69 protein-coding genes and 1 other RNA gene (1 of these 70 only partly in view) are annotated in these 57,528 nt (G+C 28.1%); 30 read left to right on the top strand and 40 right to left on the bottom strand.

The genetic code is table 11. From position 1 onward, the window contains the following. On the top strand, window positions 1–1,250 hold the 3' portion of the coding sequence (locus OW763_RS14020; RefSeq protein ID WP_268041774.1) for an endonuclease MutS2. The gene continues 655 nt to the left of window position 1, outside the view; the window shows 1,250 of its 1,905 coding nt (coding positions 656–1,905); its start codon lies beyond the left edge, outside the window; it ends in the stop codon at window positions 1,248–1,250. Between the two features lie 203 nt (window positions 1,251–1,453). On the opposite strand, the gene OW763_RS14015 is transcribed toward OW763_RS14020, so the two are convergent. Next, window positions 1,454–2,674 (bottom strand): IS256 family transposase, encoded by a 1,221-nt coding sequence (locus OW763_RS14015; protein WP_268041772.1) that lies wholly within the window; start codon window positions 2,672–2,674, stop codon window positions 1,454–1,456. A gap of 400 nt (window positions 2,675–3,074) precedes the next feature. After that, window positions 3,075–3,998: a carbon-nitrogen hydrolase family protein gene (locus OW763_RS14010; protein ID WP_268041771.1), complete on the bottom strand. Its 924-nt coding sequence runs from the start codon at window positions 3,996–3,998 to the stop codon at window positions 3,075–3,077. A 271-nt stretch (window positions 3,999–4,269) separates the two neighbouring features. Here OW763_RS14010 and OW763_RS14005 point away from each other — a divergent pair, with 271 nt between their 5' ends. Next, window positions 4,270–4,818: an ATP-binding protein gene (locus tag OW763_RS14005; RefSeq protein WP_272507471.1), complete on the top strand. Its 549-nt coding sequence runs from the start codon at window positions 4,270–4,272 to the stop codon at window positions 4,816–4,818. Here the strand turns inward: OW763_RS14005 and OW763_RS14000 are convergent. From OW763_RS14000 to OW763_RS13975, 6 genes are all read right to left on the bottom strand, one after another. Continuing rightward, window positions 4,768–5,100, bottom strand: coding sequence for a hypothetical protein (locus OW763_RS14000; RefSeq protein WP_268041769.1), 333 nt, complete (start codon window positions 5,098–5,100; stop codon window positions 4,768–4,770). The genes OW763_RS14005 and OW763_RS14000 overlap by 51 nt on opposite strands. Before the next feature lie 313 nt (window positions 5,101–5,413). Continuing rightward, a complete protein-coding gene (locus tag OW763_RS13995) occupies window positions 5,414–5,608 on the bottom strand; it encodes a hypothetical protein (protein WP_268041767.1) in 195 nt (64 codons plus the stop codon). Window positions 5,609–5,701: 93 nt separating this feature from the next. Continuing rightward, window positions 5,702–5,935: a hypothetical protein gene (locus tag OW763_RS13990; RefSeq protein WP_268041765.1), complete on the bottom strand. Its 234-nt coding sequence runs from the start codon at window positions 5,933–5,935 to the stop codon at window positions 5,702–5,704. Window positions 5,936–6,096: 161 nt separating this feature from the next. Continuing rightward, on the bottom strand, window positions 6,097–6,402 hold the full coding sequence (locus OW763_RS13985; protein ID WP_268041763.1) for a hypothetical protein: 306 nt from the start codon (window positions 6,400–6,402) through the stop codon (window positions 6,097–6,099). A gap of 43 nt (window positions 6,403–6,445) precedes the next feature. Further along, on the bottom strand, window positions 6,446–6,622 hold the full coding sequence (locus OW763_RS13980) for a hypothetical protein (protein ID WP_268041761.1): 177 nt from the start codon (window positions 6,620–6,622) through the stop codon (window positions 6,446–6,448). 55 nt (window positions 6,623–6,677) lie between these two features. Beyond that, the gene (locus OW763_RS13975; protein WP_268041759.1) at window positions 6,678–7,220 is read right to left on the bottom strand and encodes a hypothetical protein; all 543 of its coding nucleotides are present in this window, start codon (window positions 7,218–7,220) and stop codon (window positions 6,678–6,680) included. 682 nt (window positions 7,221–7,902) lie between these two features. Here OW763_RS13975 and OW763_RS13970 point away from each other — a divergent pair. Beyond that, on the top strand, window positions 7,903–8,385 hold the full coding sequence (locus tag OW763_RS13970; protein WP_268041757.1) for a hypothetical protein: 483 nt from the start codon (window positions 7,903–7,905) through the stop codon (window positions 8,383–8,385). Window positions 8,386–8,813: 428 nt separating this feature from the next. Here the strand turns inward: OW763_RS13970 and OW763_RS13965 are convergent, their stop codons facing one another. From OW763_RS13965 to OW763_RS13945, 5 genes are all read right to left on the bottom strand, one after another. Continuing rightward, window positions 8,814–9,023, bottom strand: a complete 210-nt coding sequence (locus OW763_RS13965; RefSeq protein WP_268041756.1) for a hypothetical protein — start codon at window positions 9,021–9,023, stop codon at window positions 8,814–8,816. Window positions 9,024–9,219: 196 nt separating this feature from the next. Further along, window positions 9,220–9,552 carry a tyrosine-type recombinase/integrase gene (locus OW763_RS13960; protein WP_268041755.1) on the bottom strand — a complete coding sequence of 111 codons (333 nt, stop codon included), beginning with the start codon at window positions 9,550–9,552 and terminating at the stop codon, window positions 9,220–9,222. Continuing rightward, on the bottom strand, window positions 9,530–11,197 hold the full coding sequence (locus tag OW763_RS16935; protein ID WP_268041981.1) for a methyl-accepting chemotaxis protein: 1,668 nt from the start codon (window positions 11,195–11,197) through the stop codon (window positions 9,530–9,532). Before OW763_RS16935 ends, OW763_RS13960 begins: the two co-directional genes overlap by 23 nt. Before the next feature lie 349 nt (window positions 11,198–11,546). After that, window positions 11,547–11,984 carry a hypothetical protein gene (locus tag OW763_RS13950; RefSeq protein WP_268041754.1) on the bottom strand — a complete coding sequence of 146 codons (438 nt, stop codon included), beginning with the start codon at window positions 11,982–11,984 and terminating at the stop codon, window positions 11,547–11,549. A 421-nt stretch (window positions 11,985–12,405) separates the two neighbouring features. Continuing rightward, entirely contained in the window at window positions 12,406–13,224 is an 819-nt protein-coding gene (locus OW763_RS13945; protein WP_268041753.1) for a MerR family transcriptional regulator, read from the bottom strand. A gap of 92 nt (window positions 13,225–13,316) precedes the next feature. Between OW763_RS13945 and OW763_RS13940 the strand changes: the two genes are divergently transcribed. Continuing rightward, complete coding sequence (locus OW763_RS13940) at window positions 13,317–14,642, top strand: MATE family efflux transporter (RefSeq protein WP_268041752.1); 1,326 nt, start codon at window positions 13,317–13,319, stop codon at window positions 14,640–14,642. Between the two features lie 190 nt (window positions 14,643–14,832). Here the strand turns inward: OW763_RS13940 and OW763_RS13935 are convergent, their stop codons facing one another. Then, window positions 14,833–15,036, bottom strand: coding sequence for a hypothetical protein (locus tag OW763_RS13935; RefSeq protein WP_268041751.1), 204 nt, complete (start codon window positions 15,034–15,036; stop codon window positions 14,833–14,835). 730 nt (window positions 15,037–15,766) lie between these two features. On the opposite strand from OW763_RS13935, the gene OW763_RS13930 reads away from it, so the two are divergent. From OW763_RS13930 to OW763_RS13920, 3 genes are read left to right on the top strand one after another with little or no spacing between them, the layout of a single operon-like run. After that, complete coding sequence (locus OW763_RS13930) at window positions 15,767–16,021, top strand: TIGR04540 family protein (protein WP_268041750.1); 255 nt, start codon at window positions 15,767–15,769, stop codon at window positions 16,019–16,021. 14 nt (window positions 16,022–16,035) lie between these two features. Next, window positions 16,036–16,791 carry a ParA family protein gene (locus OW763_RS13925; RefSeq protein ID WP_272507470.1) on the top strand — a complete coding sequence of 252 codons (756 nt, stop codon included), beginning with the start codon at window positions 16,036–16,038 and terminating at the stop codon, window positions 16,789–16,791. Next, window positions 16,784–17,398, top strand: coding sequence for a hypothetical protein (locus OW763_RS13920; RefSeq protein WP_268041749.1), 615 nt, complete (start codon window positions 16,784–16,786; stop codon window positions 17,396–17,398). Before OW763_RS13925 ends, OW763_RS13920 begins: the two co-directional genes overlap by 8 nt. A gap of 161 nt (window positions 17,399–17,559) precedes the next feature. Here the strand turns inward: OW763_RS13920 and OW763_RS13915 are convergent, their stop codons facing one another. The 4 genes from OW763_RS13915 to ssrS all read right to left on the bottom strand — a co-directional run bounded on the left by OW763_RS13915 (window position 17,560) and on the right by ssrS (window position 20,204). Further along, window positions 17,560–17,799, bottom strand: coding sequence for a hypothetical protein (locus OW763_RS13915; RefSeq protein ID WP_268041748.1), 240 nt, complete (start codon window positions 17,797–17,799; stop codon window positions 17,560–17,562). A gap of 323 nt (window positions 17,800–18,122) precedes the next feature. Next, window positions 18,123–18,572, bottom strand: coding sequence for a hypothetical protein (locus OW763_RS13910; RefSeq protein ID WP_268041747.1), 450 nt, complete (start codon window positions 18,570–18,572; stop codon window positions 18,123–18,125). Then, window positions 18,565–19,317, bottom strand: coding sequence for a ParA family protein (locus tag OW763_RS13905; protein ID WP_268041746.1), 753 nt, complete (start codon window positions 19,315–19,317; stop codon window positions 18,565–18,567). The genes OW763_RS13910 and OW763_RS13905 overlap by 8 nt, the downstream gene beginning before the upstream one ends. 700 nt (window positions 19,318–20,017) lie before the next feature. Next, window positions 20,018–20,204, bottom strand: a non-coding RNA gene (gene ssrS, locus OW763_RS13900) — 6S RNA. A 373-nt stretch (window positions 20,205–20,577) separates the two neighbouring features. On the opposite strand from ssrS, the gene OW763_RS13895 reads away from it, so the two are divergent. After that, entirely contained in the window at window positions 20,578–20,940 is a 363-nt protein-coding gene (locus OW763_RS13895; RefSeq protein ID WP_268041979.1) for an HsmA family protein, read from the top strand. A 261-nt stretch (window positions 20,941–21,201) separates the two neighbouring features. Here OW763_RS13895 and OW763_RS13890 read toward each other — a convergent pair whose 3' ends face one another. Further along, on the bottom strand, window positions 21,202–21,615 hold the full coding sequence (locus OW763_RS13890; protein WP_268041745.1) for a WapI family immunity protein: 414 nt from the start codon (window positions 21,613–21,615) through the stop codon (window positions 21,202–21,204). 514 nt (window positions 21,616–22,129) lie between these two features. On the opposite strand from OW763_RS13890, the gene OW763_RS13885 reads away from it, so the two are divergent. Further along, entirely contained in the window at window positions 22,130–23,332 is a 1,203-nt protein-coding gene (locus OW763_RS13885) for an MFS transporter (RefSeq protein ID WP_268041744.1), read from the top strand. Window positions 23,333–23,489: 157 nt separating this feature from the next. On the opposite strand, the gene OW763_RS13880 is transcribed toward OW763_RS13885, so the two are convergent. Further along, window positions 23,490–24,311, bottom strand: coding sequence for an alpha/beta fold hydrolase (locus OW763_RS13880; RefSeq protein ID WP_268041743.1), 822 nt, complete (start codon window positions 24,309–24,311; stop codon window positions 23,490–23,492). Between the two features lie 19 nt (window positions 24,312–24,330). Then, window positions 24,331–25,824, bottom strand: coding sequence for a methyl-accepting chemotaxis protein (locus tag OW763_RS16930; protein ID WP_268041742.1), 1,494 nt, complete (start codon window positions 25,822–25,824; stop codon window positions 24,331–24,333). A gap of 217 nt (window positions 25,825–26,041) precedes the next feature. On the opposite strand from OW763_RS16930, the gene OW763_RS13870 reads away from it, so the two are divergent. Together OW763_RS13870 and OW763_RS13865 are read left to right on the top strand one after the other, a co-directional pair. Beyond that, window positions 26,042–26,320, top strand: coding sequence for a hypothetical protein (locus OW763_RS13870; protein ID WP_268041741.1), 279 nt, complete (start codon window positions 26,042–26,044; stop codon window positions 26,318–26,320). 63 nt (window positions 26,321–26,383) lie between these two features. Then, complete coding sequence (locus OW763_RS13865; RefSeq protein WP_268041740.1) at window positions 26,384–27,136, top strand: hypothetical protein; 753 nt, start codon at window positions 26,384–26,386, stop codon at window positions 27,134–27,136. An 88-nt stretch (window positions 27,137–27,224) separates the two neighbouring features. On the opposite strand, the gene OW763_RS13860 is transcribed toward OW763_RS13865, so the two are convergent. Continuing rightward, complete coding sequence (locus OW763_RS13860) at window positions 27,225–27,440, bottom strand: hypothetical protein (protein WP_268041739.1); 216 nt, start codon at window positions 27,438–27,440, stop codon at window positions 27,225–27,227. Between the two features lie 534 nt (window positions 27,441–27,974). Beyond that, on the bottom strand, window positions 27,975–28,511 hold the full coding sequence (locus OW763_RS13855) for a sigma-70 family RNA polymerase sigma factor (protein ID WP_268041738.1): 537 nt from the start codon (window positions 28,509–28,511) through the stop codon (window positions 27,975–27,977). A 514-nt stretch (window positions 28,512–29,025) separates the two neighbouring features. Between OW763_RS13855 and OW763_RS13850 the strand changes: the two genes are divergently transcribed. Together OW763_RS13850 and OW763_RS13845 are read left to right on the top strand one after the other, a co-directional pair. Continuing rightward, window positions 29,026–29,880 carry an AraC family transcriptional regulator gene (locus OW763_RS13850; RefSeq protein WP_268041737.1) on the top strand — a complete coding sequence of 285 codons (855 nt, stop codon included), beginning with the start codon at window positions 29,026–29,028 and terminating at the stop codon, window positions 29,878–29,880. Between the two features lie 548 nt (window positions 29,881–30,428). Beyond that, the gene (locus OW763_RS13845) at window positions 30,429–30,980 is read left to right on the top strand and encodes a recombinase family protein (protein WP_472924610.1); all 552 of its coding nucleotides are present in this window, start codon (window positions 30,429–30,431) and stop codon (window positions 30,978–30,980) included. Between the two features lie 136 nt (window positions 30,981–31,116). Here the strand turns inward: OW763_RS13845 and OW763_RS13840 are convergent, their stop codons facing one another. Next, complete coding sequence (locus tag OW763_RS13840; RefSeq protein WP_268041736.1) at window positions 31,117–31,476, bottom strand: hypothetical protein; 360 nt, start codon at window positions 31,474–31,476, stop codon at window positions 31,117–31,119. Window positions 31,477–31,993: 517 nt separating this feature from the next. On the opposite strand from OW763_RS13840, the gene OW763_RS13835 reads away from it, so the two are divergent. Further along, entirely contained in the window at window positions 31,994–32,686 is a 693-nt protein-coding gene (locus OW763_RS13835) for a hypothetical protein (RefSeq protein ID WP_268041735.1), read from the top strand. Between the two features lie 131 nt (window positions 32,687–32,817). Here OW763_RS13835 and OW763_RS13830 read toward each other — a convergent pair whose 3' ends face one another. Both OW763_RS13830 and OW763_RS13825 read right to left on the bottom strand, forming a co-directional pair. Next, window positions 32,818–33,378, bottom strand: a complete 561-nt coding sequence (locus tag OW763_RS13830) for a hypothetical protein (protein WP_268041734.1) — start codon at window positions 33,376–33,378, stop codon at window positions 32,818–32,820. A 33-nt stretch (window positions 33,379–33,411) separates the two neighbouring features. Further along, window positions 33,412–33,636 (bottom strand): hypothetical protein, encoded by a 225-nt coding sequence (locus OW763_RS13825; protein WP_268041733.1) that lies wholly within the window; start codon window positions 33,634–33,636, stop codon window positions 33,412–33,414. 531 nt (window positions 33,637–34,167) lie between these two features. On the opposite strand from OW763_RS13825, the gene OW763_RS13820 reads away from it, so the two are divergent. Beyond that, the gene (locus OW763_RS13820; RefSeq protein WP_268041732.1) at window positions 34,168–34,614 is read left to right on the top strand and encodes a hypothetical protein; all 447 of its coding nucleotides are present in this window, start codon (window positions 34,168–34,170) and stop codon (window positions 34,612–34,614) included. Window positions 34,615–34,663: 49 nt separating this feature from the next. On the opposite strand, the gene OW763_RS13815 is transcribed toward OW763_RS13820, so the two are convergent. Continuing rightward, window positions 34,664–35,191, bottom strand: a complete 528-nt coding sequence (locus OW763_RS13815) for a sigma-70 family RNA polymerase sigma factor (RefSeq protein ID WP_268041975.1) — start codon at window positions 35,189–35,191, stop codon at window positions 34,664–34,666. On the opposite strand from OW763_RS13815, the gene OW763_RS13810 reads away from it, so the two are divergent. Together OW763_RS13810 and OW763_RS13805 are read left to right on the top strand one after the other, a co-directional pair. Next, window positions 35,190–35,546: a site-specific integrase gene (locus OW763_RS13810; protein ID WP_268041731.1), complete on the top strand. Its 357-nt coding sequence runs from the start codon at window positions 35,190–35,192 to the stop codon at window positions 35,544–35,546. The genes OW763_RS13815 and OW763_RS13810 overlap by 2 nt on opposite strands. After that, entirely contained in the window at window positions 35,482–35,706 is a 225-nt protein-coding gene (locus tag OW763_RS13805) for a tyrosine-type recombinase/integrase (protein ID WP_268041730.1), read from the top strand. The genes OW763_RS13810 and OW763_RS13805 overlap by 65 nt, the downstream gene beginning before the upstream one ends. A 75-nt stretch (window positions 35,707–35,781) precedes the next feature. Here OW763_RS13805 and OW763_RS13800 read toward each other — a convergent pair whose 3' ends face one another. The 5 genes from OW763_RS13800 to OW763_RS13780 form a co-directional block, all read right to left on the bottom strand. Next, window positions 35,782–36,243: a hypothetical protein gene (locus tag OW763_RS13800; RefSeq protein ID WP_268041729.1), complete on the bottom strand. Its 462-nt coding sequence runs from the start codon at window positions 36,241–36,243 to the stop codon at window positions 35,782–35,784. Window positions 36,244–36,297: 54 nt separating this feature from the next. Next, the gene (locus OW763_RS13795) at window positions 36,298–37,503 is read right to left on the bottom strand and encodes a hypothetical protein (protein WP_268041728.1); all 1,206 of its coding nucleotides are present in this window, start codon (window positions 37,501–37,503) and stop codon (window positions 36,298–36,300) included. A gap of 113 nt (window positions 37,504–37,616) precedes the next feature. Beyond that, the gene (locus OW763_RS13790) at window positions 37,617–37,982 is read right to left on the bottom strand and encodes a hypothetical protein (RefSeq protein WP_268041727.1); all 366 of its coding nucleotides are present in this window, start codon (window positions 37,980–37,982) and stop codon (window positions 37,617–37,619) included. A gap of 217 nt (window positions 37,983–38,199) precedes the next feature. Continuing rightward, complete coding sequence (locus OW763_RS13785; RefSeq protein WP_268041726.1) at window positions 38,200–38,619, bottom strand: hypothetical protein; 420 nt, start codon at window positions 38,617–38,619, stop codon at window positions 38,200–38,202. A gap of 19 nt (window positions 38,620–38,638) precedes the next feature. After that, window positions 38,639–39,094: a hypothetical protein gene (locus OW763_RS13780; RefSeq protein WP_268041725.1), complete on the bottom strand. Its 456-nt coding sequence runs from the start codon at window positions 39,092–39,094 to the stop codon at window positions 38,639–38,641. Window positions 39,095–39,651: 557 nt separating this feature from the next. On the opposite strand from OW763_RS13780, the gene OW763_RS13770 reads away from it, so the two are divergent. From OW763_RS13770 to OW763_RS13755, 4 genes are all read left to right on the top strand, one after another. Continuing rightward, on the top strand, window positions 39,652–40,338 hold the full coding sequence (locus OW763_RS13770; protein ID WP_268041724.1) for a response regulator transcription factor: 687 nt from the start codon (window positions 39,652–39,654) through the stop codon (window positions 40,336–40,338). Beyond that, window positions 40,325–41,314, top strand: a complete 990-nt coding sequence (locus OW763_RS13765; RefSeq protein WP_268041723.1) for a sensor histidine kinase — start codon at window positions 40,325–40,327, stop codon at window positions 41,312–41,314. The genes OW763_RS13770 and OW763_RS13765 overlap by 14 nt, the downstream gene beginning before the upstream one ends. 82 nt (window positions 41,315–41,396) lie before the next feature. Next, window positions 41,397–42,083, top strand: a complete 687-nt coding sequence (locus OW763_RS13760; RefSeq protein ID WP_268041722.1) for an ABC transporter ATP-binding protein — start codon at window positions 41,397–41,399, stop codon at window positions 42,081–42,083. Further along, window positions 42,083–44,665, top strand: a complete 2,583-nt coding sequence (locus OW763_RS13755; RefSeq protein WP_268041721.1) for an ABC transporter permease — start codon at window positions 42,083–42,085, stop codon at window positions 44,663–44,665. The genes OW763_RS13760 and OW763_RS13755 overlap by 1 nt, the downstream gene beginning before the upstream one ends. A gap of 404 nt (window positions 44,666–45,069) precedes the next feature. Here the strand turns inward: OW763_RS13755 and OW763_RS13750 are convergent, their stop codons facing one another. Then, window positions 45,070–45,843 carry a DUF4367 domain-containing protein gene (locus OW763_RS13750; RefSeq protein ID WP_268041720.1) on the bottom strand — a complete coding sequence of 258 codons (774 nt, stop codon included), beginning with the start codon at window positions 45,841–45,843 and terminating at the stop codon, window positions 45,070–45,072. Then, complete coding sequence (locus tag OW763_RS13745) at window positions 45,843–46,418, bottom strand: RNA polymerase sigma factor (RefSeq protein WP_268041719.1); 576 nt, start codon at window positions 46,416–46,418, stop codon at window positions 45,843–45,845. Before OW763_RS13745 ends, OW763_RS13750 begins: the two co-directional genes overlap by 1 nt. 394 nt (window positions 46,419–46,812) lie before the next feature. On the opposite strand from OW763_RS13745, the gene OW763_RS13740 reads away from it, so the two are divergent. The 5 genes from OW763_RS13740 (at window position 46,813) to OW763_RS13720 (ending at window position 49,001) form a co-directional block, all read left to right on the top strand. After that, a complete protein-coding gene (locus OW763_RS13740; protein WP_268041718.1) occupies window positions 46,813–47,775 on the top strand; it encodes a hypothetical protein in 963 nt (320 codons plus the stop codon). A 177-nt stretch (window positions 47,776–47,952) separates the two neighbouring features. Further along, entirely contained in the window at window positions 47,953–48,183 is a 231-nt protein-coding gene (locus OW763_RS13735) for a BhlA/UviB family holin-like peptide (protein ID WP_268041717.1), read from the top strand. A 110-nt stretch (window positions 48,184–48,293) separates the two neighbouring features. Next, complete coding sequence (locus OW763_RS13730) at window positions 48,294–48,515, top strand: DUF1659 domain-containing protein (RefSeq protein WP_268041716.1); 222 nt, start codon at window positions 48,294–48,296, stop codon at window positions 48,513–48,515. 20 nt (window positions 48,516–48,535) lie between these two features. Beyond that, on the top strand, window positions 48,536–48,751 hold the full coding sequence (locus OW763_RS13725) for a DUF2922 domain-containing protein (protein ID WP_268041715.1): 216 nt from the start codon (window positions 48,536–48,538) through the stop codon (window positions 48,749–48,751). Window positions 48,752–48,806: 55 nt separating this feature from the next. Further along, a complete protein-coding gene (locus OW763_RS13720; RefSeq protein ID WP_268041714.1) occupies window positions 48,807–49,001 on the top strand; it encodes a hypothetical protein in 195 nt (64 codons plus the stop codon). 725 nt (window positions 49,002–49,726) lie between these two features. On the opposite strand, the gene OW763_RS13715 is transcribed toward OW763_RS13720, so the two are convergent. Continuing rightward, window positions 49,727–50,152 carry a hypothetical protein gene (locus OW763_RS13715; protein WP_268041713.1) on the bottom strand — a complete coding sequence of 142 codons (426 nt, stop codon included), beginning with the start codon at window positions 50,150–50,152 and terminating at the stop codon, window positions 49,727–49,729. Window positions 50,153–50,406: 254 nt separating this feature from the next. Between OW763_RS13715 and OW763_RS13710 the strand changes: the two genes are divergently transcribed. Continuing rightward, entirely contained in the window at window positions 50,407–50,859 is a 453-nt protein-coding gene (locus tag OW763_RS13710) for a hypothetical protein (protein WP_268041712.1), read from the top strand. Window positions 50,860–50,962: 103 nt separating this feature from the next. On the opposite strand, the gene OW763_RS13705 is transcribed toward OW763_RS13710, so the two are convergent. Beyond that, complete coding sequence (locus OW763_RS13705; protein ID WP_268041711.1) at window positions 50,963–51,400, bottom strand: hypothetical protein; 438 nt, start codon at window positions 51,398–51,400, stop codon at window positions 50,963–50,965. A 199-nt stretch (window positions 51,401–51,599) separates the two neighbouring features. Between OW763_RS13705 and OW763_RS13700 the strand changes: the two genes are divergently transcribed. After that, window positions 51,600–52,229 (top strand): polysaccharide deacetylase family protein, encoded by a 630-nt coding sequence (locus tag OW763_RS13700; protein WP_268041710.1) that lies wholly within the window; start codon window positions 51,600–51,602, stop codon window positions 52,227–52,229. A gap of 38 nt (window positions 52,230–52,267) precedes the next feature. On the opposite strand, the gene OW763_RS13695 is transcribed toward OW763_RS13700, so the two are convergent. Beyond that, a complete protein-coding gene (locus tag OW763_RS13695; protein ID WP_268041709.1) occupies window positions 52,268–53,251 on the bottom strand; it encodes a CgeB family protein in 984 nt (327 codons plus the stop codon). Between the two features lie 38 nt (window positions 53,252–53,289). Continuing rightward, window positions 53,290–54,288 (bottom strand): CgeB family protein, encoded by a 999-nt coding sequence (locus OW763_RS13690; RefSeq protein WP_268041708.1) that lies wholly within the window; start codon window positions 54,286–54,288, stop codon window positions 53,290–53,292. A gap of 165 nt (window positions 54,289–54,453) precedes the next feature. On the opposite strand from OW763_RS13690, the gene OW763_RS13685 reads away from it, so the two are divergent. Then, the gene (locus tag OW763_RS13685) at window positions 54,454–54,885 is read left to right on the top strand and encodes a hypothetical protein (protein WP_268041707.1); all 432 of its coding nucleotides are present in this window, start codon (window positions 54,454–54,456) and stop codon (window positions 54,883–54,885) included. Between the two features lie 38 nt (window positions 54,886–54,923). Further along, window positions 54,924–55,901, top strand: coding sequence for a CgeB family protein (locus OW763_RS13680; protein ID WP_268041706.1), 978 nt, complete (start codon window positions 54,924–54,926; stop codon window positions 55,899–55,901). 34 nt (window positions 55,902–55,935) lie between these two features. On the opposite strand, the gene OW763_RS13675 is transcribed toward OW763_RS13680, so the two are convergent. Both OW763_RS13675 and OW763_RS13670 read right to left on the bottom strand, forming a co-directional pair. Then, the gene (locus tag OW763_RS13675) at window positions 55,936–56,583 is read right to left on the bottom strand and encodes a glycoside hydrolase domain-containing protein (RefSeq protein WP_268041705.1); all 648 of its coding nucleotides are present in this window, start codon (window positions 56,581–56,583) and stop codon (window positions 55,936–55,938) included. A 107-nt stretch (window positions 56,584–56,690) separates the two neighbouring features. Continuing rightward, window positions 56,691–57,506 (bottom strand): MerR family transcriptional regulator, encoded by an 816-nt coding sequence (locus OW763_RS13670; RefSeq protein ID WP_268041704.1) that lies wholly within the window; start codon window positions 57,504–57,506, stop codon window positions 56,691–56,693. Window positions 57,507–57,528: the final 22 nt, after the last annotated feature.

Raw genomic sequence — 57,528 nt, 5'->3', positions numbered from 1 at the left:
TATTTATAGAACCTAATAATGTATCAAAGTTTAGCATGGAGATGATTTGTTTAAAAAGTGAAGAATCTATAGAAGAAAATAAGATATTATCTTATTTAACGGAGCTTATATTTGAAAAAATAACAAATATTAAATTAAACATAGAAATACTAGCAGAGTATGACATGGTTTTTGCAAAAGCTAAATATAGCCAAAATACAAATGGAATTACACCTAAAATAAATGATAGAGGATATATAAAAATCGTTGATGGAAAACATCCTCTTTTAAAAGGGCATGTTGTACCACTAAATTTAGAAATAGGAAAGAATTATAGAAGCTTGCTAATTACAGGACCTAATGCAGGAGGAAAAACCGTTGCGTTAAAAACTGTAGGCTTGTTGTCGTTAATGGTTCAATGTGGATTTGACATATGTGCAAGTGAAGAAACTGTAATGAATGTATTTGAAAATATATTTGTTGACATAGGGGATAATCAAAGTATAGAAAATGCCCTTAGTACCTTTTCTTCACATATAAAAAACATTGCACAAATAATAAGTTCATCTAATAATTCTACCCTATTGATACTAGATGAGATTGGTAGTGGAACTGAACCAAATGAAGGGGCTGCACTTGCTATAGCTATTCTTGAAGAAATGTATAAAATGGGATGTATAACCCTAGCATCTACCCATTATGGAGAACTCAAGAAGTATGCAACATATCATCCAGAATTTGAAAATTCAGGTATGATGTTTGATAAAGATACATTACAGCCACTATATAAGCTAACCATAGGAATATCTCAAGATAGTAATGCGTTGTTTATTTCTAAAAAAATGGGCATAAAAGACAAGGTATTAAAAAAAGCAAAAGAATATATGGATGATAAAAACTATAATTTTGATTTAGTTAAAAGAAGTAAAATAGAGTCATCTGCCAAAGTATATAAAGAAGAAAAGGAAATTCCCGTTTATCAGGTAGGAGATAAAGTAAAATTATTAGATAAAGATGATTTTGGGATAATATATAAGCCTGTAGACAAATTTAATAATGTAAAAGTCTTATATAACAATGAATTTATAGAAGTAAATGCAAAAAGAATAGAGCTTTCTTTAAAGGCTGCAGAATTATATCCAAAGGATTATGATTTAAATAGTTTGTTTGTAAGTTATAAAGAAAGAAAACTAGATAGGGATATTGAAAGAGGATCTAAAAAAGCATTGAAGAAAATTCAAAAGGAAATAAACCAAAGAAAACAGTTATAATTTCATAAAATAAGGTAGTTCATATATGGACTTCTTATGAGTCTGTCAAGAATTTTGTGTAAACTTCCATAAAAATTTTAGAATTAATATATTTAAGAATAACTAGGTAAGAGTATTATTATGCTAATACCTAGTTATTTTAATTTTTTTAATATTTTTACAACAAGATGGTATGATAATTCATTATTAAGTAGTACTGTTTTTTAAAATATTAAATTATCAATTCTATCGTCAAAATATATAGATAATTGAGCTAGTATTTGAGCCCATCCTCGTATTGATTGAGTCCATTTTTTACTTATGTCCATTGTTGCTAAATACAGCATTTTAAGTAAAGCATCATCAGAAGGAAAAATACTTCTAGTCTTAGTAACCTTTCTTAATTGTCTATTATAACTCTCCATAGCATTTGTAGTATATATTATTTTTCTTATCTCTGGAGGATATTTAAAGAAAGTGGCTAATTCTTCCCAATTAGTTTTCCATGAGCGAATAGCAATAAGATATTTATCTCCCCATTTTTGTTCAAATTTTTCTAACTCAGCTAAAGCAGCTTCTTCTGTTGTTGCTGTATATACTAATTTTAAGTCAGCATTAAACTTTTTTAAATCTTTATAAGATACATATTTTGAAGAGTTTCTAATTTGATGTATTATACATCTTTGAATTTCAGTATTTGGATAAATAGCTTTAATAGCTTCAGCAAATCCATTTAGACCATCAACACAGGCTATAAGGATATCATTAATCCCTCTATTTTTAAGCTCATTTAACACTAAAAGCCAATATTTTGACGTTTCATTTCCACCAATCCAAATACCTAAAACTTCTTTCATTCCATCTAAATTTATTCCAATAACTGCGTAAGCAGCCTTGTTTATAATTCTATTGTCTTGTTTAACTTTATAATGGATAGCATCCATAAATATTATTGGGTATACAGGTTCTAAAGGTCTGTTTTGCCATTCTTTTGCTATAGGAGTAATTTTGTTTGTTATTCCTGATATTAAAGTAGGCGAAGCCTGGAAACTATATATATTTTCTAAGTGAGTTGCTATGTCTCTTGTTGTCATTCCTTTTGCATACATACTAATTACTTGATCTTCAATTCCTGAAACATCAGTTTGATTTTTCTTTACAACCTGCGGTTCAAATGATCCTTCTCTATCCCTTGGGACTGTTAAATCAAATTCGCCTAAATCCGATAATACTTTTTTAGAACTACGACCATTCCTACTGTTTGTAGTGTTTTTGTTTTTATAGTCATATTTAGAATAGCCTAAATGATCATCAAGCTCCGCTTCTAACATCTCTTTAAGTGTGTCTGAAAATAATTCTTTTAATGTTTGTTGAACATCTTTTGCGCTTGTAGGTTTTGTCTCTTTAATTAATTGTTTAATAAGTTCTTTTCTTGAAAAAGACATAATCTGTGCACCCTCCATTTTTATAAGAATATTATATCAATTCTTATGGAGTTTACACAGATTATTTTACACTCTCTGTATAATACAGCATATTCATACTATCAATAAATACAGAGAACATTATAAACATCACAAAGCAAATCCTTATGACACTAAATTTAATAATGAATACTCTGCCGAACTTACCCTTTAAAAAACAGCTGCTAATGAGATTTTAAAGGACTATGAAAAGTTACCAAAATCTAAGGATATTCTCGCTAGACTTGATGAATTTCAAGAAAAAAAATACCCTTATGAACGAGTATTCTTCTATTAAAATTGATATGAATGAGCTTTATCAAATTCGTAAAAACTACGAAACTTATATGAATAAAGACAGGGAAGAAAGGTAATATTCTCTCTAAATATCTAAGAATTCGAATTTCAGTACATCCGGTCTTGCATAGTGCCCACAAGGGTCGAATTCCATTCTGCTCATTGGAACCATATCCATTTCTAAATCTGCGTATATTATTTCTTCTTTATCCCACACAGGCTGTGTTACATAGTGACCATATGGGTCGATTATGCAGGAGCCGCCTCTGCAGAGTATGTGGTCTCTGTTATCGAGTTCATGTTTTCTGCGTAAATCATCTGGATAATCGTCTTTTGTAAAGTACATATCTGCGTTTATAAAGAAGCATTTTCCCTCTATTGCAACGTGCTGAATTGTAGCCTGCCATTCTGGGTTGTCGTTTGTATTTGGAGATATGTATAGAGATGTTCCTTTTTCATATAGCGCAACCCTTGCAAGTGGCATATAAGTCTCCCAGCAAATAAGCGCGCCCATCATGCCCCAAGGAGAATCAACTGTTGGGAAGTATCCCTTGTTTGCATCGCCCCAAACCACTCTTTCAGAACCAGTTGGCTTTAGCTTTCTGTGTACGTTTAATAATTCTCCATTTGGGTCAAATATAAGGTTTGTATTGTATAGGGTTCCTGTATTTAAAACCCTTTCAGATACGCCCATACTTAGATAAATGCCGTGTTCTTTAGCTTTGGCACCAAGAGCCTTTGTTTCATCGCCAGGTACGAGGATAGAATTGTCATAGTAGAGTTTCCAATCTTCCCTACCGTCTTCCTGCCTGCTTCCTACAGTGAAGCCAAATGTAAGCCCAAATGGATAACCTGGGATAAATAACTCTGGAAATACGATAAATTCCGCACCATTAGCTGCCGCTTCATCTATCAACTTTAGTGACTTCTCCAAACAAGCGTCCTTGTTAAATATAACGGGTGCAGCTTGTACAACCGCAATTTTACATACAGACTTAAGATCCTTCATAGCTAATTCCTCCTTTATTTTCTCTTGTTAATTTTTTCAAAATTTAGTTTATACTACTTATTATAATACGATTATATCACGTTATCGCTTTAAAAAATAGGTCTTTTTAATGCAAACTTAATTTGATTTTATTTTAAAAAACACTTATGATTGAGGTAGACGGGTCTTTGACACTTGTGGACATATAAAATGCACTTAAGCCATTGAAACGGCTAATTTTTTTTGTCAAATTTTAAAAATAATTATTGCGTACTACTTTGTAATGGTTATAATGTATGTAAAGTATAACCATTACGATTTCAATAGGGAGAAGGGAAATGCGTATAAAAAAAGTTCAACACTTGATTTTATAAAGGATGGACAGAATGTTATTCTAGCAGGAAATCCAGGCACGGGGAAGACACATATAGCCATAGGATTAGCTATAAAAGCTTGCATGGAAGGTTATAAAACACTATTTACAACTGTGCCACTATTTATAAATCAACTCAAAGAATGTAGGTCAAATAAGACACTTAGATTATACCAAAATAAGTTTGAAAAATATGATTTAGTTATACTAGATGAGTTTGGATATATATCTTCCGATAAGGAAGGAGCGGAGCTTCTTTTTACTAACTTATCTTTAAGAACTGGTAGAAAATCAACTATTGTAACAACTAACCTGTCTTTCGACAGATGGGGGGCGGTTTTTATAGATCCAGTAATGACAGCTGCTATGACCGATAGGTTAACGTATAAATCTTATATGATTAATATGAATGGAAATTCATTCAGGTTGAAAGAAACACAAAAATGGATTGAAAGTATATCTAACTAAAAAATTTTTGTTAAGAAAGTGGAAGAGTTTTTGAGCATAATTTGGAAGAAATTTAATGTATAAAATACACCTATACTTTTGGACTAAATCATACACATGTTCTAAAGCTAATTTATCAATTGGATGATCTTCTCCATAAGGCTCGGCCATTTTCCATGATTCTATGAATCTAGTTAATCGCTCTTCATTTAAAAAATGAAAGAAATCCTTAGTTAAACCAGTTACTAATGGCATACCTAAATCAAATGAGAAACCTGCTCCCAATAATAATCCTTTTTTCACAAAATCGCCTTCTTATCAAAAAAATTTAGTGAGTTTAATTTACTATACTACTTTTATCACCAATTCGAACTTCTAGTTATAGACAATAGTTACACTTAGGAATTTAACTGATACAAGCCCTATTATATCAAATTTTAGTTATTAAACTAAATTTTAATTGAACTAAAGCATATTTTAGTGCATAAAAAACTCCCACAGCAGCAGGAGATATATGTAACATAAACTTTTCTTTATAATATTTTGCTATTATGTCTTAACAAATGCCTTTAATATTAACTTTTTATACCGTCATTTAAGAAAATGGTTTATTAAATTATTCATTTACTTCAATAAATTTGTTAATCAAAATAAACCCTATCATTAAAAATGGTACTGTGAGACACATATATATCCAAAAGTTTAAATTATATATATCTTTTATTATTAGTGATATAAAAAGACCAACAAAATTCCACGCAAACTTAATTATACTAAATATTTTCTTTGAAACTCTTCGTTTTTTCTTCATAAAAACCCCTCGTTTTTAATTCACTATAATTTATGATTATGTTTTAATATATTTATAGTTATTAATACACATTTTCTTTAAATTAAATTATAATTATTTAGAATTAATGTAGTTTCTAAAAACTCTATAATAATTTATTTGTATTTTTTTAATATTTACAACTATTATACGCCCAATGAAAATCACTAAAAAGAAGATTATAATATCAAATAATGTTTCATAAAGATAATTACTTTTATTTGTCTGAAGATTACTTAATAATTTAAGTATTCCTAAAAAACAAGTCAAACTTAAACTTTCTTTGAGTATATTAGTATATTTTTTCATGATTATTCCCCCGTTTATATAATATTTTATATTTTTAAATTTTATCTTAAATCAGTGCATCTTATTTGTCACACACTGTTTTGCTATTATGATTTAACTACTTCTAGGATTATTAATCTTTTAAATCATCATTTAAGAACATTTCATATCACTAAAAACACTTAAGGTCCCAAAATAAGTGTTCCTAAATAGAAATATATCCATGGTAAAAAGAATAGTATGATGTTACTTATAATTCCTAGTTTAGCAAGCCTATTGCTATATATTAAAAAAGATGCAATACCTAAAATAATTCCTACTGGACTTATATAAGGAGTAAGTACTAAAGGCATACCTCCAAATTTTAAGATAAACAATATTTGAAACACAACTATGCCAATCGATAATATAGCTATACAAACAGAAAATCCACCTATGAATTTCCAAAGTTTTTGTTGTTCTTGTTTGTTATTATTTAATTTTTTCATTTTAACTTTTCTCCTCATATTATGTAATATGTAAAGAATATAATCACTGTTCACTTATATCTTTACTATTTTTATCTATATAAATATCAAGAGCTTTTATTCCTCTACGAGCAAGTTTAACAAAAAGTACAAAGCCATAAAATCCAATTCCTATTAATATAAATAGTAAAATCAAATGTAAAAAAAATGTAGTCATTATCTGGTTAGATGGATTCCCCATTTTCTAATCCCCTTTATGTAAACTTTATATTACATATTGTTATATATAAGAATATTTATTGTAAATCTTTATATAAAACGTCCTTCATCAAATTATTGGATATTTCTAATGCTCTTTTTCTATTAGATGCAGGCGCAGATATCATTAGTCCATTAATGCTATCCCAGTGTTTACTATTTGCATACAAATCCTCTGGTTCCGAAATTCCAATGGTTAATTGACTAAAATCATCATCTATATATATGGTTCCATATATTGCACGAAAAGAATCATCTTGCTCATTGGAAAAAAAGTAGTCAATACTAGCTCTGTTAAAGTTATCAAATTTTAATTCTATTTCTTCTATTTCTTTAGGAATTTCTAAATCATTAATTTTTATTTTCCCTACAAACTTTTTTCCAAAAATAAAGTTTTTTGATAGTTTTCCGTTAATTGAAATTGAGACTTTCTCAATAAATTGATTGTTTGTTTCTCCTAATCTATATTTTATACCTTCAAAACTTTTGCTATATGTTCTTGGTAAAGTAGTGTATAAATAGATTAAAACTATTACTCCCAATAATATTGAGAATATAATTCTTACCCGTATTCTTTTCATAATGAAATTCTCCTCATATTAACATATTATTCTTCTTTCAGACACACTTTCTTTAAATTACTCAACAACAATCCACTTCCAATTATACCATATTAAACCAATGAAAATTAGTGCTGCTTAGTAATAAGTAGTTTACTATTATTAGTTGGGGTAGTAGCAAGATTACTGTCATAGAGTGCAAACTCAAAGATAAGTTTTTAAGAAGAGTTAGTAGAATTTTTTACAATAATACTATCAGAATTAAGAGAATACATTGACTAAAGAAGATCTGAGAATATTTCTTATGAACATTGAAACTGAAAGTATTTCCAATTTTGTTAATATCCAAATAAATCCTTTAGGAAATTCCTATCTGTTTTTATTGAGTGAAAAACACTAAATATAATCAAATATGAACCAATGATTAAACTTTCTATATTTATTTAAATCATAGAACTGTAGATGGAAAACATAATATAATAACTGATGTTTATGTAACTCCTCGTAATGAAAATCATTTTGATCCTTATATCGAAATATTAGATATTTAAATTAAAAAGTTTAATTTTAAAACTAAATATGTTGGAACAGTTGCTAGTTATCGTACTAATAATATTTGTAGAAAAACATCTGGAAAAGAACTTAAAGCAGTATAATATATATAGAAATAGTATTAGCAATATATTGAAAGGAAATTATAGGGATGAAAAAGTTTAAATATTTAATTATTTTATTCGTGGTGTTTTTATCGTTACTACATTTTTATGAAAATTATATATACTACAAGATACCACATAATCCTTTAACAGAAATATCTCAAGATATTCCTAAAAAATGTTATTTTACAGAGTATTATTCTAATAATGAGATAGATAAAACTAGTCATAATTCAAATACTAATGCTCTCATCTTTAAATATTTTAAGAATTTAAAATTAATACCTCTTAAAGAAAGAAATGAAGAAACTTGTAAACATGAAACCGATGATTATTTTTCATATTGGTTTCAATTTTATTCAGAATCGGATTCTTATTATATATTCATTACTGAAATATTCAAAGATAATTTGACTGTTATTTCTATAAGATCAGATAAACCTAGATTTCCCAATGGATATTATAAAATTTCAGATTCAAAATTTGATTACAATTATGTTAATAATCTAATTATTAATTCAGAAAACTAATAAAGAAACCTCGTTGATTTTAATACCAATGAGGTTTCTTTTGTTAATTTTAACTATGGCCTTATGATCCATCCATTCCCGGAATGTATTGCTTCGATTTTACCAAAACCACTAACGATCCTAAATCCTTCATTGACAAATACATGTAATTTTACTCATACTAAAGGCCTCCATATTCAATAATAATTATACAAAAAAGACACCTATAAACTAGACACTCTTTTTTTACGTGTCCAATCTATAGGTACCATTTTATTCAAGTAATCACTTTTTATTATTCCTCATCCAAACCTTGGATACTTTCATAGATTCTAATAATTGATCCTTAGGTAGTTTTTTTAACTTAGAATTTCTATTATGAGCAATTTTAAATACTAAATCATCTCTTCTTTTTTCAATTGTAAGTATATAAACAATCTTAAGAATATCTACCTTCTTTCTTCCTCTTTTTCTTCTAGCTCCATAAGTCTTTTATACATTTTTTCAAAATATTCGTATCCAAGTAAAACTGAATCTATATTTCCATTATCCGTTATATATAAAGGTTGATCTTTAGCTCTTTTTCTAATTGTTCCAAATCTCTTTGCTGCTTCTGAAGACTTTACCATTTGATCTTTAGTAATACTTGGTTTGGTCATAACAACACCCACTTTCACATTCATCCTTTTTTATTATATTCATTTATCTATCATACATACACTAAATTCAACTCAATATAGTACGTAATATATTACGTACTATAATTATATACTATTATGTAAATAAAAACAATATTCTAGATTATAATTCAATTAATTTGACTCTCTCTGCTCTGAAAAACATGATCTAGGGGATTTATCCAAGCTGTTTCTTTAGCTTATTAAGGGCAAATACGGCGTTATTGTTAAGCAGAAACTTTTTATCTTTTCCAGTTTTCTTTTCTTTGATATATACATGACTTCTGAAGGTCCTTTCCTCAAAATCATATATGTCATTCCAGGTTAAATTTAATATATCTGAAATCCTTAGCGCTGAATTTAAACCCAAAACTATTAGAGTATAATTTCTTATGTTATTAGATCCTAAAAGATATTTTTTTAAATCTTTAATTTTTTTCTCACTTCTTATTGGCTCTACGCTTTCTTTTAGATTCCATAATAAACCTCTAAATTTTAAACTTTTGAACAAGTGTATTTAAATTTTCTGCTAATTGTGTTTGATCTCCTGCGACATTTGTTACAGATTCTATTGCGTTGGTAGTTTCAGCAATATTTGTAGCTATTTCTTGTGTATTTATAGTTCCTTGTTCTATTGAAGAAGAAACTGATTCTATTGCTAAACTAACCTGTTGTATATTTTCTTCTATTTGTTTTGAGGTATTTGAAAAATTTTCAATTAGATTATCTACAAATTCAGAGTCCTTTAAATATTGTTCTGATATATCTATTAATGTTTCATAATCCACAAGAACTTTTTCCTCTAGGAATTTTAATATTTCATTTGAGTTATCAGATAAATTGTTAGATGCATTTTGTACTTGTGTAATAATTGATTCAATACTTCCTACTGTTTCAGAAGATTCTTCAGCAAGTTTTCTTATTTCTTCTGCTACAACAGAAAATCCTTTACCTGCATCACCTGCTCTAGCAGCTTCAATGGCAGCATTTAAGGCAAGTAAATTTGTTTGATTAGCAATATTTGAAATAATAACTGTCATTTTTTCAATCTCTTTAACGACTTTGCTTTCCTCTATTGCTTTTAAAATATTTAATTGTTTTTCCGTATATATAGCTTTTGCAATATTTCTTGATTCTTCTGCATTGGATTTCATTGATTCAGCTCTATCTCTAATCTTTTCTGCAGAGATACTTCCTTCTTCTGATTTTTGTGTAAGCACCTTAATAGAATTATAAATTTCTTCTTCAGAGGCATTTACTTCTTCGGTAGCAGAATTTGTCTCTTCCATTCCTGCAGAAATTTCTTGTACGCTGGCATCTATGTTTTGTGTTTGTGCAGAAATTTCTTCAATAGTAGTACTAAGTTCTTGACTAGAAGCATTCATATTTGAGGAATCAGAAATAATTTTTCTTAATAATTCTTTTGTATTTAATGAAGCTTTATTTAAAGCTTTAGCTAAAATTCCTAACTCATCTTTTGTATCAAGATTTATTTCCTGGGTTAAATCTCCGTCAGCTAAAGCGTTAGCAAATTTAACACCTTTTTTTAGGCTACTTGTAATGATTTTCGTTAATGTAATTCCTAAAGTTAATGCAAGAAGTATACCTATACCAATAAAGATTATCAGTGAATTTTTAGATTGATTATATACGATATCACCATTTGTATTTAGTTCTTTTGCAATTTTTTGATTGAGATTTATTAAGTCAATTATTGATTTTTCTACTTGTATTCCAGTTGTAATTACATTTTTGAATATGAATTTTGCTTGGTCTAATTTGTTTTCTTGTAGCAGTTGAATATATTTGTCTTGAAAAACTCTATATTCATTTAAATTTTTTTGAAATGCAGTTACTAGTTCTTCTTCTTCTTTTGACATGTGTGTATTTGTATATTTCTTTATAAGAGAAATATTTTCCTCTCTTAGCTTTTTAACCGTGTTTATTATTTCAGAAACAGATACATCATTTCCTTGAATTAAAGGTTGAGATAGATTTAGACGAATAAGTAATATGTTTTTTTGAACATTTGTAATTTGTTCTATAGGTACTAATCTATCAAAATACATACTTGTCATTTCGTTGTTAATATTATTCATACTGGATATTCCATTGCCCCCAACAACACCTATAAGTAAAGTAATTACAAAAAAAATGATAATAATTTAGTTCTAATTTTTAGATTTAAATACCATTTCATTTGTTAATGTTCTCCTTTGTTTTATATTATTTCATATAACACTTTTAATTTGTATATTCTACAAATTTATACAAACGCATATAGAATATCACATGAATGTTTCTTTTTCAACACAGATGTTTTTTTGACATACATAATATTTCTACGATAATATTACATATTTCATTTATTTGTAGAAATTGAGAAATATATATTGGCGATAACGCTAATACAAATTTTAGTGAAATAAAAAACTCCTGCAGATGCAGGAGCTATGTAACATAAACTTTTCTTTATAATATTTTGCTATTACGTAATAACTATATTTACATTTTTTCATTGTGCTTATAAAAACTCGTAATAATCGAATAACCAAGTATCAGTTGAAAGACAGATATAATGGTTGTATTTTTTATTAATATACCAATAGGATATGCCCATACATTTCTCACAAATTGGTTGTTACTATAGCATATAAAAACTGTAAGTGAAAAATATAATGAGGGTAGTCCCATTAATACTATTTTAGGTAAATTAATCGCCCAAGTTCCCTCTTTTTTTATTTCACAAATTAAATGTTCTAAACCCATCAATAAACCTATACTTACATAAAAAATAATCATTATAACACTTAAGTACCAAGGGATAATATAGGTTGCTTGAGCATTTTTTCTAATTCCTTCCAAAATATATTGTCCCCCAAATACTATTACAAGTATTAGGAAGATAAAAACAAAATACTTTGACCATGATTTAACTTTCATAATTCCCTCCTATTTTGAAAGTTGATTCACACTATATTACTAAAAACACTTAATGTCCAAAAATAAGTGATCCTAAATGAAAATATATTTCTGGTAAAAAAATATAGTCATTATCTGGTTAGCTGGATTCCCCATTTTCTAGTCCCCTTTATGTATACTTTAAGAATGTTGCTTAATTGCGTTTAAAACCAATTATTGTATTAATATACTTTAATTATATATTATAGTAAAATATTAATAAAGTCACTAATTTATCATTAAGGAGAAAAAATTATGGGAATTATATACTAAACATATTTTTAATTATACCTTAATTATCACTCTCAAAGAATTCACTCCTCTTAGCAACAAAGATTATCCATTTATCTTCTAATTTTTGTAATGGGTCATGTGTCTTACAAAAACTGGAACAGTTTTGCTACTATTGTACTTGTATAGATAACTCTATCAAGTATTGCTCCTGTGATTGAGCTGAAAGATATCCTATGAGTTCATTTTCATAAGCATCTCCGATAATTTCATATCCACTCTTTTCTATAAAATCTATTAGCTTTTTATATGAAATATATGTTGTATCATAACCGCCTCTATGATTAATACATGCATAAATTCCCTTTGGTTTAACCCTTTCATTATCATGTAAAGTTTTACTGTCAATAATAATATATATATCCTTTATCCTATCAAATTTTCCTCTTAATATATCTTCCTTTCTTATAATACCTCCAATAGGATTTCCATTATCAAATTCCTCTTTATCTTTGCATTGCTTGATAAACTCAATAATTTTTGCCATTATTTTTTTATAATCATCACTCTCAACATTAGAAGTGAAAATATATGTAAGGTCACACCTTTTAAAATAAGGTTCCGTATTAAGTTGGTGCTTTATAGCTTTTTCTAACTTTAAGGATTTATTTTCTATTTTGTTGCTAATATGTTTTAGCTTATTAATTTGATCCTTTATTAATTGATTTTTCTTCTTAAGTAACTCTGCTAAATTTTCAATATCTTTATCACTTAGATATGCCTTAATCTCCTTTAGCGGCACCCCTATTTCCCTCAAACTTATTAATGTATCTAATGCCTCAAATTGACTCAAAGAATAGTACCTGAAATTATTTTCATCTTTATAAACAGGAGAAAAAATACCCGATTTATCATAATAAATTAAAGTCTGCTTAGATACATTTGCTAGCTTTGCGAACTCTCCTGTGGAAAAACATTCTTTATCTTTCATCTTTATAATTCCTTTCAAAAAACTCTTGCCTATATAGTTACTATATATCTTATTATTCTATTAGTAAACATTCAGAATAAGGAGGATTATATATGGAAAATACATTTTCACAGAAAACATCATTTAAGGAATTCTTTAAATTTACTTGTCCACCAATCTTATCTATGCTTTTTTTATCATTGTATACAATTATGGATGGTGTATTTGTATCTCACAAAGTTGGATCTGATGCCTTAGCCAGCATTAATATTGTACTTCCTATGATTAACTTAATGTGTGGCATTGGTGTTATGTTTGCAACTGGCGGCAGTGCTCTGATATCTATTTCATTAGGAAAAAACAACTTAAAGGAGGCTAATAATAGATTTAGCTTAATTGTTCTAGTTTCTTTAATAATTGGGGTTATTTTTAGTGCTGTAGGACTTATATTTAATGAAAATTTATTTTCTCTTTTAGGTGCTACAGAAACTTTAATGAATTATTGCAGGAGCTATGGAATAATAATTTTATTATGCACTCCCTTCTATATACTTAAAATGGTTTTTGAGTATTTTACAAGAGTGGATGGTGCCTTTAACTTTAGTCTATTAGCTGCTTTATTAGGGGGACTAATTGATTTGATACTTAATTATGTATTCATATATCAATTTAATTTTGGTATTAAAGGTGCTGCTTTATCAACACTTATTGGATCAGCTTTTTCAACTATTTTATGTGCCTTATATTTTATAAGTAAAAAATCTACATTAAAATATGTTAAGCCATCATTAGATTTGAAATTATTAAAAGATACTATATATAATGGTTCATCTGAAATGGTAACTCAGGTATCTGCCGCAATAACTACATTATTTTTTAATTACATCGCTCTTAAATATGCTGGTGAAAATGGAGTGGCTGCAATTACAATAATATTGTTCATTCAATTCGTGATGATATCAATCTATTTAGGACATATTGCAGGTGTTTCTCCTATTATTAGTTTTAATTACGGTGCTAAAAATTCACTAAAAATTAAAGAATATCATTTATATTCAAAAGTTTTTGTTATGATATCCTCAATGATAATTTTTATTTTTTGTTTTGCTTTCTCACCAATTATTGTTAGAATATTCATCTCTGAAACAAATATTGTATATAATCTAACATTGAATGGATTGAAAATCTTTGCTTTTTCATTTTTGGCCACAGGATTTAATCTTTATACATCTGGTTTATTTACAGCTTTATCTAACGGAAAAATTTCAGCATTACTTTCTTTTTCTAGAACCTTTGTATTTTGTATTATAGGTTTTATGATATTACCTAACCTTTTTAAATTGAATGGATTATGGTTAGTGATTCCATTTGCTGAATTTTCTTCGCTCTTTGTTTCATTATTGGTTTTAAAAAGATATAAAAAAGTTTATTTATATTAAAATGGTTGCTTCATATTTTTTTGCTATTGTATAGTAACTATTCAAGGCAATAATTAAGTGACAGTGGATATATTATTTTTTATATAGGAGTTGCAACTATATTTTCAGCTCCTTGTTTCTCAGAATTTTTCCACGAATAAATTAGTTCTGTAGAACTATTGTTTTTAAGAATAACATATACCTTGAATTGTTAAAATCCCCCGGGGGATTTTCCAAAAGAGCTTGCGACTAAGGTTTCTATATTCATAATAACTTTTTTTTGTTCTTCTGATACTAATATTTCAATATTAATTTTATTATTACATTCCATTTTTAAAATTAATTTATCTTTTTTGTGCTTTTTTATTTCAATTCCTAAAACATCAACATAATATATAAGTTTGCCATTCCACACAAATCCATTATCAATAAATATTAATTTATTATTTAAACTTAATATATTAAAATATATTACCAAATATAAAACAAAATATATATGCTTAATTGAATAAATATTTTGTTCAATAAATATTTGAACTAAGCAATATAGTATTAATATGATAATACATAGTATAAGACGTTTCTTACTATATGAAGATACTTTTAAAAATAATTTTTTATTTAAAAGTATCTTTTGAGTTTTATATCTTAATATTAAACAACTAACGACTGTATCAATAAAAACTATAATGATTAAATATATTCCGTATTTTGACATAAATTTGTTTAATAATAAATTTTATATTATATAGAAACTTATTATTAAAAATCCCACCTCACTTATATTGTAATAAACTTTTATAAAATCTCCTCTCTTTGTAATAAACTCAATTTTAACTACGCTAAAGTATATTTTAATTTCTTTAAATTGTTCAATAATAATTCATTTCCAATTGTACCATATTAAAACATATTAGTTATATCATAATTAAAATACTCTTACAGTAATTTAAGTGGTTATTAGTTTGCTTTTTTAATATACTTTACATAATGTTAATTATGCTCTAATAATTATTAGTATGTAAAGCACTGCGGAATGTATCATATTATGAAATAAATTCTAAATAATCTTTGACTCTAAATCTAAAAATAGTATAAAATATATATAAATCTAGGTATAAAATAGTATAAAAGGAGGTTAAGTTTTGGATAATATTAACATAAGACTTTACTATAAAAATCAACTAGATTTAGGTAATGCTTTAAAAAGTTTAATTGATTCATATTTTGAAAATAACCTTTCTGATTCAAATTTAGAAGAAAACATAGTATCAATTGTAAATGCTAATAAGGATAAATTTTATAAAAATAATAGAAACGAAATAGCTTCAAAACCCAAACAACTTCTAGGTAAAACTAGAATTCAAGTACTTGAAAAAGTTTTAAATAAAGATAACTAGGGGGATAAAAATCAATGAAAAAACTAGCTGTTTTAAATAACAAAGGTGGAGTTGGAAAAAGTACTGTATCAGTGCAGCTCTCTCATGGACTTGCAAAACTTGGATTTAAAATTCTTTTAATTGACTTAGATGGTCAAAATGATAGTTCACTTTTTTTAGGAATTACTGAGGAAGATTACAAAAACACTTTTTATGAACTTGTAGACAGAAGGAGTAACACACCAGTTAAAGACTGTATTATAAATGTTCGTGAAAATCTAGATCTTATTCCTAACAAACATATAGATCAAATCAATGCCGAATTCTATAGAGAACCTAGAATTGATTTAGTATTAAATGAAAAGCTTCAGGGAATTGAGAAGTTTGGATATGACTACGTTATTATAGATTGTGGTCCTCAAAGAACTAAAATCAATGATGCAGTTCTTTGCTATATAGATAAAATAATAATGCCTGTTCAAGTAGAAGCTGCATCTGTTCGTGCTGTAGGCGGTATTTATGAATACTTATCAGACCTTCGTCTTTCTGCTGATAAAATAGGTTTAATAATTCCTAATATGTTTGACCAAAGAACTAATGATGCTAAAGAAAATCTTCAATTTTTAACGGAGTTTTTCTCTGATAAAAAAGATATAATAACAGATCCTATAAACAGAAGAGTTAAAATTACGGAAGCTGGAAAATTGGGTAAAACCGTGTTTGAATATGATAATGAAGCTGCTGATCAATTCTTTAAAGTATTAGAAAGGTTGGTGAATGTTCTTGGCTAAAAAACAAAATGATATAAATTCAAACTTTGAAAAATTAAAAAAACAAATGATGCAAAAGAGAGAAAAAGCAGAGAAAACTACTCTTGAAAATAATCAACCATACATAGCATCTAACAACGACTCGCATAATATTATAGACACAAACAAAATTACAGATAAAAATAATGATAAAGATACAAATAACATTGTAAATAATAATGTAAACAATAGTACAAACAACGATGTAAATATTTATGATGATGTAAACACAAACAATGATACAGATAATAATGAAAACATAAATGTAAGTGAAAATACAAATACCATTAATGATAATACTACAAACAATAATATTGATAAAAATGCAGATATTTCTGTAGATAATTATACTGACACTAATGTAATTAATTATGATGATAAAACTACATCCACTAATGTTGACACAAATACAAATACATTTGTAATCAAAAAACAAGCCAAGCAGGATAAATTAAAAAGATCAACTTATTATTTAAAGCCATCAACTATAAATAAAATTGATAAACTATCTAAAAAAGCAGGCATGGGAAAATCTGAATTTGTCCAGAAAATATTAGAAGATATTTTGGATAATTTACAGATACAATAAGAAAAATAAAAGAGTAAAAGAATAAAAGAACATAATAATAAAATAATAAATCAATAAACCAATAAAAGAATATAATAAAATAAGAATAAAAGAAGATAAGAATCTTTATTCCAAAATTCTTATCTTCTTTTATTCCATCTATGAAAAATTCATTAAAATATTTACCTCCAAAATTGTTCATAAATAAAGTTAAATTCTATAACCACTTTCTCTTGCTTTTCTCCTACCTTGTATATTACGTGGTATATTTCCTTTTTAGAAGTTAATTTTTCAATGCTTAATACTTCCCCGCCTATTTTTTTTATTTCCTCATTAATTTTTTCTTTACAAACTTTAGGTCTCCACCATGATTCATATACTACAAATGCAATTAACAATAGTATCCAAATAAAGTTGTACATATTAATCCCCCTGGAAATTGATTTAAATTATTCCATATAATTATATATGTAATTATATCATATTAAGGTTAATGCAAAGAATTTTTACTCTTTTATTATTTTATGTATTTATTAATTTACTTTTATATTATTATTGATACTAAGAGTATATATTCTATATAGTAAAATAATAAAAGAGATTCTAAATACTTGCTTATCTAACATCTCATTTAAAAGACTATTTTTGAAATTTTTCAAAAAATTATTAAAGAGCTGAAAAGCTCTTTAATTTCAATGTAACTTACACTTAATGTTAAGATACCTTCTGCCATAGTATCTTAAGTTTATTTCAAAGCATTATATCTGCTAATCAAGTCTTCTATATTGCCCTTGTTTTCTTCAAAATAGAGATTTATTGCCTCATCAACTATAGTGCTAAGGTCCTTATCATTTAGAGCCATATTCAACATGTTTAACTTTTGTATACTCTTTTCTTTAAGCATAAAACTTCTTTTACTCTTTTTCTCTTTAGAATCTTTACTTTTTTCTTTATTTACAGATTTATTGTTTTCTTCTTTTATGGTATTATTATTTTGAGTATTTATTAATTTACTATTTTCTATATTTACTCTTTTACTCTTTTTGTCTGATACTGTTGTACTCTTAGGAGTATTTACAGTATTATTTTTTTCATCTTTTACTTTTTTACTCTTTTCCTCATTTATACTTGTAAGGGTATCAAGTATTCCCTTTCCAAGATTTTTAATATTTGTGTTATCACTTTTTTTAGCCACGTTTAATCATCTCCTTTGCTAAGGATACATATTCTTTATGCCCTTTACTATTTTTATCAAAATACGCAAGAGGTTTCTTTTCTATTTGGCTTCGTACTATAGCTACATTTTGATGTATCATGGTGTCAAAAAGCTTTTTCCCAAATATCTCTTTTAGTTGTTCTGCAAAATCATCAGATAAATTACTTCTTGAATCTACTCTAGTTAAAAGTACACCTTTAACCTTTAATTTGTTGTTATAGTTATTCATAGTAAGTTTAAAAACGTTTATGAGCTGTGCTAAACCCTGTAAATTGAATATAGAGGGTTCTAGGGGTATAAGCACACTATCAGCACATACAAGAGCATTAACTGTAGTTAAACTTAAAGATGGACTACAATCTATAAGTACATAGTCATATTGAATCTTATCTTTCTCAAAAGCTTTTTTAAGTAAAAACTCATTTTTTTCCACTCTTGCAAATGCCATTTCCATATTAGAATAGTTAAGATCAGCTGGGACTATGCTAATATTTTTAAATTCAGTTTTAACTACAGCATCCTTAATAGACAAATCTTCTGTCATGCAATCATAAATTGTATGCTTATACTCTTTTACTCCTATACTCTGTGTTAAATTACCCTGAGCGTCATTATCTACCACAAGAACTTTCTTACCTGATAGTCCTAATGCAGCTGCTAAATTTATAGCTGTTGTTGTTTTAGCACAACCTCCCTTTTGATTGCATACTGCTATAATTTCCATATCATCACCTCCTTTTGCAAAATTATTCCAGTAATTTTATTATAAGGTTATTTTACTCATTTCTTCAATTACTAATTTAATCTTTTATTTATTTATTCAAAATAATATTTACTCTTTTACTCTTATATTTATATGTATAAATTAATTAAAAATATAAATATTTATAGTATAAATAACGGCATATTTATAATTATAAAATCAAAAATATTTTAAAAATATAACAACATAAATTAAAATTTTAGAAATAAAAAACAATGAAAGTAAATACATATAACATCTAAAATACATAAGAATTTAAGTACATATTCAGAAAACCATAATAGTGAAAAACATATGTAATAACAATGTTATACATATTAGTATAAACAAAACTAATGATATTTATGTTTACACAAACATAAATGTAAACATTGTTGTAATTATTTATGTAAATATAAATAATTGTGATGTTGTATGTATTTATACAAATGTTTTTATTTATACTAATGTAATTAATTGTACTTATATATTTGTAATTTTATATATATCTAATTATTATTTAGTGATAGTGGGGAAACTTAATTAATTATTTTCATTAGATATGATTTTTTAATATTTTACTATATTATTGATTTTAGAAGAATTTTTGATAAGAAATAAAAAAGAGAGGCATTTTTGCCTCTCTTAATGATATACGTATTTACTTTTTGAATAATAAATTTGTAAATCCAAAATACCGCTACTCTAATTTTGACACCTATCTCTCGATAGGTGGGTGTTCTCATAAATGATTTACTGTTCTTGCCACTCATAGTTGGTCTTATAGAACTAATGCACATTTAGATCTTGAACTCCCGTATAAATGATGTAGGTTGAAAATAAGAGCTCTACAAATACTCCAGATCATTAACTTATTTATATTTCAAATTTGTAAAAACAACTTTGTCTTGAGACTATTATATAAAGAATATCTATAAAATTCAATAACTTTTTAAAGGTAATATAAGGAATTTTCACAAGTGAGTATTTTACAATAAGTAATCCAAACAGAAATATGAGGAAATTGCGTAATCCTTAAATTAAATAGCTACATGTAAGTTCCATTATTCACTACTTATCAAATTTCAGCTCTCCACCCTCTATAGAAGTATTTACTTCATAATTTAAGAAGAATACATCATTAAAATTTATATATAGTCAATTTTAGGGAAACATATAAATATATACTTAAAATTTATCTATTAAAATTTTACATTCGTCTAGGAGGGATTTGTTACGTTAATATATTCAGTTCTCTGTATGAATTTAGCTCTTCTATTTTATACAATAGGGGTTTGGAGTGAAAAAAGACAAGGGGAACTTAAAAAATGGCATCTAATAGTATTTTATACAGGCTTAGTATTTGATACGCTTGGAACAGTAGTTATGAGTAAAATATCTGGTGAAGCTTTTAAATTAAATTTTCATGGCATAACAGGTTTGGCAGCAATACTTTTAATGCTTTTTCATGCACTTTGGGCAACAATTGTCTTAATTAAAAATGATGGTAAAATGAAAGTTAAATTTCATAAATTCAGTATTTTGGTATGGCTTATTTGGCTGATTCCGTTTATTTCAGGTTCAATTTTTGCTATGACAAAATGAAGTATATATACTAAAATTACACTCAATATAGATAGTAACTAAAACTTATAAAATCAAAAGGCTATAATAGTAAAAATCGTAGATAACAACAATACTAGACATATTAATATAAACAAAAATACTGATATTTATGTTTACACAAACATAAATGTAAACATTAGTGTAATTATTTATGTAAATATAAATAATTGTGATATTACTAATATTGAAAATTAGCTTCAATATTAGTAATATCGGCATTTAAGAAAAGTAAAAATTAAATTACTTAGTTAATAACTTTTTAAATTCCTTTATAATACTTAAAAATTCACTTGAATCAATATCAAATCCACCTTGTAGGGAAACTTCTCTAAAATAAGGAAAACTAAAATCCTTTGTAAGTGTATAATTAACTTTGATATGTCCACATTTATCATATGTCTGAAAATCTAATATAAACTCATTTGGACTCATACTTGTTAAATTGGCTTTGCCTCTTCTTTTAACATCTATTACATCCATACAGGATATAAAATGCTTTAAATCATCAATTGTAATCCAAACAGATTCAAGAACTCCTGTAAAACCATCATTTTGCACAGTAATAGACACATTAATACTTGGCAATTTCTCCATATAAGATTCAACAAAAATTATTTCGATAAATGCTAACCTATCTTCAGAAAATATTTTCATTTACATCTCCCCTTAATTTGTATTTGAATTCAGTAATAACAATACATACCTAATTATACCATATTCACCCTAAAACATAGTTACAAACATATTTTAACCAATAAAAAAACCCTAAATACCTAGTATCTAGAGTTAGCTTACAGTATAAAATTTAAATTATCATTTTTTCTACATAGTTATACCCGAAATTAGCTCCAAACATTAAGTTTGGAGCTTTTGCTTTTGTATGGGATAGTGGTTAACTAATCAAAGCGCTTTATCTAAATTATAGCCATGTATTAAAGTTTTATACAATTCTAAAATATAAATTTAAAAATAATTATAAAAACTTTAAGGACTTCTTTCGTTTGTTTGTTATTTATGTACTAATGATGAGTTATTTGTTATTTTTTACTAAATAATAATAATTATTGAATACTATAAAATTAAAGCCAATAATGATAAAATAGTGAAAGGCTCTTTTTTTAGTAAAAATATATAGTTTTCAAGTTTATTATAGATGGAGGATTTTAAAATGATAAATACAAACGGACAAATTAAAATTACACAAGAAAGGTCAAAAGGTATATGGACAAGCAAGTTTATATTATTATTTTTTGCAAACTTTTTTTTCTTTTTATCTTATGAAATGCTTTTAGCTACTTTACCTGTTTATATTTCTAAACTTGGAGGTAAAGGTTCAATAATAGGAATTATAATTGGTGTATTCACTATATCCTCAATTATAATACGTCCATTTTCTGATTCATTTCCAAAGAATTTTGGAAGAAAAAAAATATTAATCATTGGTGCATGGATTTGTGTTATAAGTACTATTGGTTATTATGTATTTTCAAATTTATTCATAATGTTTATTACTCGTATTTTACATGGATTTGGTTTTGGATTAGTAACTACACTTTTAGCTACTTTAGCAGCGGATTCAATTCCAAAACAACGTATGGGTGAGGGAATGGGGTATTTTGGTTTAGGCTCAGCAGTATCTATGTCAATAGGTTCTTTCATAGGAATTTGGATACTCAATACTTTTAATTTTTTCTGGATGTTCATTGTTGCGAGTATCATATTATTAGCTGGAATTATTTTCATGCAGATGATATCTGAACCAGTAAAAATTAAAGCTATTTCAAATGAAAAGGAGAAAATAGAATTTAAATTATCTTCTTTCTTTGAACCAAAGGTACTAATACCAGCAATACTTATTATGCTTCTTGGATTTTCTTATGGTGGTATATTGGGGTTTATTGCATTATTTGGTAAGAAGGTTGGAATAAATAATGTAGGTTTATTCTTTATGGGTGTGGCTGCATGTGAACTGGTTTCTAGACTATTTGTAGGAAAAATATTTGATAGAAAAGGACCTACAGTGATATTAGTTTCAGGAGCTGTAGCTTGTCTAATTGGAACTATTTTATTAGCAAAAACATCAAATACAACTGAACTTATTATTTCCTCTTTATTTTATGGTATGGGATACGGAGCTATTTTTCCATCGGTACAAGCGTGGTGTATTAATCTTGTCCCTGTTGAAAAAAGAAACTTGGCAAATGCTACCTTTTATAATTCATTTGATTTAGGAATAGGGGTAGGTTCTATAATATTAGGGGTTGTAGCACAGCTAACAAATTATAGTTCAATGTTTTTATATTCATCAGTATTATTTATAGTATTTTTAGTAGTATATCCAGTTTACTTATTTAAAAATAAAAAAAATTAACCGAAACCATAATTATTATAGGTATAACACATAGTGCAATGAAAAAAAACAATTAAGTTATATCAAAACTTAATTGTTTTTTCTAAATTCATTTATTTAATTTTCAATATTATTACAAGAATATGTTTATAAAGTGTACTTTTCTGTTATTATAAAATCATTTACTATTGCACATAATTGGTGTTGTACAATATCTTGACATAAAATCAAAGATTACATTTACTACTTGTTCTGTTTTATTATACACCAATCCATGACTTTCATTGTTAAATACCGCTAATTCTGATTTAGGTATATTTTTTAACTTGATTGCATCTTCCACCAAAGTTAAGTTATCTTGATCACCTATTACTGTTAAACTTGGAACTTTAACCAAGTTTAAATCTTCACTTCTATCCCAACCTATAACTGATTTGAAATCAATTATAACTGACTCATCACTTGTTTTTCTTATTTTATTAAAGCTTTTTAAAAAGTTCTTTGTTTCTTCCTTTGTGCTTGAAGTCCAAAATCCTTTAAATAATTCAGATAAATTATATTTACCATCAATTTTTGTATCTTCTATTATATTAAAATCCACATTTACCTTTGGTGCTCCAGATACTATTATTAATCTTTTTAAATTCTTATAGTAATTCCTACAACCAATTTCCACAGCAGCGCAAGCTGATAAAGAATATCCTATAAATGTCACATCTTCTGGTAACTTTTCTTCTTTTTTTAATGCATTTGCAAATTGTTCATGAAATTCTGCAATACCTTCTAAAGTAGGTATAACTTCCCCCTGCGAATTTCCATGTGCAGGTAAATCTACAACTATAACATTATATTTTTTGTTTAGCAACTTTGCAAAGGGAGCTAAAAAATCCGCTTGCATGGAAGCACCATGTCCAACAATTATAAGTTTATTGCTATTGTTATTTATAAATTCTAGATAACTAATTTTTATATTTTTTACCATTATATATTTTCTAAACATTATATATCCTCCATTATTACTAATTTAAATCATTTAAATCTTGTATTAAACTATCTAAATTTTTATATTCTTCTTTGATATTAGTTGTGTTATAAACTTGAACATCCATATTACTATTTACTTCTTCTAAAATAGCTACATTACTTTCAGAGTTATCTGTTATTTCCTTTACCTCTTCTGTAACACTTTCAAATAGCTTTATTAAAACATCAAAAGAAGATTTAAAAGAATTTATCATTTTACTTGTATCACTCATATTATATACTAAAGAATCATATGACTTTATAGCATTAAGCATTTGCTTGTTACTATTCCCAATAAATTCTCTTTCATTTTTAATTTCATCAGAAATTTTGCCTATAATCTTTGAATTATTGCTCATCAACTCGCCAATTTTCTCTGCAAATTCATTAGAACTAGAAGCTAACTTGCTAATCTCCTCTGCAACTACCGAAAAACCTTTTCCTGCTTCCCCAGCTCTAGCGGATTCTATTGATGCATTTAAAGACAGTAATGAAGTTTTATCAGCAATATCTTTTACACCAATTATATAATTACTAACTATTTCTTGCTGTTTTGTCATTTCACTCATACTATTCATAATCGCATCAATATTTTCAATAATCTTATCTAATGTACCTTTTAACACATCTAACATTTCTTTACTGCCATTTACATTTTTAACTGCTTTTTCTGAATTATAAATTACTGTTTCAATTTTAACATTAACATCCTCTGTAATTGTGATTCCGTGCATTGCATCTTCATGCATGCTATGTATTTTATTACCAGTATTTGATATAACAGAAGTTAAAGAATTAAAAGCTTCTTTTATTTCATTTAATGATTCAGAGTTAGTTTGCAAATTTCCATAAACATTTTGATTTATATTATTTAACTTATTACTTATATCAGCATTTTTATTTAAAACTAACATTATATGCTCATGCTCTTTTTCAACTTCTTCTGTTTTATTTTCTATTTTTAAAACTAACTTGTTATTAAAAGAAATTATTACTGTTGCAATAACACCAATAAATATAAAATATGCATAAATTAAAATAGCTCCCTTATGTGGAACATTAAAAAATATCTTATCATATATTTCAGGATTAATTAAAATATATGTCAATAAAAGCGAATCAACTATAACTGATATAATTATGCTCATGTAGTGTTGATATATAGTAATTAAAAATAAGCTGTAAAACAATAATATAAAAGTAACTATTCCTTTATTCATCAATATCATGCTTGTACACGTTACATGTAAAGAAAATAGTGAAGCATACGGAATATACTTTACCCACTTATCATATCTAAAACATAACCAAACCGGTATTAAACTTAAAAAACCAATCAAACACATTGTAATCGATGTTGTAGTTTTTACATTAAATATTATAATATCTAATCCAAGTCGGGATATTAAACTTATCATCCAAATTATAATTACAAATTTACTTCTTGTTCTTAATTCATGAGAATCATTATACGTATTAAAAATATTCACAGCTAATAAACACTCCTTATTATTTTATTTTTAACATATGATACATTATTATCATATATTTAAGATTAATTACATTTTAATATCAATTTGAGAATAAATCAACTTTTTGTTAAAAATATTGGATTTTTTTAAAAAAATATAATATTAACTCTATTTTTGGAATATTATTAAATATTATGGTTGTCGAAAATTATATAAAGGATGCAACTATTGTTATTTGTCAAACTTATTTTCAAAGGCATCAGAAAATTTTTCAAAAGCTGAATATATATTTGGGTATATGTTTGGAGGTGTTGGAGTTTTGGCTGGGAATCTTAACAAGTTCTTATGCATACCTGTATCTCTCAGATTACATGGTGGTGTTAAGTCTATTCGACAATGGAAAAATCCCAGTGAGAAGATTGGTTCTCATGTTGTAGAACTGATTAAAGATGGTTTTGCAATTGCTAAAATCATGGAAAATTCAATCATGCTTCAAGAAACCTTAATATCATAATATCTAAACACTTTTTTTATAGCAATTCATAGTATGTATTAGTTGCAATAAGGAGGTGTTTGTTTGAAGGAATACATTTTAAAAAAGAAATACCCTATTAAATTAGACAATAATTATGGAAATACATTTTTGTTGATTTATGAAGATAATGATCAATATGAAGTTGTTGTGCGTATTGTAGAACCTGATTTTATAACTGGGATATATAAATGTATTTACCAGACAAAGGAATTTGGTAAGGATGTGAAATTTCTAAATCACAAATGGGATTTGACTGGTAGCTATGTGTTAGTACTATATGAAAATACAGGCTCAGGAGGGTTTTTGACGTATAAGGTCTTAGGATATAGAGGGAACAAAATTATTCAGTATGTATCAGAAAAGATGATCATTTTTGGTAGTGTATTTTTTAAAGAGAAGAGCCTAATTCGTGTAACTTGTAATCAATATTGGGTTTGGAAAAGGATTCATAATAATATGACACTTACCCCTTATCATGTACCAAAACTTCCTGGTGCTGAAGTTATAGAGTACTCTCTTGAAGCAGAAGGAAAAGATGAAAAGACATATAAAGTAATCATTGATCAGCCTGAATATAAAGTTCCTGTGGGGAAAATTATTCAGATTATAAGAAAAGATTTTAATGATATAACAGGAAATTTAAGGGTATGGAGTAATAATGATTGTATGAAATTTTTAAACATAAAATATGGATATTCTCTTACTAGTAAGTGTGCTACAACAATTACTATACAGTTAACTGCTGGAGCATATAACTGGGATTCAGCTAAGGAAATTAAAGTTGAAGCAAGATAGATAGATTGAACAACAAAAACTGTTCATTTTAGTTCCAATTTTTAAAAAGCAATAGTTACCTTATATACACGGAGTTAGCAAATAAGTACTAACTCCGTAATATTGCTATAATAATTATTATACTTCCGACTACAGAAAAAATCTTATTATATATAGCTACTGCATCACTAACATCATCTTCATCAACATCATAATCAAACATCCATTTTCTTCCTAGAAGAAAGCTTTTTTTAGGATTAAAAAATGTGTATATGAACAATCCTAACATTGGACTAGACAAAATAAATATAATTAGCTTATACATTTAAAACACTCCCAGTAAATTTAACTTAGGTAGTAAGCCACCTTATAGATTTTCCATTTATAAAACTTTTCATAAAATCAACTGCTATAAAATTTCACTGTATTTTAACTAGAACTTTTTTAATCTTTGAATATTTTTTTATTTTTCTGGAAATACTCTTTAATAGATACATGTTAAGTTAAAGCTTATTTTCAATTTAACTAACATTTTCCCCCGAGGCTTATAAGTGAAAACTTATAAGCCTCTCCCTATATACTTTTAAAAATCACTTCTGTTTTATAATTCACGTTGTGGTTACTTTATTGCTGGTCTTCTTATTTTAGTAATATCATTAGTAGAGTTAGAAAATACTAAAAATACTTGTAAAGAAAAATATAAAAAACAATAATTTTTGAATATTTTTTTATTTTTCTGGAAATACTCTTTAATAGATACATGTTAAGTTAAAACTTTTTTCATTTTAACTAACATTTTCCCCCGAGGCTTATAAGTAAAAACTTATAAGCCTCTCCCCATACTTTATACTTTAAAAAATCACTTCCGTTTTATAATTTTCCTAAGTTTATTAATTGCTCGGGTTCTCAAATAAGTTATTCTATTATAACTATACTCTATATCACAAGCAATTTCTCTGAAGCTTTCATTATTAATATAATATCTATTAAGAATTTCTCTTTCTATTGGCTGTAGGCTATCCATAGCATCATAAAGTTCCTTAATTTCCTCATAAGCTATCAACTGGTCTTCTATAGTAAGTTCGTATTCTTTATTATTGTTGATTATGTTTTCATTAGGAATTTCTCTTAAGTGTTTTATGGTTCCTTTTAAAAGAGCTGCAAAGTTTGTACTGATTGTATTTATAAAATAGCCATTATAGGAGTTACTGCCAAGCTTGTACATATGTATTGCCTTTATAATTGAAAGATAACCATGTTGAACAAGGTCCTCATATTCATATCCTGGTATATGGTATTGACCGGCTTTTTTTAACACAAGGTATTTATACTTATTTATAATATACGCTGTTGCCTGTGTATCTCCTTTTTTTGCCTTTTTTATAATATTTTCCATAACAAACACCACCCCTTTTTTAATTGAGAGTTGAAAATTGAGAATTGATAGTTGATAATGTTTTGCTTGTAGCAAAATTATAAAGTGTATTTATTTTAGATTTTATTACATAAAATAATTCATAATTGTAAATTGTACTTATATTATACTATTTTTTATATAATTTGTTAAATATTGTTTTTGGTTTTAAGTGAAAATTCTCACATTTTAATAATTAATTTTGTTAAAATGTCGATTTTTACATTATTTTAAAATTATTAATTTTATTTCCAGATAGATTAAATACAAGAGGTTTGTATTAGATTTGCATATATCAACTAATGTTTTTATTTGGATAATAAGGTTTAATATAGTATAATTGGACATGCATTGCTAGTATGTAATTTGAAGATATTATGTCTTAATGAATATAAATTAATTAAATCTTATAATTCAAACCTGTCAACAGATAGCATTTAAAGACAGGACAAATCAGTAGCAAATGTTTAATATAGAAATAGAAAGGAGTGGCTTTATGAATTGGCTTAATGCAATGAATAATGCAGTAGAATATATAGAGGCTAACATAACTGAAAAGCTTGACATTGAGCAAGTGGCAAAAATTGCATTATCATCTACGTTTCACTTTCAGCGTATGTACCATATTATAACTGGTGTTACAATAGGTGAATATATACGAAGAAGGAGACTTACGCTGGCTACACAGGATATTATATCTGGTGAAAAAATCATTAATGTAGCTTATAAGTATGGTTATGAAACGCCTGAAGCATTCACAAAAGCTTTTAGAAAAATGCATGGAGTAAGCCCTTCGGCAGCGCGCGAGTCGGGAGCAAATCTCAAGGCATATCCTAAACTATCCTTTCACATTTCAATAAAAGGAGATAAAGATATGAATTATAAGATTTTTAATAAAGGAAGCTTTAAAGTAGTAGGTAAACAAACGAGAATATCTATGGTAAATGAACAAAATTTTAATCAAGTGCCAAAATTCTGGTACGATTGCATGGAAGATGGTTCATATGATTGGATTTCTTCAAGGGCAAGTAAGCTTGGGATGCTAGGTGTATCTAAGGATTTCGATAAATATAAAAATGAATTTAATTATATGATAGCAGTTGAAGAAATAAAGGATACACTTCCAAAAGGATATATTTCAGCAACTATACCGGCATTAACTTGGGCGGCATTTGAATCAGTTGGACCAGTGACTAAAGCTTTACATGACCTTGTTAGAAGGATATATACAGAGTGGATGCCTTCTACAGGATATCAGCATGAGTGTGCACCAGATATTGAAGTGTATCCTGCAGGAGATATGTCCGCACCTAATTACAGGTGTGAAATTTGGATTCCTATTAAGAAGTAAAATTCTTATTTTAAATGGATTAATAATAGCACAGCCTTTAGCAGACATAGCTTCAATTATTTTAGTTTTGATCTTAAAATCAAAGCAAACTCTAAAACCAAGTTTAAAACAATGCAATAATTTGGGATAATGCAGTATTTAATTTAATAAAACAATATATTTTATGGTTAATGGAAACAAAGTTTAGTTATCTAAATGAAATTTAAATATAATAAAGATTAATAAATCAATTGCTAATTTTAAAAAAATTATGAGTATAATATATATTCACCTAATTCACTTTTTTCTTATTATTATAAAAATTCAAGTGAATATTTCCAACACCATATTGTCGTCTCAAAAACGTTCGTTTTTGAGACTTATTTTAGTTTTGAGTGAATTTTAATAAAATAACATCAAAACTGTATCAAAACTTATCTCATAATCATAATCTCATAAGTTGACTCTTGCATTGAGTTATGAGACTATATATTTATAAAATTTCATCTATTTTATGGTTTATATACAAAATATAGCTTAAATAACTATAATTACAAAAGAAGGGAAATATGTTTATGTTAATTGGATATGCAAGAGTATCTACTCAAGATCAAAATTTAGAATTACAAAAGGATGCTTTAGAAAAAGCTGAATGTAAAAAGATTTTTACAGATATAGCCAGTGGAGCTAAAACTGAACGTAAAGGTTTAGAGGAAGCTTTAGCTTATTTACGTGAGGGAGATATATTAGTTGTTTGGAAACTTGATAGACTTGGTAGGTCCTTAAAGCATTTAATTGAAGTTGTAAATGATCTAAGTGAAAAAAATATAGGGTTTCAAAGCCTTCAAGAAAAGATTGATACTACTACCAGCGGCGGTAAATTAATATTTCATATATTTGCATCCCTTGCTGAATTCGAGCGGGACATTATAAGAGAAAGAACAAATGCAGGTCTTGAAGCTGCAAGAGCAAGAGGAAGAGTTGGTGGAAGACCTAAAGTTATGGATAGTAAAAAGATTTCTATGGCAAAAGCTTTAGTTAATGATCCGAATAATTCCATAAAAGACATTTGTGAAACTTTAAATGTTTCTAGAGCTACTCTTTATCGATATCTAAAATAATAGCAGCAATACCTATGCTCCATTTTATAAAAGGGAACTACTTTAAAAGTAAGTTCCCTTTGCATTTGCATTATCCATTTGTAATGCTGATGCAACTTCCGGTTCTGCTAAATCTAATTTTTCCATCTTTCTATAATCATTTTGCTGCATAATAGTAACTCAAAATTGAAATTGCAAATGATGAACCCAAAACTATTAAAATATCTATATCTTTTTTTAAAAATGCTGCTGCATACAGAGCAACAAAACACAATAGCCACTGTTTAATAAATTTTTTACAAAAACTCTTTTTACCGTCTTTGCTGATAACTTCAAGTATCCCTGATATTGAAACTATTAGCATACATGATGCAGTTAATATAAGAATTATAAGAAAGAAAGGTACAATAGCAAAATCAACTGACCAATCGAACTTTTGAGCCATTAATATAAAAACAACCGCTACTAAGAATAACATTATAAACATGTAACTAATTTTCTTTATTATCTTAACCATAAATATTCCCCCAAAGTTAATATGAATGAAGCAACTTGTGTATATATAATACCATTAACCACATTATTATGAAATATATAGATGAGATATCAGATGAATTTACCATACAATTATAACTAATAAAACTGAATATTTTTTATTTCCCTGGAAATAATTTGTAATAGATACCTGTTAAGTTAGAATTTATTTTCATTTTAACTAACATCTTCCCCCGAGGCTTATAAGTGAAAACTTATAAGCCTTTCCCTGTATATCACTTTTAATTCATCTCAAATTTTATTTCATTTTTATTTGATTTATCTATTTTATAATTCCGCATATATTATATTCCTCGTATATCATATATTAGTAAATTTATATTAGAAAATTTTAACTAACCTTTTAATATTCGCTTATTATAATACCACAAATTTCTATTTATGGTATTATAATAAGCGAATGTATTTTATCCCAAAACTATTTTAAGAAAAAGTAAGTCTGCAAAAATTTTTTAAAAAATACAAAAGGAGGCTTTTTTATGCATATAACTCTATTAATAATAAGCATTATATCTATAGTATTGTGTTATGACATTTCCAAAGAAAATAATTGCAATAGTACTTTATGGACTATATTATCAGTTTTCTTTGGTCTTTTCTCTTTAATTGTATTACTCATAGTTATTGTAATTAAGAAAAAAGGTATGAAAAAAAGAAAAGAAATTACAGTACTAGTTATCTTAATAACTATAATTATAAGTGGGTTTATGTATTCTAAACCTATATATATGCAAAAAGCATACTATGGTAATATGCTAGATAAGGGCAAAATAATAAATAAAAATGTGCCTATAACTATACATAGTAATATATACAATGATGCAACTGATCACAAACAAATAGATTATATTTTAACTGTTGAGCAAGTTAAAAGTAATCGTGACACTGCATGTAATAACATTTTTAGAAATAATATTCATGAGACAGCATTTTTATGTGGTTTGGGAGCAGGTGTATTTGTAAAAAGGTGGAATAGTAATCGAATGGATACGCAAGAGGATTTATATCATATTTGGGATTCAATATTTTTTCATATGATTGAAAATAATTATAAGCGTGTAACAATATCTCAATTAATAGAACTTAAACAATCATACTTTAAGGATTCTGAGTATTGGGTAAATGCAGCATATCCAAGAGTACCTGAAGAAAGTTACTACTTGAAAAATTAATTATTTTTTAAATAATTTTTTGCTATTATGAACTATTATAATAAAATCATACTAGAAAACTTTAACTAACTCTTCAGTATTCTAACAAATTTATCCTCTTGTTTAAAATAATATAATATACATTAATTAATTTATTTAATAGGAAACCATCGTATTTCACTTATGTTTAGTACATTGCCTTTAGGGTATCTAAATTCATAAATTGCTTCTCCATTTTTGGAATAAGCAATTCCATTAAAATCATTCCACCTTATAGGTTTACTCCATTGAAAAATCATAGGTTCATTCTCTTCTGAGTATATTTTAATTCTATCTGAACCTGAACCCATTTCAATATACGCTAAATTATCATCTGTACTTTCTACAGCATAAACTGTACACTTTTCATTATTTGCCCAACCAACTGTTTTGATTAAGTCTTGGCTATTAGTCATATGAAATGCCACTCTCGTTTTCCATAAAAACATATATTTTTCTGCTATAGCAGTACGTGGTCCTTTAGGCGTATTAAATAAACACACAGTTCCCCATTTATAATTTACTTGCTCAAAAAGTTGTGCATTTTTTCCCACACCCAAATGTACTTTTGCTGCTTCAACCTCAGTTAATCTGTAACCCATTGTATATAAATAAACAGATATTAAAATAAATAAGAGGACTAAATTTATAATCAATATTTTATTTTTTTTCATTACATTCCTCCGTAATTTAAAGATAAGTCGTATTTAATTTTTTTCTTTTTTATATTTCATATAAGTATATAAAAGTTGTATACTCCATATAATTAACATTAAAGTACTTATAATAATATTTATATATGTATCAACATTAGAAAAATATAGTGATAAAGGCATTATTAAAACACCAATTATCATCCAAAGAGTTCTAATAAATTTTCTTCTGTAACTTAATTTACTGTAAAAAAATTCAAATCCTTTATCAATCTTCATAAAAAATACTCCTCTTTCTGTTCGTTATCTATTTAAATTCTTCATCAACAATCCACCTCAATTATACTATATTAACCCTTAACTGAATAAAAATAGTATAACATCAGTAAATCTATATACACTAAAAATCCGTTTATTTAATAAAAAAAGCAACTCTAAATTATATATTTAGAACTACTTTTTCAATCTTTGAATATTTTTTATTTCTCTGGAAATAATTTGTAATAGATACCTGCTGAATTGAAACTTATTTTCATTTTAACTAGGATTTTTCCCCGAGGCTTATAAGTTTTCACTTATAAGCCTCTCCCCTTACTGCATATCATAAGGAATTTCTCTTAAGTTTTGTAACTTCATTACTCTTTATATTTATATTTTTAAAATTATTCTCATAATAAAATTTTTATAAAAAATGAAACGTTTTTAAATCTTGTTTCTCTTATATATTGAAAACATAGAGCTATTTGTTTCAATATATTAAAAATTAAGGAGAAATAATTATGAAAAAATAAGAAAGTAAGTGATTATTAAATGCTTGATTTCAAATTTAAAAAATCAAATGCTTTAATTTTACTAGGTATAGGTTTCTTATGCATAGATACTTTAAGTGTTTTATTTATACTTAATTTAAATATATCAATAACTAGATGTTTTATCAGTATTTCTACAACATTGATGTCTATTTTTGCATTATTATACTGCATAATAATTCTTTTTGTTGGATTAGAATTTGTTAATTATCACAAAATTTCTTATGTTAAAACTAATGAAAATGAAATTAAAATTCGTATAAATATGTTTTATAAAAAAATCTTTAAACTGACTGAAATAAACAAAGCATTAATGTTAAATAATTCATTATATTTAACATATAATACTAAAAACAATGTGAAAATTTACTTAGAAAATTTAACTCCTGAAGATATTTTAATATTAATTGATGAAATCTCTAAAATAACTGTTATAAAAAAAGTATAATAAATAATAAAAAAGTAGCTCTAATAATATTTAGAGTTACTTTTTTAAATCATTTCCCTTTTATAATCTTACTAAGCTTATTAATTGCCTTAGTTCTCAAATAAGTGATTCTATTATAGTCACACTCCATACCACAAGCAATTTCTTTAAAGCTTTCATTATTAATATAGTATCTATTAAGTATTTCTCTTTCTATTGGTTCTAGTTTATCCATAGCAGCATAAAGCTCCTTAACTTCCTCATAAACTATCAATTGATCTTCTATAGTAAACTCATATTCTTTATCATTATTAACTATATTTTCATCAGGAATTTCTCTTAAGTGTTTTATAGTTCCTTTTAAAAGAGCTGCAAAGTTTGTACTGATTGTATTTATAAAATATCCATTATAGGAGTTGCTACCAAGCTTGTACATATGTATTGCTTTTATAATTGAAAGATATCCATGCTGAACAAGGTCCTCATATTCATATCCTGGTATATGGTACTGTCCGGCTTTTTTTAGCACAAGGTATTTATACTTATGTAATTTGGGAATTAGCAATTTTCTCAAATACAAAGAAAGGATGAAGTTAATGAAAACAGTTGAACCCTTAAGAGATCCAAAATTAATAAAAAAAATGAGAACGCTGCTAAAAGGTCAAAGTACAAGAAATGAACTTCTATTTGTACTTGGTATAAATGTAGGTCTTAGAATAAGCGATATACTAAAACTAAAATTCTCTGTTCTTGTAGATCCTGAATGGAATGTAAAAGACTCCTGCTTGATAAGTGAAAAAAAGACAGGCAAAACTAAAAAATTCTATATAGGTCACATAGTACAAAAGGTCCTTGAATCCTATATAAAAGAAATTAGAAACGTTTCTCTTGATTCCTATATTTTTAAAAGTAGAAAAGGGGAAAATAATATCAGGAGAAATAGGTACCCATAGTTTAAGAAAGACTTTTGGATACCATGCATATAACAAGGGGGTATCCCTTGAGCTATTAATACAGATTTTTAACCATTCATCCAAAAGTGAAACGCTAAGGTATATTGGAATAACAGAGGATGAAAAAAAAGAAGTTTATTTGAGGAGTAATTTAGGGTAAAACATAATAGCAGCAGTCTAATAATCATTCTGCTGCTTTAAAACTTGAAATCACAAACTTTTAATTCAAGCATTTTTAACTTATCTCAAATTTTATTTCATTTTTATTTGATTTATCATATAAAGTTCCAAATACCGTGGCTCCAAATCCATTCCACCTTATTATAATATTCAAACTATATTTCTTGTTTTTATATTTAGCAGTACCTTTATATGAATGATTTTTTCCATCTCTTAAATTAACTTTTTTATCTTTTAAATTAACTTTCAGTATAGTGAATGAAACACTATCATCTTCTATAAAAAAACTCCCATAAGTTCCACTTAATATTCCACAGTCAAATTCTTTAATTTGCGAATCTGAAATTATATCTTTTTTTATTTTTTTACCGTTTTGTGCTTGTTCATATGTAAATCCTGCAATACCTGGTGTTCCAAACCCCCTAGTTTCTCTAGAACATCCATGAAGCAAGGATAATACTATTATTACTATAAATAATTTTAAAATTTTTGATTTATCTATTTTATAATTCTTCATATATTGTATTCCTCATATATGATACATGAATAAATTTGTATTAGAAAACTTTAACTAACTCTTTAGTATTCTAACAAATTTATCCTCTTGTTTGAAATAATGTAATATACCTTGAAGCTTTTCAGTACTTTTATTCTTTAAATTATATACATAAGTTGAAGAAGCTTTTGATTTAGTATCAAGAAGAATGACATTTTCTTCATTCATAAATTGATCAAATTGTCCTAAACTTTCATCAATCTTGATTGCTTTATTATTGATAATGTTGGTCAATACAAGCATATTATCATCAGCTTCTTCATCAATAAAGTACAGGGTTTCATTTATATTTATAATAGCTTTATCATATCCAGTTTTAATAAAAATATAGTCTTTCTTTTTAGTTAATATATTGTATTTTACCAAAAATCTTTTTTTAGCTTTAAAATCTAATAAATGATACAATATATCAAAACTGTGATTGTTTCCAATATCAGCTAAACTAATTGATTTATCTATAAAGCAGGAGTGTATATTTTCTATATAATTTGATTTCCCTTGTAAAAATTTATTTAAATCTACCAAAACTAGTTGTTTCTTATTTGGTGATTCTTGTCCTTGATTTTCACATTCTAAAAATAACTCTTCTCTTTCTTCTCTAAAATTTAATCCATCATAATTTTCTAAAACTAAATATTTATTCTTATTATTTTCTATGTATTGCGCTTGCTCTATTTTAAAACTAATTTCATCTAAAGATAATATCCTTTTGTTTTTAACATCAAATATTTTATTTTTATATGTATCTTTTTCATAATCAAAGTTTTGTTCAAAATGAAATAATATGTATTCTGAGCTTAGATATTTAAAATATGTTCTATAAGAATTATATAAATTATCAATATCTTTATAATCCTTTACACAAAAAAACAAAGTAGGTATTGAAAAGAGGAAGTTTCTTTTTCTTTCTTTAAAATTATATTCATTTACTGCAACATGGTAAAAACCATCTTTATTTATAAATGAAGTGTAAAATAAACTATCCATTTGTCTGACTAAATCAGTACATGGGAATTGTAAAAATGGTATTAAACATTGTCTAAAAGTTTTTGGAGTAACCCTGTGTATTTCATTATCATAAAAATGATACAATCCATATCTTCCCCCAAGTATTATAGTATCATTATATATCTTCATTGGCCCAATACTACATGGATTTGTTGATTCATTCCATTCAACAGGTATTTTATTTATATCGACATCAATTATTTGCTTGTTCATATGCTTCACCCCTTGCTATTGTGTACATATATGTAGAAATGCGGTAATTCAAAATTAGGTTGATTGGGTTTTACACAAATCAACCTACATCCCTTATTTAATCCCCTTCTTCATCATCTAGTGCATCTCTCTTTACGAATTGTTTCTACTGACTTATTCAAATTTTCTATACTAAATACTCCTCTTGTTTCACCTACTAAATAATAAAATTTTAGCCAATACGCATCATCTTTAGCAAAAGTTTCAACTGCTTCTCTAATATTTTCTTCTGTTAAAGAACGCACGATTATATCTGGTGCAAATATATGAACATAATTTATATTTTCATTATCCATGTCCTGTATTAACTGTTTAGGCGTTGTCATGGTTAATGTATAAGTCATCTCATCTTCTAATGTTACAAAAATATCAATAGTATCATCTTCAATATCCTCTATAGTTGAGAGTGGTTTCATATATTTAATTCTTTTTATTTTCATGTACAAATCTCCTTTTTATTTATAATTTAGTTCGTAAAAGCACTGGGTTTGCACTTGTATATTTGTAAAAAATTATATAACTTATATAGATACTAAATTGTTAGTATAAAGATTTTATTTGTTCATAATATTGCATTTTTACTTTCATTATAAGGTAAAACATAATAGTAGCAGTCTAATACCATTCTGCTACTTTGAAACTTGAAATCAGTTACACTTAATCCTCATCTTCCTCATATAGTTCATCTACCTCTTTACGAATTACTTCTAATAACTTATTAAAATTTTCTATATTTAATCCTCCCCTTTTTTCACCTGCTAAATAATATAATTTTATATCATATGCATCATATTTAGAAAAATATTCAAGTGCTTCTCTAATATTTTCTTCTGTTAAAGAACGTACAATTATATCTGGTTGAGCTGCAGGCATACAATTTACATTTTCTTTATCCATATACCATAATAATTTTTTAGGCGTTGTCACGGTTAGTGTATAAGTCATCTCATCTTCTAATGTTACAAAAACATCAATATTATCATTTTCAATATCCTCTATAGTTGAGAGTGGCGTTGGATATTCAATTTTTTTATTTTCATAATAAGATTTCTCCTTTGCATATCTAGTGTAGTACACCCTACACCGACTGAGTTTATTATAATTGTTTAGGCAAATATTCTATGTAGGTGAATGATTTATCATATCCTTGTTTTAAATATATATCTCCATCTATTACTACTTTGTTTCTAGTATTACTTATTCTAAGTTTACTACTTGTTATTTCATCATAAGAACCTCCTATTATTGTACAATAAGCATCCTTGTCAAAAATTTTTTCAAATTCTTGAAATACGCCAGCTGGAGTTTTATAACGCATTATAGTAACTGGTAAAATAACTTCAGTTTTTGTTGAAAATTTATCTGATCCAATAGTTACAATTTTAACTACGCTTCCATATACTCTTTCACGACAAAATCCCCCATCAGGATTTTCAGTTCCAGTCACTTCAAGAGATTTTTTAGTACTTATTGCTTGTACATTAATAAAACTTAATGATTGTATTAAAATACATATACTTAATGTTAATGATAGTAGTTTTTTTCTGTTCACTGTTTTAGTCCCCTCTAATTTAAAAAGTAATTATTCAACATGTTTCTCACTATATAAGAGTACCTAACTACAAAAACGTTTCACTTTTTACAAAACAATCTACTGACACCTCTGTATCTGACAGCATATATGTAAAATAAGCCCTTTGTAATTAGAAGAAAAACTTCTTGTTTTCAGATACAGTTCGAGGTGCAAAAGCAAGTGTAATTATATATAGTATCATAGAAACAGCAAAAAAAATGGATTAAATCCTCGGTTAATAGCTTGTCAAGGTGACTAGTTATTAACCGATTACAAATAAGTCATAATAATTAATTGTATATTTTGGATAAAAGAAATATACTAAGAGCATTGGAGGGATTGAGCATGGATTATATAACGACAAAAGAAGCAGCGAAAAATTGGGGGATCACAGACAGAATGGTAGTGTACCATTGCTCTGCCTGACGGATTAAGGGAGCTAAAAAAATGGGAAATACATGGTTTGTTCTGGTTAACGCTGAAAAACCGGCTGGCGGACGATATAGAAGCAGTAAAGTAAAGGATGGTGAAAATAAATGAAACGGATATTTTTGGTTGAGGACGATAAGGCAATCGCTAAAAACCTTATACTTTTGCTCCGCTCGGAAGGATTTACAGTCACCCACGCGCCTACGCGAGGTGAAGCCCTTGCCGCCCTTGGCGGGAATAAATTTGACTTGGCGTTGATTGATATTTCTTTGCCTGACGGAAATGGCTTTACGGTTTGCACGGAAATCAAAGAAGCGCAAGATATTCCAGTTATCTTTCTAACAGCTTACGACGATGAGGGGAGTGTTGTTACCGGGCTGAACATGGGCGCAGACGACTATATCACTAAGCCTTTTCGTCCGCGTGAATTGATTGCGCGAATTGGAACCGCCCTGCGAAAAAGCGGGCGTTCCGGGTCGGGTTTTGAAATTTCTGGGCTTCATGTGGATATGACAAGCGGCGTTGTGAAAAAAAACGGAAGCGAGATTTTTCTTTCAGCATTAGAATACCGCTTGTTGCTGGTGTTTATTAACAACCCCAAAAATATTATCACAAGGGGCAAGCTACTTGACGAATTATGGGATGCGGCAGGCGAGTTTGTCAATGACAATACACTAACCGTGTACATCAAACGCTTGCGAAAGAAAATAGAAAAAGACCCAGCAAGACCACAAATTATTCTAACTGTTCGTGGGACAGGGTATAGATTGGGGGACGAGTATGCTTCGGAATAGAGAGTTTCGACAGTTTGCCATTTTGTTATCCTTAATGGCCGCAGCCGCTGTAATGCTGGGATTTGCAATAAATACGGCTGCCGGAATCCTTGCCATTGCTTCTGCCGCCACCTTTGGCACAGCGTTTTTCGCGTTTACCAAAGCCCGATACAAAAGCATTGCTCGGATTTCAAATCAAATCGATCTTGTGCTTCATAATGCTGACCATCTACATATTGGTGAATCGGAAGAGGGGGAACTTTCCATTCTGCAAAGCGAGATAACAAAAATGACGCTGCGTATTCGGGAGCAAAACGATGCTCTTAAAAAAGAAAAAGAGCATCTTTCCGATTCGCTGGCTGACATAGCCCACCAACTCCGCACCCCTCTCACATCCGTGAACCTTATTCTGTCATTGTTAGAGAATAACCCTGACGAAAATGACAGGAAAGCATTGATGCGGGAAACAGAGGAATTGCTTGTGCGGATGGATTGGCTGATTACTTCACTTTTGAAATTATCCCGTTTGGACGCGGGCATTGTGGCTTTTAAAAGAGAACAAATCGATGTGAACCACTTGATAAATGCCGCACTTCACCCGCTTCTGATTCCCATGGAACTGCACAATATTACTTTACAAATGGACGTGCCAAAAGAGATAAAGATTTTGGGAGATTTAGGATGGCTTTCAGAAGCAATTGAAAATGTCATCAAAAATTGTATGGAAAGCGTAGGGAATAATGGGAATCTTGATATTATTTGTGAGGACACCGCCCTGTTTACCCAGATTACCATCCACGACAGCGGCGCGGGCTTTAAAAAAGAAGACTTACCCTGCCTGTTCAACAGGTTCTATCGTGGAAAAAACGCAAGCGCCACAGGATACGGGATCGGATTGGCTCTTTGCAAGATGATTATAACACGGCAGGGAGGGACGATTACCGCCAAAAATCACCTGCAAGGCGGCGCAATATTTTCCATTCGTTTCCCAAAGTGACGAATCTCTCACTTGAAAGTCACTAAAATGTAAGGTGAAAGTTCTATTATATGGGTAAAACATAAAAAAGGAGGCTCACATAATGGAGTTTTTAAAAATTGAAGATTTATGCAAGGTCTACGGTAAGGACGAAAACCAAGTTGCCGCACTTGACCATGTTTCGCTTACAATCGAAAAGGGGGAATTTACCGCAATCATCGGTTCCTCTGGCTCCGGGAAATCCACATTGCTTCACGTCATCGCCGGTGTAGATGTTCCAACAAGCGGAAAAGTGTATTTGGACGGCCAGGATATTTATGCCCAAAGCAATGAAAAACTTGCCATTTTTCGCAGGCGTCAGGTGGGACTAATTTACCAGTTTCATAACCTAATTCCTACTTTGAATGTAATAGAAAATATCACCTTGCCTATACTGATGGACAAGCGGAAGGTCAACGAGGAACGGCTGAATGACTTGTTGGAACTGCTTGGACTAGAAGATCGTAAAACTCATTTGCCGAACCAGCTTTCCGGTGGCCAGCAACAACGTATTGCAATCGGTCGCGCTTTGATGAACGCACCGGCAGTCATGCTGGCAGATGAACCCACTGGCAGTTTGGACAGCCGCAATGGGCAGGAGATCATCCGTCTTCTGAAAGAAAGCCATAACAAATATCATCAGACCCTTATCATTGTTACACATGATGAAAATATCGCCCTGCAGGCAGACCGTATTATAGGTATAGCAGACGGTAAAGTAGTTCGAGATGAGAGGCAGGTGACACAGTAATGAACGTTTTTAACAAAGTCGCTCTGCAAGGACTGAAAAAGAACCGCACACGAACCCTTGTAACGATTATCGGAGTTATTTTGTCTGCTGCCATGATTACAGCAGTGGCTACCTTTGGAATTTCCCTACTGAACTATATGGCAAATGGTGCGGCCCATAAATACGGCAATTGGCACGTTGAGTTTTTGGACGTTCCTTCTTCTTTCGTACAAGAAAGAACCCATGATGAGAAAACCGCTAACACCGCGACATTTGAAAATATTGGCTACGCAAAACTTGACGGAGGGAAAAACCCCAAAAAGCCGTATCTTTTTATAGCCGGATTTAACAAGAAAGCCTTTGATACCTTACCCATAACCCTGATTTCAGGTAGATTACCGAAAAACAGTGGGGAGATTCTTGTTTCGGGGAGCGTCGCAGCAAACGGTGGCGTCAAAATTTCGGTGGGCGACACGCTTTCACTTGCTGTGGGAAATCGTATGAATGGCAACAAGAATCTCGGTCAACAGGACCCTTACACTTCCGGGCGCGAAACTCTTGTGCCACAAGATAAAAAAACTTACACAGTTGTGGGTATCTGCCAAAGACCTAGTTTTGAGAAATCTTCCGCACCTGGATATACCTTGATAACGAAAGCAGATTCACAATACAAAGGGGACAGCTTTAGTCTATTTCTCAGGCTTAAAAACCCCCGTGGTGTTCACGCTTACGCAAGCAACACAGCTAAAAACTATACTTACGCCTTCAACGATAATGTTCTACGCTTCATGGGCCTTTCCGATGATAATATATTCAACACCCTTCTGTACTCAGTTGGCGGCATTGTAGTGGTCATTATCATGATAGGCTCCATTTTTTTGATTTATAACACATTTAATATTTCACTGAACGAACGCACACACCAGTTCGGGATTTTATCGTCGGTGGGCGCCACAGCGAAGCAGCTGCGAAATTCCGTATTATTTGAGGGTCTTTGTATCAGTGCAGTGGGCATACCAATTGGCATTATCGTGGGAATAAGCAGCATTAGGCTTATGCTTTCAGTTGTATCTAAAAATTTTGGAAACATTCTATACGACACCGTACCTTTAACCTTAAAGATATCCGCCCCGGCCATTGTCGTCGCAGCAGTTGTCAGCATGGTTACTATTTTAATTTCAGCCTATATTCCAGCAAGGAAGGCCGCAAGCACTCCCGTGATGGAGTGTATTCGCCAGACGAACGAGGTCAAAGTTGAATCCAAAGCCGTGAAAACGTCAAAACTGGCGCAGCGTATTTACGGTTTGGAGGGAACCCTTGCGCTAAAGAATTTTAAAAGAAACAAGAAACGCTATCGCAGCATTGTGCTATCACTTGTTTTAAGCGTAGTGCTGTTTATATCGACCAGTGCTTTTGTAACGGATTTGAAACAGGCGTCGGAGCGGGCAGTAGTGTTTACTACCTATGACATCGGTTTGGCCACGCAGGACATGGACGATGGCAAAATGTTGCAGCTTTACGACAAACTAAAAACAGCCGACGGTATTTACGAAAGCTCCTATCAAGCGCTTATGAAGTATTCATGCGCTGCCAAAGCAAGCGATCTTTCAGACTATTACTGGGAATACGAGGGTTCACATTCGCCGGACGAAACGGTTAATCTGCCAATGGAAATCCAGTTTCTTGATAACAGCGCCTATCTGAATATTATTAAAGGCTTGGGCTTGCCCGCAGAGGAATATACCGGGCAAAATGCGAAAATGATTGCCGTTGCCAAAATGAAAGGCCGCAGCAATCGGGTGGAGGAGCCTGACCAGTTTATTGATATATTCAAGAGTTCTTCCATAAATTTTACTATCGCTCCCGAAATAAATGGCAAGCCGAAGATGGAACAGGGGCAAAACGTAAGGATTAAGTTTGTCGAAACCGTGCCGCCTGATACACTCCCGATCCTAGGAAACTCAGGAACGAAGAATCCGTTCTTTTTTAGGATGATGGCCCCCTATTCGCTCAAAGAGAAGTTTAAAACCCCCGATACCCATGTGGCTATTAAGGGCTTGACCTTTAGGTCAAAGAATCCCACACAGTCGGTGGCTAAAATAGAAATGATAATTCAAGCTGAGGGAATTACAGCCAACTACAAGCTGTACAATATGTATAAAATGCTTGATGATAACCGCAATATGATATTCATTGCCAATGTGTTTGCTTATACTTTTATCATTATGATTTCGCTGATTGCAATTGCCAATGTATTCAACACGATTTCCACGAATATAAAGCTGCGCAGACGAGAGTTTGCCATGCTACGCTCTGTGGGAATGTCTGAACGGGATTTCCAAAAGATGATGAATTTCGAGTGTGCCTTTTATGGTATGAAGGCGTTGCTCTTTGGGCTTCCAATAGCGATAATTTCTTCTTGGCTGATTTACAAAGGAATGGTTAGCGGCGGTGCGGACAATATCGATTTTGTGTTGCCCTGGGGCAGTATCGGAATCAGCGTGTTTAGCGTGTTTCTTGTGGTGTTCATTACAATGCTGTATGCAATTAACAAGATAAAAAAAGAAAATATCATTGACGCGCTTCGAGATGATATGTCTTAATTCAAAGCTAATACTGACTTGTGATATAAAATAAAAAAACAAATGAATGCTACCCTGCGGTAATAAAAAAAAACGCAGTTGTGGCAGATGATGTTTTGCGGCCAAAACAGCAGAAATTAAGCCTATCCAATTATAAGTCATCAATAAGTAAATGCATATAATTATAAAAATTCTAAAAGTTATCCACATTTTTTGTTTTTAAATTCTACAATCAACTAATAATATTTTAACGTTAAAAATTATTTGTAAAATAATTGATCAACATGTTTTTCACTATATAAGAGTATCTAGCTCCAAAAACATTTCACTTTTTACAAACAAATCTAAAAAAAATCTACTAACTCTACTGATACCTCTGTATCTGACAGCATATATGTAAAATAAAATAAGCCCTATGAAAGGGCTTATTTTAATGACTCTATCATTTTTATAAAATTTTCTTTAGAAACTGAATCAAATATTGTAATGTTAAATTCAAATATTTTACTAAACCAAATAGATTCTGAGAAACCATCATCATCATAAATTAACGTTATATCTTGATTATTTATAGTGATTTTTTCACACTTGTTTTTTTCATTTGTTACTAATGTTGTTTTTTTACTTTCATTATAAGGAGTCTGGTCAATGAAAATTTGTTTATCTTCTTTCATATATACTTGTTTGACTTGTTGTCTATTAAATGGTTTATCTATTACTTTCACTTCTTTTAACTTATATCCTTCTGGCAAATATTCAGGCTTTAATATATTAAACTTAGCCTTTTTCTGTGCTTCCTTAAAAGTTGCTGATTTTTCTATTGTATCTCCATTTCCTGATAAATCCATAGGTTTTTCTTCATCACTCTTACTAGAAAACTTCAAAGTTCTATCATTATCCTTAACTTCTTCAAATAATTTCATCATATTAAATTTAAATGCCCTCACCTCAGATACTTCACTTAATATAGTAGAGACAAATAATAATACTAGAAAACTAGCAGCTATAGCTACATTTCTTTTTATATTAAATTTCTTAGAAGTTTGATTTTTTTCTGTATTTTTTTCCTCTAAATTCTTTTCAAATCTATCCATTACCTTATCAAAATCAGGTACATGTATATCACCTATACATTTTATGTTATCTGAATTAACTTTAAAGGTATACTCAAGCATTTTATCTATTTTATCTTCTTTCATTATTTTATCATCCTTTCTAAAGTATCTACATAATCTTCATTTTGAAAATAATTCTGCTGCATATACTTTAATATATCTTTTTTAGCTCTCATATGATGTACTCTTACAGTATTTACATTAATATTTAATATCTGTGCTATCTTTACAAAAGATAACTCTGAATAATATTTTAATATAATAATTTCTCTATATTGAGGTTTTAATTGATTTATAGCCATTGTTACATGTTTTGATAACTCCCTATTTATAATTATACTTTCAGGTAAACATTCCTCTTTTATATGTATTAAATCCAAAATTGTATCTTCATTAGGTATTTCTCTTTTGCTTTTTTTAATAAATGTCACTGCCTCTCTTTTAGCAATAGTAAAAATCCATGCTTTGAATTTACTATGTTCTCTTAAAGAATCAAAATTTTCATAAGCCAACATTAAAGTATCCTGGAGAATATCTTCTGCTGAGATTTGGTTTCTTACTATACAAAATATAAATTTATAAAAGTCCGTATATATTAGAGAAATTAATTCCTTAAAATGTTTCATGTTGTCTTGTTTTTTTCTTTTAAAGTTTATCATTTTAAATGCTCCTCTTGTATAATTGATTTTAATACATTTTATAGTAATTGTACCAAAATTATAAAATATATGTAATATTTAAGTAAATATTTTTGTAAAAAATGAAACGTTTTTGTAATACTATGCTCTTATATGTATAAGCAAATTGATGAATTGCTTTATATTTAAAGTTTTAGTAAGCCTTGAAACTTCATGTGGTATTGAGTTAACTGCCGAAGCATTAGTTGGTGTAATAGCAGGATTATTTATAGGTATTTTAGCTTATTAGCTATGTATTCACAGAGAAGAAATAAATGTTTTAATCTTAAAACACTATCATATTTTGCAAGGTAAACAAAGAATATTAAAATCACATTCATTTTTTCCATATTAAATCTGGGGGTGATATGAAAATATGTTAACTATTACTAAAGAACCAAAGAATTATACATATTATTTATTACTAGACTTAGCAATGGATGTATGTTCTGAATTTATTATCGTAGTAAGAAATGATTTGAAATTTAATATTGGAGGAAAAAATGTTCTAAAAACTTTAGAGCCATATTTAATAAAAATTGAAAAATCCAATAAGCTTCCTTCAACTTTCATTGAAAGTAATAAGATAATTGGAACTATGTATTATTACAAATGTTGTAATGATGTATTACCTATATTAAAAAGTGCTGTTAATGGATTATATCAGTGGAAACAACCTAATTTTCCAGAAGATATTTGCTTTTTAAAAGAAGACACAAAGTGGCTAGTAACTTCAGCTCATGAAGAAGAATCCTATATTTATTGTAATGATAAGGAAGAAGTTTTAATAAATAATATAAATGGATTACAAATACACAAAAATAATGTGAATATTAGTAATATACTAGAACAATTAAGTTTAAGAGAAAATATTATTAGCCAAAAAAATTATACTCTAAAAAAACAAAATAAAAAAATACAATTAGAATTTGAACTACCTAAAAAATTATTTGTAAATGACATTGTAGAAAATGATATTATCATTGATAAATTGCTATTAAATAAATACAATACCAAGGTTTATTTATCAAGTGTTAGCTACGAAAAAGATACTATATACATTGATATAAGTTTTAAAAATAAATTTTTAGATAAAGGTATAGGACAATTTTTAGATAATTGTATTATTAATGATGCAGGTGAAATTCAATATGCTAATGAAAATTTTGTTTTTTGTGATAAAAATTATAATAAGATAAATATAGTTTATGATTATACAATGAGTTTACAATCTATTTCTTTAATATTAAATAGAAAAAATTTAATAAATATTCAACAAGATTTAATTGTTAATTTTGATGGTTTATATATATATAATTATGAAAAAAACATTTGTTAAAGCAGGTAATTTTATAAAATAACTTCCTACTTATATACTTCAAGAAGCATTAAAATAAGCTCTTTCATGGGGCTTATTTTAATGCTTTTATAATTTATTTCTATAATTTTTATCTATCTACAGTAAAACTTCATATATACAGTTAGAAATAAAAACTCTTAAATTGGAGGTGTTACTATGGAAAATGAACTTTGGAAGATGGCTTCATCACAAGGCATATGGGCGGCTCTATCAGTTGCACTTATTTTTTACATATTAAAAGCACAAGAAAAAAGAGATGTAAAACAGGAAGAAAGAGAGAAGAACTATCAAACAATAATAGGAAAACTAACTGAAAAATTGAACATAGTTGAGGATGTGAAAAAAGACGTGGAGGAAATAAAGGAACAATTAATAGTTAAGAATTAAGAAAACTTGCATTTCGCATTTTAAATTTTAAATTAGTTAACTGTAATCCCTCAATTTTCAATGCTAAATCATATATATATTTGAAAACAAAAAAGAAAGGAGCTGTTATTATGGCTACATCTGCAAATATTAAAAGTACCTTAAACCTAAAATATGTTGCTGGAACTGATGACAAAGGTAAAGAGATCATTAAAAATCAAAGGTTAAACAAGGTTAAACCTGATGCTAGTGATGACAACATATATGCAGTAGGTGGTGCTTTATCAGGATTACTACCTGATGATGCTGTTTTAGAAATTTTAAGAGAAGATGCTCATTTATTAACTGCATAATATGAAAGGAGGTAATGTAAATGAATAAAGTCTTAGTTATGAATTTTTTAACTTCTAATGGTACCAAGGCATCAGTAAGATTTAAAGGAATAAAAGATGACCTTGATGCTTCAGCTGTTAATAATGCTATGGAGGCACTCATAGAAAAGAATATACTCATGACAAGTGGTGGAGATTTGGCCCTTAAAGACTCAGCTTGCATATTAACAACTACATCAAAAGAGCTTGCAATATAATTTTAATAATGCTGCACAATTATGCAGCATTATTCTTAGTTTATAGGAGGAGAATATGAATACAATTTTTTTTAACAATAAAGGAATAAAAAAAGATAAAAACTCTTTACATTGCAGCGAAATATGTGATAGTGAAGAAGAGATTGATAAGCAAAACGCGGACTACTTCGACGGAGATATTGAAGTACTCATAGGAGAAGATATTGATCTTAAAAATACAAAAGTGGAGAAAGTGTTTAATGTTTCATAATAAAATTAGGTTGAATTTTTACTTATAGTAGATTAATATGTATATTATTAAAAATAAGTATAATTATTACTATATAAAATGGCTGGTGATAATATTGAGTTACATACTGTTAATTATTCTTATTTATATGTTATATAGTTTTTTTAAAGATAAATGTATAGGTAGTTTATTAGGTGCACTTTTTATTGTGTTGTATTTTCTATTATATAAAACAAATATTTTTTACTTTGAAGAAAAAATAAAAAATATAGTTCTGATAATTGTATTTATAATAATTATACTAATTATTATATTAATGGCGTTGAAAGATTTGTAACTATCAACACAGGTTTGTACACCTGTGTTTTTTATTGCTCTTAAAATTTTTCTAATTAAAGCTTGTCCGCCCTTTCTATTGCATTAATACATCACATGTTAAGAGTCAACCATAGGTTTTAAGCCATTTCTAAAATCTATTAAACACCTAAATCCTTGTATTTCCAATAGGAATTCATTGCACATATAAGTTAATTTTTGTATAATTATCAAGAATACATATATTTCACTCAATTAATGAGATTCTAAGAGATAAAGAGTAATTAATAAAAGCATATAAGAAGGGGAAAATATCATGAAAAGTAGGTTAATAGCACTATTACTTACAGTTACTGCAACTATAAGTATATTAAAAGTAAACTCTGTAAATTGTTTTGCACAAACTGTCAAAGATATAAATAGTAAATATACTAAAACAGATCTAGATAAAAATCCTCAATGTATTTTATATTTAAGCTATCATTAATAATTTTATAATTACCTGATTTTCGAGCATCTCTTGCATAAATGTAAATAAATTTCCTATTTTCTATAGTAGTGCCAATTATATTATTATTACCATAAATACTAATCCAATAAATATCATCCATTTCACAAGGTACTGTCTTTTTATACTCAACAAGCTGAAATTGACCTAGGTGTTCTAAAAACTCATCAATTTTATCAATGTCTTTACAGATTTTACGGGTATCACCTTTTGTTATTTCAATTTCATTAAATTGCTCTCCTGAATATTTACTTAATATCAACTCATTGAATGAACCACTTCTAGGGTATTCATTATATACTACAATAATTGTAACTATAACAAGTATTATAATAAGGACTTTTTTCATTTTTTAAGTTTCATCTTCTTTCAATTATTATATTTTTATTTATGTAATCTTAACATATTAAAACTAATTAACCAAATAAAAACAATTACCATTACTAAAGATATACGCTAAATACTTAGACTTATATTCAGAAATTGAATATAAAAAGAAGAAATGTACTTGAATAATTTTACATATATTATAATATATCTGTATAATGTTAAATAAAAGGGGTTTTTATCACTGAAAAAACATTCATAAAAGGAAGGTTGTATATGAAAAAGAAAATAAATACTATTCTATTAGTAAGTATGCTTATTATTATAATTATTGAGAGCTATACTATAATTTTATCAAAACAAAATATATCAAAACTTTCTTTTAATAAAAGAGGTTTTTTGACTTTATCAGGTAACTTTAGTGCTAATGAAAAACCCACTCAAAAACGCATAACATATATTAATAATGATTCAAATTGTATTGTTAATTTCAACATAATTTATTTAAACAAACCTTTGGAAAATGATCTCATTTTTTGGAGAGATTCAGGTGCTAAAAATAAAAATATAAAAGAAATATTTAACAATTATAAAGAAATGATTTTTTCTTATAAAAATTCTTTAATAAAAATTGATATACACTGTAAAGATGGATATGACATACCTCTAAGTCTTATGAATAAAATTGGTAAAGCTACTATTAAAATTTTACAAAAAAATGAAAAGTAATATATATCAAGATACATCTCCTCGCAAAACGCTTGTACTAAAAAAATAGATAGCAAAGAAGAAACCATAAATAGTTTCTTTTTGCTATAAAATTTCTTCCATTTTATAATATAAATTCCAATAATAGTGATAAACAAAATATAGTAATAAATCCACCTATCATTATTCCAAGTGTTTTAGAATAGCCCAAAGGTGTAATTTGACCTTTTTTATCTAATTCTCTAATAATAGGGAATAATCTCCAATAAAAAGAAGCTATAGAAAGTATTAAGGCAATTACACTTAGTAACTTTGTTGTTTCACTTGCCGTTAGTAAAATTACTATTAATAAAGCAATAAATATTAACTTTGTTCCTGCTACCCAATATACCAAATATTTAACAAACTCGTGCATTTCTGTATCCTTCTTAGATGTCTCCCAAGCATTAAATACTGCAACACCATTTCCTAATTTAGAATCAGGTTTAAAGTATAAAATAATTACATTAGATGCTTCTAATAAAATAAATAGAATAATGGCTACTGATAATATGTTCATCATTCATCTCTCCTTTTAAAATCAATAAGTTAATACCGAAAAATTACAACTATTCATTTAAAATATAACCTTCCATAAAAACTCCTTTAGTATTCTAAAATACTACAAAATATATATATTGATATTGTACTGTTCATTACTATATCTTTACCTGCTAGTGACATAATATTTAAAAGCACATATTATATACTGAGGTGATGAAATGAATGTAGATTCACAGTATATAAAGCCCTCAACTCTTATAATTAACGCTAATACAAATCACAAACAAATTGCATTTACTTATGATTCTGGTTTTGAAGATAATGAAACCTATCAAATATTAGATGTTTTAAAAAAACACAAAGTAAAAGCCACTTTTTTTTTAACAGGTATTTGGGTAGAAAAATTTCCTGAAGTAGCAAAACGCATTGCTTACGAAGGACATGAGATAGGAAATCATTCCTATGACCATCCTGATATGGTAAATATCTCCCATGATGAAATTGTTAAAAATATCTTAAAGGGAGAAGATGCAATAAAAAAAATTATAGGAGTAACCCCTTGTCCATTATTTAGAGAACCGTTTGGCTCATGGAATAAAAAAGTATTTAAAGCTGTTGGTGCAGCTGGATATAAATACAGTATTTATTGGAGTATAGATACTATAGATTGGCAGCACCCTACTACTAGAGTTATAGTTAATAGAATATTAAGAAAAGCTCAAGGCGGAGATATTGTGCTTATGCATATTTCTGGAAATCATACTGCTGAAGCAACAGACATTGCCATAAGAAACCTTAAAGCTTTTGGTTTCAAGTTTGTAACAGTTGGTGAATTATTAAAACATTAACACAAAACGCTTACCATAAGTCAGTAAGCGTTTTATTATTATACTTTTATTATTTTTTCTTTTCTTAATACATCAATCATATATTCAGCTCTATCTTTATAACTGTTTCCTTCTGTAGATAAAGCACCATGTTTAGCTATTCTTTTACATTCATCAGGGTTATTTAAATAATATTTCACAAGATTTAAAGTATTTTGTGGAGATGATGAAACAACTAAATCCTTATCAGGATTAAATAACTTTCTCACTCCAATAGTATCATCAGTTAACAGAAAACCTTCTGAAGCTAAAACTTCGTAAGTACGTTGAGTAACTTGAGTAGTATAATCCTGAATACCAATTATAATATTAGCTGAACTATAAACCTTATTTGCATCTTTATAAGGTAAATATCCATGAATCCATTCCTTAGGTATATTACCTCCTAAAACTTTTTGAACCTCCTCCCATTCCTTCCCCCATATATCAATTCTTATATTTTCTTTTAATAATGGAATTACCAGTGTTTTTAAAGATTGATGTCTGTAATGGTTTGGATAGTGTTTGAGTACATAAGGATACGCATTTGCAACTAAAGCTATTGAACTTTTATATTTATTTTGTGTTCCAATATAATGATGAATTTTAGGAGCAAATCCAAAATCCATATAAGCAGCTTTAATTCCCATTTTATTATAATAATCTACTGTTTTAGGACAGATACTAAATACAAAATCAGGTTGAACTCTTTGTATAATAGGCATGGAAAGTGTTCGAGTAAAAGCAGGGTCTTCAAGCGACCAATAAACATGTGGTATTTTAAAAGATTTACAATATCTTCTTATAATTAATTGTCTTTGTTGGGTCTGATCAGGTCCTACTCCCATACTCATAATCAAATTAGGCTTGAATTCTGAAATAAGTTTAGGAACATTATTTCTAGTTATAGGTCCAGAAATTTTAACTTCATGTCCTGCATCAATAAAACCTTCAGGTAGAGTATGCATCCAAATAGAACTACTTAGAAAAAAAAGAATACGCATTTATTTACAACTCTCCTAACTTATACTATATTACTAACTTATTTAATATTTTGAGGTATTATACCTTCTTTCTTTAAAGTATCAATAATATATTTTGCACGGTGTTTGTAGCTGTGTTTTGCAACAGTTTTTTTCCCATTTATTCGAATTTTATCTCGTTCCTCTGGTCTTTCTAAATAATAACGTACTAATTTTATAGTATCTTCAGGTGATGAAGAGACTATAAGATCCTGTCCAGGTTTAAACAAATGTTTAACAGCAGGAGTATCAGATGTTAGAAGAAACCCTTCAGAACCAAGAACTTCATAGGTTCTTTGACAAAGTTGGGGATGATTATACTGATTTTGTATACCAATAATTATATCAGCAGAACTATATACTTTATTTGTTTCTGTATACGGTATATATCCTCGTATACATTCTTTAGGAATATCATATTCCAAAATTGAATTCATTTTATCCCAATCATTTCCCCAAAAGTCAATGTGAATTTTTTCTTTTAATATAGGCTCTATAAGTGTTTTTATTGATTTTAATCTGAAATGGTCAGGGTGTTTTTTTAAAAAATTAGGATAGGCATTTGCAACAACTGCAATGCTGCTTTTATACATACTTTCACATTTAAGCGGACAATGTATACTTTCATGATAACCAAAATCCAAATGACCTGCTTTTATTCCTAATTTTTTATAATATTTTATTCTTTCATGACAAATGGTGAATACAAACTCTGGTTGAGTCCTCTGAATAAAAGGTAATGTAAACATATGAGTGTAACCGGGGTCTTCAGTAGCCCAATAAATATATGGTATATTTAACGTTTTAATATATCTTCTTATGACTTGAAATTTTTTATCATTATTTTGAGGAGTCCATCCCATAGATACTACTAAATTCGGATTAAATTCAGAAAGTATCTTTGGAATATTTTTTTTAGCTAGGGAATTCAAAAACTTAACTTCATGTCCAGCATCTAAAAATCCATTGGGTAATCCATATATCCACCTAGGATGACTTTCAAGAAATAGTATTCGCATATATATTCTCCTTTGATTGTATTTCAATATATTATATGAAGAATAAAACCAATCTGAATACAATATCTCTTAATAAAATTCTATTACTACACATATAATCATTTCTGTGAATATACTAAAAGTGCGAAAAAGTTAGTTATTTTTAAATTTTAGGAGGTTTTTTAATTGAATAATAAGTCATCAAGATATGATATACAAATTACTAAAGATTATGAACAATTAAATTTAGATTTTATTTTACCTAAATGTGATGAAAAAGCAATTCATGGAACTGTATGGGATGACAGTGATGACCCTAAAAAGGTACCTGATGCATTAATTATGTTATTTATTCCTGGACCTACTTATTATGATAGTGACCCTAATGACCTAAAATCTATTGGATATGTTACAGCTGATCATAATGGTGAATTTGCAATTGGTCCCTTCAAAATAGGATCAACAATAATAATTAAAATATTCAATCCTATAATGAACGTTTCTTTACTTAATGAAGCACCTGAAGAATTTGAATATATTAATGATGAATCAGACAAAATCAGCTATTCGGATGATAATTCTGAAGAAGTTGAAGATACCACTAAAATAAGTGAATAATAAAGAAAATTTTATTAATTAATAGAGGATGTTTAATTATGCGTATACTCTTTTGGGAAGATAATCCTATGTGGATTTTTGGTCTTCCAAATGGTTTTCGTGATTTAGGACATGAGGTTATGCTTTGTAGTTCATTAAAAGAAAAAGAGCTTATTCAAACTATAAAAACTTTCAAACCACAGCTAATTATCACAATGGGATGGACTACTGCAACTACTGGTAGAAGAGTTATTTGGATAAGTAAGTATGCTAAGCAAGCTAAAATACCTCTTGTATATTGGGCTACTGAAGACCCAACTCATACGTTCAGTTTCACTTTACCTTTAATACAAAAGATGCACCCAGATTTTATCTTTACTATATGTCCATCTAGATTTAGTTATTATGAAAAATTAGGTGTTAAAGCAGCTCATATGGATTTTGGGTTTCATCCAAATGTAAATCATTATACAGCTCCTGAGGCTAAATATAGTCATTCTATAGCCGTAGTTGCTAATGGTTATTTAAACAATCTTAAATTATATCCAAATCACTATAGGATAAAATCTATCAAAACTCTTATATCTCCACTTTTAAAGCAAAACATAAGAGTTGATTTTTGGGGATGGGGATGGAAAGAAATGGAGGAGCTTGTTGGTACAAATATACCTGATGAGTGGATTCATGGTAAATTACCATTTACAGAAACAAGCAAAGTTTATAGTTCATCTAAGATTATTCTAGGTCTTCAAAATCATCTTACTCAAATGACACAAAGAACCTATGAAATCCTTGCTTCAAAGGGATTTTTACTCACTTCAGATACACCTGAGCTCAGACGATTATTTGAACCTAATAAAGATTTAGTACTTTCTTCTTCACCAAAAGAAACTTTAGCATTAGTAGAGTATTATTTGAAAAATGATGAAGAACGTGACCTGATTCGTAATCAAGGAGAAATTTCAGTTAGAATTCATTCATATTCAAATAGAGCTAAATATATGCTTAAGGTATTAAAGATACAAAAAATTTTATAATTAAACAAAAACAAGAGGTAATTCCTCTTGTTTTTTAAATTCTAAATTGACCTAAAATAGGAGTATACGATATATTCATGTCTATAGCGTAGATACCATGAGCAGAAATGTTAAGTATATATTGCATGAAGTCAGCTTTATCAGATATTTTTGTTTCACTCCAAGCTGCTGTTTGCCAATAATTTACGATTCCACATCGATTGTGCATATATTCAATAACATAATAACTTCCGTAGATTCCTAAATTCCAGCCTTCATTATCACTTGTGTTTTTGTAAAGTTTCATTTGTTCATTTATTCCCTCAAAATAATTACTTATACATTCTATTCCATAATTTAATTTTACTCCTGAATCAACAGCAAAGTATATTGTAGTATTGCTAGGTTGACCTATTTTTTCTGCACACCTAATTGCATTAATACAATCTTTTTTTCCTGTTTCTTTAGAGTAAGTTTTATTACCTCTTCCTCCTAATTCATATATAGCAATTATATCTAAACCAGCTTTTGAGATCATTATTGCCTCGTCTTTTGAAATTAATTTCCACATCTGTTTTGGGTCTGAATAATCAGTATAGTATCTACAAACAAATCTGTATCCTACATCTTTTAATGTTTTACATTGAGCAAAAGTTAATGGTACAGCAACATCAACACCTTCAAATAAAATAGGTCTATTCATAATTTAAATCCTTTCAACTTTAAATTTTACATATAAATCACTATCTTTCCAATAGGTTTCATCTTTTACAAATACCTTCCAAAACTATTGCTGCTTAGACTATTCCTTTATTTTCTTTTAACAGGTACTTGAATTTCAGTTATATAATCTTCAATATTGTCAGTTGACCACTCACCTTCAATATATAATTCTCTATTTTCTCCTGCTATCTCATAATTATTTTCTTCAATCCACTTTAAAAGTGCGTGATATGCACTACTTAAATTCTCATAAGCTCCTTTATGGATAGTACATGCCATTTCCTTTACAGCATCAATCTCTATATTCTTTATTCTTTCAGTTTCAGGAAAATCCTGTGATATAGTCTTACATATCTGAATATCAACATCACTTTCTTTAAAACCATTATCATGGTAAATTACAAAACAAGGTCCTGTTGTCTTAATATTATTATTTTGTAAATGTTCATTTAATTCCTGCCATAAATGACATTGTGCACTGTATTCTGGTATAATGTCCCTTAATGATGCTGCTTTTATAGCTGCTGATTCTTTTATTACAATATTATATTCCATATTTTTCTCTCCATTCTCAATTGAATTTATTATAGATTTGATTCTTAGATGTTTTTCATTTTCAAGTCTTATATTCTCAATTATCTCTTCCTCTTTTAACTTAAATATTCTAACCATTTCTCCCTTTGATAAGTTCGTCTCAATTAGAATTGCTATTTCACTTAAAGAGAAACCTATACATTTCAATGCAATAATATTATTAAGCCTATCAATCTGTCCTGCTGAATAGTACCTATATCCTGAATACTGATCTACATATATAGGCATGAGAAGTCCAACTTTTTCATAATGTCTTAATGTCTTTACTGTTACCTTATTAAACCTTGCAAAATCTCCTATTTTGAACATGTTCTTTCCTCCTTTTGTGCAC

Origin of the sequence: Clostridium aestuarii (assembly GCF_026735135.1) — a bacterium.
Classification (GTDB): domain Bacteria; phylum Bacillota; class Clostridia; order Clostridiales; family Clostridiaceae; genus Clostridium_H; species Clostridium_H aestuarii.
Note: the sequence above shows the minus strand (reverse complement) of the source record. Positions and strands in the feature narration are given on the sequence as shown.

Excerpts from the sequence above, each read along its gene's own strand:
- OW763_RS14015 (WP_268041772.1), bottom strand. The coding sequence starts at position 2,674 with ATGTCTTTTTCAAGAAAAGAACTTATTAAACAATTAATTAAAGAGACA.
- OW763_RS14010 (WP_268041771.1), bottom strand. The coding sequence starts at position 3,998 with ATGAAGGATCTTAAGTCTGTATGTAAAATTGCGGTTGTACAAGCTGCA.
- OW763_RS14005 (WP_272507471.1), top strand. The coding sequence starts at position 4,270 with ATGTATGTAAAGTATAACCATTACGATTTCAATAGGGAGAAGGGAAAT.
- OW763_RS13995 (WP_268041767.1), bottom strand. The coding sequence starts at position 5,608 with ATGAAGAAAAAACGAAGAGTTTCAAAGAAAATATTTAGTATAATTAAG.
- OW763_RS13990 (WP_268041765.1), bottom strand. The coding sequence starts at position 5,935 with ATGAAAAAATATACTAATATACTCAAAGAAAGTTTAAGTTTGACTTGT.
- OW763_RS13985 (WP_268041763.1), bottom strand. The coding sequence starts at position 6,402 with ATGAAAAAATTAAATAATAACAAACAAGAACAACAAAAACTTTGGAAA.
- OW763_RS13980 (WP_268041761.1), bottom strand. The coding sequence starts at position 6,622 with ATGGGGAATCCATCTAACCAGATAATGACTACATTTTTTTTACATTTG.
- OW763_RS13975 (WP_268041759.1), bottom strand. The coding sequence starts at position 7,220 with ATGAAAAGAATACGGGTAAGAATTATATTCTCAATATTATTGGGAGTA.
- OW763_RS13970 (WP_268041757.1), top strand. The coding sequence starts at position 7,903 with ATGAAAAAGTTTAAATATTTAATTATTTTATTCGTGGTGTTTTTATCG.
- OW763_RS13965 (WP_268041756.1), bottom strand. The coding sequence starts at position 9,023 with ATGACCAAACCAAGTATTACTAAAGATCAAATGGTAAAGTCTTCAGAA.
- OW763_RS13950 (WP_268041754.1), bottom strand. The coding sequence starts at position 11,984 with ATGAAAGTTAAATCATGGTCAAAGTATTTTGTTTTTATCTTCCTAATA.
- OW763_RS13945 (WP_268041753.1), bottom strand. The coding sequence starts at position 13,224 with ATGAAAGATAAAGAATGTTTTTCCACAGGAGAGTTCGCAAAGCTAGCA.
- OW763_RS13940 (WP_268041752.1), top strand. The coding sequence starts at position 13,317 with ATGGAAAATACATTTTCACAGAAAACATCATTTAAGGAATTCTTTAAA.
- OW763_RS13925 (WP_272507470.1), top strand. The coding sequence starts at position 16,036 with ATGAAAAAACTAGCTGTTTTAAATAACAAAGGTGGAGTTGGAAAAAGT.
- OW763_RS13915 (WP_268041748.1), bottom strand. The coding sequence starts at position 17,799 with ATGTACAACTTTATTTGGATACTATTGTTAATTGCATTTGTAGTATAT.
- OW763_RS13905 (WP_268041746.1), bottom strand. The coding sequence starts at position 19,317 with ATGGAAATTATAGCAGTATGCAATCAAAAGGGAGGTTGTGCTAAAACA.
- OW763_RS13890 (WP_268041745.1), bottom strand. The coding sequence starts at position 21,615 with ATGAAAATATTTTCTGAAGATAGGTTAGCATTTATCGAAATAATTTTT.
- OW763_RS13885 (WP_268041744.1), top strand. The coding sequence starts at position 22,130 with ATGATAAATACAAACGGACAAATTAAAATTACACAAGAAAGGTCAAAA.
- OW763_RS13880 (WP_268041743.1), bottom strand. The coding sequence starts at position 24,311 with ATGTTTAGAAAATATATAATGGTAAAAAATATAAAAATTAGTTATCTA.
- OW763_RS13860 (WP_268041739.1), bottom strand. The coding sequence starts at position 27,440 with ATGTATAAGCTAATTATATTTATTTTGTCTAGTCCAATGTTAGGATTG.
- OW763_RS13855 (WP_268041738.1), bottom strand. The coding sequence starts at position 28,511 with ATGGAAAATATTATAAAAAAGGCAAAAAAAGGAGATACACAGGCAACA.
- OW763_RS13850 (WP_268041737.1), top strand. The coding sequence starts at position 29,026 with ATGAATTGGCTTAATGCAATGAATAATGCAGTAGAATATATAGAGGCT.
- OW763_RS13845 (WP_472924610.1), top strand. The coding sequence starts at position 30,429 with ATGTTTATGTTAATTGGATATGCAAGAGTATCTACTCAAGATCAAAAT.
- OW763_RS13840 (WP_268041736.1), bottom strand. The coding sequence starts at position 31,476 with ATGGTTAAGATAATAAAGAAAATTAGTTACATGTTTATAATGTTATTC.
- OW763_RS13835 (WP_268041735.1), top strand. The coding sequence starts at position 31,994 with ATGCATATAACTCTATTAATAATAAGCATTATATCTATAGTATTGTGT.
- OW763_RS13830 (WP_268041734.1), bottom strand. The coding sequence starts at position 33,378 with ATGAAAAAAAATAAAATATTGATTATAAATTTAGTCCTCTTATTTATT.
- OW763_RS13825 (WP_268041733.1), bottom strand. The coding sequence starts at position 33,636 with ATGAAGATTGATAAAGGATTTGAATTTTTTTACAGTAAATTAAGTTAC.
- OW763_RS13820 (WP_268041732.1), top strand. The coding sequence starts at position 34,168 with ATGCTTGATTTCAAATTTAAAAAATCAAATGCTTTAATTTTACTAGGT.
- OW763_RS13810 (WP_268041731.1), top strand. The coding sequence starts at position 35,190 with ATGAAAACAGTTGAACCCTTAAGAGATCCAAAATTAATAAAAAAAATG.
- OW763_RS13800 (WP_268041729.1), bottom strand. The coding sequence starts at position 36,243 with ATGAAGAATTATAAAATAGATAAATCAAAAATTTTAAAATTATTTATA.
- OW763_RS13795 (WP_268041728.1), bottom strand. The coding sequence starts at position 37,503 with ATGAACAAGCAAATAATTGATGTCGATATAAATAAAATACCTGTTGAA.
- OW763_RS13790 (WP_268041727.1), bottom strand. The coding sequence starts at position 37,982 with ATGAAAATAAAAAGAATTAAATATATGAAACCACTCTCAACTATAGAG.
- OW763_RS13770 (WP_268041724.1), top strand. The coding sequence starts at position 39,652 with ATGAAACGGATATTTTTGGTTGAGGACGATAAGGCAATCGCTAAAAAC.
- OW763_RS13765 (WP_268041723.1), top strand. The coding sequence starts at position 40,325 with ATGCTTCGGAATAGAGAGTTTCGACAGTTTGCCATTTTGTTATCCTTA.
- OW763_RS13760 (WP_268041722.1), top strand. The coding sequence starts at position 41,397 with ATGGAGTTTTTAAAAATTGAAGATTTATGCAAGGTCTACGGTAAGGAC.
- OW763_RS13755 (WP_268041721.1), top strand. The coding sequence starts at position 42,083 with ATGAACGTTTTTAACAAAGTCGCTCTGCAAGGACTGAAAAAGAACCGC.
- OW763_RS13750 (WP_268041720.1), bottom strand. The coding sequence starts at position 45,843 with ATGAAAGAAGATAAAATAGATAAAATGCTTGAGTATACCTTTAAAGTT.
- OW763_RS13745 (WP_268041719.1), bottom strand. The coding sequence starts at position 46,418 with ATGATAAACTTTAAAAGAAAAAAACAAGACAACATGAAACATTTTAAG.
- OW763_RS13740 (WP_268041718.1), top strand. The coding sequence starts at position 46,813 with ATGTTAACTATTACTAAAGAACCAAAGAATTATACATATTATTTATTA.
- OW763_RS13735 (WP_268041717.1), top strand. The coding sequence starts at position 47,953 with ATGGAAAATGAACTTTGGAAGATGGCTTCATCACAAGGCATATGGGCG.
- OW763_RS13730 (WP_268041716.1), top strand. The coding sequence starts at position 48,294 with ATGGCTACATCTGCAAATATTAAAAGTACCTTAAACCTAAAATATGTT.
- OW763_RS13725 (WP_268041715.1), top strand. The coding sequence starts at position 48,536 with ATGAATAAAGTCTTAGTTATGAATTTTTTAACTTCTAATGGTACCAAG.
- OW763_RS13720 (WP_268041714.1), top strand. The coding sequence starts at position 48,807 with ATGAATACAATTTTTTTTAACAATAAAGGAATAAAAAAAGATAAAAAC.
- OW763_RS13715 (WP_268041713.1), bottom strand. The coding sequence starts at position 50,152 with ATGAAAAAAGTCCTTATTATAATACTTGTTATAGTTACAATTATTGTA.
- OW763_RS13710 (WP_268041712.1), top strand. The coding sequence starts at position 50,407 with ATGAAAAAGAAAATAAATACTATTCTATTAGTAAGTATGCTTATTATT.
- OW763_RS13705 (WP_268041711.1), bottom strand. The coding sequence starts at position 51,400 with ATGATGAACATATTATCAGTAGCCATTATTCTATTTATTTTATTAGAA.
- OW763_RS13700 (WP_268041710.1), top strand. The coding sequence starts at position 51,600 with ATGAATGTAGATTCACAGTATATAAAGCCCTCAACTCTTATAATTAAC.
- OW763_RS13695 (WP_268041709.1), bottom strand. The coding sequence starts at position 53,251 with ATGCGTATTCTTTTTTTTCTAAGTAGTTCTATTTGGATGCATACTCTA.
- OW763_RS13690 (WP_268041708.1), bottom strand. The coding sequence starts at position 54,288 with ATGCGAATACTATTTCTTGAAAGTCATCCTAGGTGGATATATGGATTA.
- OW763_RS13680 (WP_268041706.1), top strand. The coding sequence starts at position 54,924 with ATGCGTATACTCTTTTGGGAAGATAATCCTATGTGGATTTTTGGTCTT.
- OW763_RS13675 (WP_268041705.1), bottom strand. The coding sequence starts at position 56,583 with ATGAATAGACCTATTTTATTTGAAGGTGTTGATGTTGCTGTACCATTA.
- OW763_RS13670 (WP_268041704.1), bottom strand. The coding sequence starts at position 57,506 with ATGTTCAAAATAGGAGATTTTGCAAGGTTTAATAAGGTAACAGTAAAG.